Here is a 40700-nt window from a genome sequence, read left to right on the forward strand (position 1 = left end):
GGAAGCAGCGGCGGCAGTCAGGATCATTGGCGCCAGTTAAGCCTACTTCATCACCATAGTAAATTGACGGTACACCGATATAAGTTAGCAGCATAGTAGCGGCTACTTTTGCTAGCTCTTCGCTTTCATTGACTAGGTGACTAAAGCGAGGCGTGTCGTGGCTATCTAACAGGTTGTATTGCGCTAGTTGATTAGCAAAGGGGATAGAGCCGCGAGCTTCGGCAAGCCAAGTGGCTAAGTCCGAGGCATTAAGCTTAAGCGGTACATAGCGCGGAACGTCAACGCCGGCTAAAAATGCCACCACTGGTTGGTTAAATCCATAGTAGTTCATTGCGGCGTCTTCTTGATCACCTTGCAGCCATTGAGTAGCTTCGGCAAAGTGCTCACCAATCATGTAGGCTTCGCTGTTTGTTTGCTTGATGGATTCCCTAAATTTAGCCACATAATGGGCGTTATTTTGTGCGCTATTGTGTTCACCCAGCATGTGAATTACATCAAAGCGCCAAGCGTCGATAGAGAAGGGTGGTTTTAACCAATGCTTTAATACTGACTGCTCACCTTCATAGATAGCGTTCTGCACTTCACCATTAGCAAAGTTCAACTTAGGTAAGGTTTCAACGCCTTTCCAAGACCAGTAGTTGCCACTGTCATCAAAATGGTACCAATCTTTAAACAACGAATCTTGGTTGTGGTATGCGCCGCCTTGATGCTGCTGATAGTAATCCATCCAGTGGTGTTGGTTTGAGGTGTGGTTGACTACTGCATCTAACATTAGCTTCATGCCACGACTTTTCATATTAGCTGATAAGCTAATTAGCGCGTCATCCCCACCAAAGTGTGGTTCTACTTCAAAGTAGTTTGTACAGTCGTACTTGTGGTTACTGGGAGAGCAGAAAATCGGGTTAAGGTAGAGAGCGGTAATACCAAGCTCTTCTAGATAATCGAGCTTCTGTTCAATGCCGATTAAATCGCCACCATAAAACTCTGTTGCACCAGTGCCTGAATGTGATTTTGCAACTGGTTCGCCCCAGCTTTTCTGAACAATTTTTCTGCCGTCTTCTTGGTAACTATAATTGTCTTTGTTTGGCGTTAAGCTTGGGTCGCCATTAGCGAAGCGTTCAGGGAAAATTTGATAAAAAACCTGCTGTTTAGCCCACTCTGGCGGTTTGGCTTGGCTGTTTATTCTAAAGTGAAAATGTTTTTGTGGTAGGCGAGAAGATTCACCGGCTGCATGCAAATAACACTGGTCGTCGTAGCTTACAAATTTAAAGCAATAAAGCGTGAGCGGAGAGTGTGGGCTAACAGGAATGCTGATTTGCCACTTAAGCCAATTTCCTTCAATGCTTGGCTTAGTCATTTCCATTAACCATTCTTCGTGGTCTGGTTCTACGCGTACATATACTTTTTGGTAGTTGTGTTTAATGGCGGTGTAGAGATTAATTAAATAGCTGTCTTGCTGCTGTATAACCTGACTTTGTGGATGAAAGCGAAAATCAGTCATGTATTTACCTTTTTGTTTTTTGCTAAGTATCCTAGCAGCTGACTTAGCATTCAAGTATGAATATTGAATTTCATATTATTTGATTTAGCCTTTGTTTTTTTAGCTTTAACAGTAGTTTTAAAGAGCAAAAATGCTCCAATTGTTTAATAATAGTTTGTATCTAAATAGATTTTAAAGTGCGCACTTGAATTCACGTTTTCTAAAAACCAACATTTCTTGGAAAAAAAAGGCAGGCTTTTGGGCGCTGCTGGTGACCTTGTTGTTCGCAGCGGTGCTTTCTCATCGCTACCAAACCATAAAGCATCAAATAGTCGAAGAAGTTGAATTATCATTTGGTGGATTTAAAACTGCTAACAAGCATTTAATTAGCTTGTTGTCGCAACGTCTTTCCTTGCTAACTCGAACCTTAGGCCTACTTAATTACGTTAACGATGAATCGGAATTAACCTTAGTCACGCTGGCTACAGAATGGCAGAGGATAGCTCGAGACGTTAACCTAGAAGGTGATTTTTACTATGTGCACCGTGATGGTCGAGTAGACCTCGCACTAAAACAAAGTAAAGATGGTCATACCTTAGAATGGGGGGCCAGCATTAACCCCCTCATCAAAAACTATTTTAGAAATCTCTCTTGGCGAGATGAGGGCGTTATTTCTACTAAGGTAATTTACGAGAAAGCAAACCAACATACCTATTACGTTTTGTATATTCCGGTATTTGATAAATGGTCAAAATTAGTGGGTTGGATGGTAAATGAGTACGATCAGCAGGCCATTAATCAAACCGTACATTTTGTTGGTCGGCCAAAACTAGTTGAACGCGCTGTTATTGTTACAAGCGAAAACATCGTTATAGAAGGCGACTATAGCCAAGAAACAGCCAAAAAATTGTTAAGTTTGGTCGGCAAATTGGATTACTCATCGCTTAGTGATTATTTCGATTCTAAATCATATCGAGAAGTTGCTTCTCATTTTGATGTAGGCAGTGGATTGATGTTTACTTCAGTCCTTGATGAATATGCTGACTCAGATCCTAGTACCGCATTCTTGTACATATCCCACAAAGATTTGGCTATAGACAGTCGACATTGGTTAGTTTTTATCGCGATGGTCTATCTAGTGTCGATTGTTGGATGTTTTTTTGCGGCTTATTTAAACGAGATGATTCGCCGTGAAAAAGCTGTAGTTGAAGAACTCAATGCGTTAAGAGAAGCTGCTTTTGAAGGCGAGTTTTCACAAGTTATTACCAACCCAAAGGGCAAGGTAATGCAAGTGAATCAATACTTAGCAAAAAAAGTGGGTGTAAAAGCTGAACATATGATTGGTACTAAGCTTACGGATTTTGGACAGTCTGAACCTGGCTTTGATGAAGTGCTTGCTATAGCAGCTGAAAAGGGCAGTTGGTTGGGCGAGGTTTCTATAAAAGCAAATAGTGGCCTTAAATCTATCCAGCAAATGACTGTAACGGCTGTGTATTGGCAAGGTGAACTACACAATTTTGTTTGCTCTAGCATTGATATAAGCGCTCAGAAAAAGCTTGAAGACAAACTCCTGCAGCTGGCAAACACAGATCCTTTAACCGGTGCCGCTAATCGCCGTCATTTTGAAGACAGTGTGTTTTTAGAACAGAGCCGTAGCGACCGCAATGGCTCTTGTTTTTCAATATTAATGATTGATGTGGACTACTTTAAAAAGCTCAATGATCAATATGGCCATGATACCGGTGATTTATGTTTGATTCGCTTGGTAGAAACCATTAACAAGTTAAAACGCGAAATCGACTTACTTGCGCGTTGGGGTGGTGAAGAGTTTATTATGCTGCTACCCGAAACTGATGTTACTCAGGCAGCAAACCTAGCGGAGCGACTTCGATTAGCGTTTGAGCAAGACAAAGCAGAGCCAAACTTTACCTGTAGCTTTGGCATTACCCAAAGTGAAAAAGAATGTAGCTTTGCAAAGCTATATAAGCAGGCAGATAAAGCCTTATACACGGCCAAAAATAATGGCCGAAATCAGGTAGTTGAGTATGCCTCAATTATGGAAAATTAATCAGTTAAAGCTAGCTATCTCTGTTTCAGTTAGTTCTCTGTACTCGCCAGGCTGCAGCTTATCTTCTAAGGTCACTTCACCCACTTTCTCTCTATGTAAGGCGACAACTTTGTTGCCTATCGCTGCGCACATTCGTTTGACTTGGTGGTAACGACCTTCACTAATGCTAAGTACAATTTGTTTTTGATTAATACGTTTGGTGACGGCTGGAAGGGTGAGTTTATCTTCACCGCGTAACATAAGGCCCTGTTCAAGCTTTAGTAGGTCTTCATCACTAACTACATCGGCTAGGCTAACTCGATAATCCTTGAACTTTTTGCTGTTGGGGCTAGTTACCCTATGTGACCATTGGCCATCACTGGTCAAAAGCAATAAACCAGTAGTGTCTGCATCTAAACGACCAGCAGCGTGTATCTTAAGCGGAGAGTCTATTAACGATAAGGCGCTGGGGTGATTGGCTTCAGCTTCTGTGCTTAAGTAACCTATCGGTTTATTCAACATGAAATAGTGATGCTCGATTAGCTTCAAATCTTTACTATCTAAACTAACCTTGTCACTCTCGTTAACACTAAATTGCGCACTTGTTTGAGTTTGACTGTTCACACTTACACGTTTGTTTTTGATATGCTTTTTAGCATCGCTTCGTGATATGTGCCCAGCTTTAGATAGGAATTTGTCTAATCGACAAGGGTATTTCATAATGGAGTACTTGTTGCAACTTAGTGGTGGCAGCAAGTTTACTAAACAATGCCGTTAAAGGCTTTAAGTGGAGAAAAGTTTTTGCAGGTAATCTCTCGCTCTTCAGTGGAAATTCTAGGCAATATTGTGTCTAAAGAAATTACGCTACGCTACTTTAGTGATGGTACTGCCATTACCCAGTTTGAAGTGTTGTTCAAGCGAAAGCCTAAAGGAAGTGGAAAGGAGCAAATAGAAGTATTTCAGCTTAATGCTAGAGGCGAGCAGGCCGAACGCATTAAACAGTATGCAAAAGCTGGTGATGGCGTAGTGATCAGCGGACACCTAAAAAACCAAAAAGACAGCAAAGGTTCTATCACCAGTGCCATTGAAGTTGAACAAGTAAATTTTGTCGGTGCACCTTCTCAGCTCTATTGGAATAAAGTCACTTTAGTAGGCGAAATTGTTGGTAAGTCTTCTTTGCGAAAGAGTATAAACAATCAGAGCTATTTAAAGCTGCAGCTTTCTACAGATCACACTGATCAACAGCATGTGGTTAATTGTAACTTATGGGCTTATCCTGCAGAGCTTATCGATAAACAAGCGAAAGTAGGAGATAAGTTAGTACTTGAAGGTTCGCTCAAAAAGGCATTTGCTGAAGACAAAGTGATCTCACCCATTTTAGTTGACGGACACACTTGTCTTCATTTAAAAGCCTAGTTAAAACTAGGCCATAGCTTTGGGTAATTTTCAGTAGTTTTGTAGCGCGCTGGTGGAGTAATTATTGGCATCTACGCCTAGATTAAACTGCTCAGCCTGTTGCTCTAGTTTATTTTCTGAAATGGCTAACTCGTTGAGCATCAGGGTGTTGTCATCTAACTCCCAAATTTGACGACTACCCAAATAGGAAAACTTAACGATTTCAAAAGCGGTTACATCACCTGTGTTCATGGCTTTAACTAAAGCTGCCATTTTTCGATTAATTTTGTTGAGCTCTTGTTTTAAACGCCAAACATACATGACTTCATAGAACCAAGGTTTGTTTTTAAGCGTTAATACAACAGGTACTACGCTAAAAACTGCCGCTACTACACCTAGCAAGTTTAAGTAAAAGTTGTCTGGCCCGCTAGAAAACACAGCGATAAATAGGCTAGACCACAACAAGGTAAACACTATTAACAGGCCGGAAATGCCTATATAGGTGTAGCGAGAGCGTTGTTGATAAACGGCTTTGTCTATGTTTTGAAATTGCATGGTTGACTCGAGGTTTTAGTTTGGCTTTGATCTTAACAAAACCTTGCTTACACAGGAAATTGAAGCGAATCCTGAACAAAAACTAAGCTGTTGTTTAATATTTAGAAAAATGTTGGTTAAAAGTAACTGCTTTAGTTTTCAAGCAAAGCTAGAACGACTATGATTAACTGTGATTTACTCGGTACACAAAATTATACAAGGAATGTTTATGAACCGCACACCTGTTGTAGCTCGTGTGGCAAAGGCTTTGGGCCTAACAATTGCCTCACTTTCGTTTTTAAGTGCGTGTGATACAGCACCACCTCCACCACCAGCTGTTAAAGCAAATGTGAAAGTTCTTGAAGTTGCAATGAAAGAAGTAACGCCAAGTAATGATTTTGTTGGCAGAACTGAAGCAACTCAAGATATCACTATCAAATCTAAAGTGCGTGGTAACTTGTTAAAAACCAACTTTGAAGAAGGTAGCATTGTAGAGAAGGGCGATTTACTGTTTGAAATTGACCCAGCCCAATACGATGCAGCAGTTAAGGCGTCTAAAGCTTTAGTTGCTCAAGCAAAAGCTGCTTATGATACTGCTGTTTTAAACTTCAAGCGTGGTGAAGGCCTAATTAAAGACAACTTCATCAGCCAGTCTGATTACGACAACTTATTATCTCGTAAACTGCAAACAGCGGCATCTTTACAAAGCGCTAATGCAGAGTTAGATAATGCAAAGCTTGAATTAGGCTACACAAAAATCTACGCACCATTTACTGGCCGAATTAGCCGTGCGGCTGTGTTTACTGGTGACTTGATTTCTCCAGATCAAACCGAGTTAGCTGACCTAGTTCAAATGGAACCGGTTTGGGTTAATTACCAACTTCCGGAAAAAGTACTTATTGAGGCGCAACGTGCACATAAGTCTGTTACCACTCCTTTTAAACTTAGCGATTTCCCAGTAAAAATTAAGTTTCCTGATGGCAATATGTTTGACGAAGTCGGCAAAATGGATTTTGTTGATAACCGTGTAGATGCTACCACTGGTACATTAGCGATTCGTGCTGAGTTCGCTAACAAAGAACATATCATCGTTCCTGGCTTGTATGTGACGGTCATTATTGAATCCCCAGAAATGCAAGAAGTTATGCTAATCCCACAACGTGCTGTACAAGAGGACCAACAAGGTCGTTACGTGCTAACCGTTGACAAGAAAAACATGGTTGGTCGTAGAAATGTTGAACTTGGCCAGCGTTATGGTATCGACTGGGAAGTTGAGAAAGGCTTAGAAAAAGGCGATTTGGTTATCACCGAAGGTTTACAAAAAGCCCGTGTTGGTGCTGAAGTAGACCACGAAATGGATACTGTTCAACCATTCTCTGATACCCAGTCTTAAGGAGTCGGTGATGATTAGTAAGTTTTTTATTCATCGACCCAAGTTCGCCTTCGTTATTTCGATAGTGTTAACTTTGGCCGGATTTTTGTCGATACCGGTATTACCGGTTGCGGAATTCCCAAACATCTCGCCACCCATGGTGTCGGTTACTACTAGCTATCCTGGTGCTAGTGCAGAAGTTGTTGCAGATACTGTTGCTAAGGTTATTGAAGCCGAAGTTAACGGTGTAGAAAATATGATCTACATGGAATCAAAGGGCGCAAATGACGGTAGTTATACGCTTAACGTTACCTTTGAAGTAGGTAGTAACGTTGATATGGCGCAGGTAAACGTGCAAAACCGCGTTCAACAAGCCATGCCACGACTGCCATCTGAAGTACAACGAAACGGTGTAAAAGTAGAGAAACAAGATCCGAGTATTTTGATGATGCTTAACCTTGTATCTCCCAACGAGTCTTTAGATAACTTGTTCCTTAACAACTACATGGGAATCAATATTAAAGATAACCTTGCAAGGGTTAACGGAGTATCTAAGGTAAGCATTATTGGTGGCATGGATTATTCAATGCGTATTTGGTTAAACCCAGATCGTATGGCTAGTTTAGGTGTTACCGTTGATGATGCTATTGCATCTATTCAAGAACAAAATATTCAAGTAGCGGCTGGTCGAATTGGTGCAGCTCCTGTACCTCGCGATCAACAATTTCAGTATACCTTGTCTACTAAAGGCCGTTTAAGCCATCCAGAAGAGTTTGAAGAAATTATTATTCGTTCAAACCCTGATGGTAGTGCGGTTTACCTTAAAGATATTTCACGGGTTGAACTTGGTGCAGCGAGTTACGACGCTGAAGCGATGCTCGATAATAAAGCTTCTGCTCTATTGTTTATTTACCAAGCAAGTGGCGCAAATGCTTTAGAAGTTGCTAAAGGTGTACGAGAAGAGTTAACGCGTTTAAGTGAGCAATTCCCAGAAGATATGGACTATAAAGTGTTGTACGACACTACCCAGTTCGTTGAAACATCTATTGATGAAATGCTTGAAACGCTGCTTATTGCAATCGCGCTAGTTATCTTTGTTGTTTACATCTTCTTGCAAGACGTAAGACAAACCTTGATTCCAGCAATTGCTATTCCTGTATCTCTTGTAGGTACCTTTGCGTTCTTACTTGCTACTGGTATGAGCATTAACACGGTATCGCTGTTCGCTTTGATTCTAGCGATTGGTATTGTGGTTGATGACGCCATTGTTGTGGTAGAAAACACCACACGATTAATGCAGGACGAAGGTTTGAACGCTGTTGAGGCGACCACCAAATCGATGCAAGAGGTAACTGGACCCGTTGTAGCCACTACCTTGGTGCTATTAGCCGTATTCGCACCAACTGCAGTAATGCCGGGTATTACTGGTCAAATGTATGCCCAGTTCTCAATTACCATTTGTATTTCGGTATTAATCTCATCAGTTAACGCCTTGACCTTAAGTCCTGCCTTATGTGCTTCTTTGCTAAAGGCACCTAAAGTACACGAAAAAGGTTTCCATGCCTTTTTCAATAAGCACTTTGATAAGGTAACTGGAAAATACACCGGCTTTGTTAGCGGCATGGTAAGAAAGCTGTCTATCGTGGGTATCGTGTATGTTCTGCTGATTGGTGCTACCGGTTACCTGGCCACTTCTTTGCCATCTGGTTTCGTACCGACAGAAGATAAAAAAGCCTTCTTTATCGACGTACAGTTACCTAACGGTGCTTCTATCAACCGAACTAAAGAAGTCGTATCGAAGATGGTAGACGAGTTGAATGAGCTAGAAGGGGTAACCAATGTTATTTCTGCTAGTGGTTATTCAATTATCTCGGGTGCTGTATCTTCTAATGCTGGCTTAATGGTTGTGATTCTTTCACATTGGGATGAGCGTAAAGATCCTGCTTTAGTTGAATCTAACATTGTTCAGCGCGCTAATGGCGTGTTAGCTGGTTACAACGAAGCCCAGGCAGTTGGCTTCTCGTTACCTGCGCTTCCAGGTGTTGGTACAGTAGCTGGTGTAGAGTTCTTTATTCAGGATACTCTTGGCCGTACTCCAGCTAGTCTTGCTGGTGTAATGCGGGCTACCGCAGTTGAAGCGGGTAGTGCACCTGAACTTGCTGCAGCATTTAGTACTTATCGTGCTGATGTACCACAGTTGTTCGTGGATGTAGATCGACAAAAAGCTAAGGTTCAAGGTGTACAGTTAAGCAGCATATTCATGACCTTACAGACGATGTTGGGTTCAATGTATGTGAATGACTTCAACCGCTTTGGTAAAGTTTTCCGGGTAAACATGCAAGCTGAAACTGAGTTTCGAAATTCCGAGCAAGATATTGCTCGTTTCTATATTCGAAATAAGTTTGATGAAATGGTTCCTCTTAATACATTAGTTCAAGTAGAGCCAAAGTTAGGGCCCGAGTACATCAACCAATTCAACTTGTATGGCGCAGTTAAGATGAATGCTTTCCCTGCACCTGGATTTAGTTCCGGTCAAGCCATTGATGCGGTGAAGCGAATTGCTGAAACCACTTTCCCAGCTGGTTATACCTACGAATGGTCGGGTCAAACTTACCAAGAACTTAAAGCCGGTAACTTAGCGCCATTTATCTTTAGCTTGGCATTAATCTTTACCTATTTGTTCTTGGTTGCTCAGTATGAAAGCTGGACGGTACCAATTTCGGTAATGCTGGCAGTACCTATCGCCATATTAGGTGCCTTTGTATACATTTGGATTATGGGTTCGGACATAAACTTGTATACCCAAATTGGTTTGGTATTGCTCATAGGATTAGCCTGTAAAAACGCTATTCTTATTGTGGAATTTGCTAAACAGTTACGAGAAGGCGGAATGAGTATTCGCGATGCCGCTGTTAAAGCTGCTCGCTTACGTTTCCGCGCTGTATTGATGACGGCATTCTCGTTTATCCTTGGCGTTATTCCTTTAGTAATTGCTACCGGCGCTGGTGCTGCTAGTCGTATTTCATTGGGTTACGCAGTAATGGGTGGAATGATAGCGGCGACTATTGTAGGTACCTGTTTAGTGCCTGTTTTCTACGTAATGTTGCAAGGCTTACGTGAGAAAGTTAAAGGTATTAAGGACGCTGAAGACCAATAGTAAGCAATACGCTTAACATCCAAAAAGCCCGATTTATCGGGCTTTTTTATGGCTGCTATATACATTGAGTTTATTGTTCTGGGTCGAAGAAATAACAACAACGTAATTTAGGATCAAAGTTCTTTACTAAGGCAGCAGGTACATCTTCCCACTTTACAGTTTTGTTTATTTTTAAGTCTTCTTTGCTTAGGTCTACTATGTTGGCGTTAGTGAAGTTTTTGCCTTTTTCTAACAGCAGTACCCTTGGTTTAAGTTTTTCTTTAGGGTTACTAGACATCACCATAGCAAAGCCGTTGTTGGATAAGCTAACGATTGAGCCTGGCGGGTAAATGCCAAGGGTGTTCATCAGTTGTTCTAAGTAAAGCTTGTTAAATTTTGTGTCGGCGCTTTTATATAGAGAAGCGAAGGCTTCTTGAGGTGTCATGCGCTTTTGATTGGGAAGCGGGGAACACAAATGTTCAAAGGCATCGGCAATCGCCAATAGCTGAGTTGCTTTGTTTAGATCTTTGGCTTTTAAGCCTTGTGGGTAGCCAGAACCATCTAAACGTTCATGATGGTTAATCACAATGGGTAACACTTCCTCAGGAAATGAACCTGCTTTTTTTATCAGTTCAGCGCCAAATTTTGGGTGGGTCTGATAGAAGTTTTGCTCAGCTTGGCTCCACTCTGTAGGTTTCCGGCGAATTTGCTGAGGTACTTTTAACTCACCAATATCGTGAATCATCGCTGCAATACATAAATGTTGACATTCTTTCTCAGTAAAACCGAGGTTTTTGGCTACTAAAATAGCGAGCACTGCCACATTTACGCTATGAAAGAATATATCCTCATCACTACTTGGCTCAAGGCTTACATAAACGCTATGAGCTGAAGAGGATTTGAACATAAGTTGTAAGGTGATGTTTACTTGCTCAAAGATGCTGTAATAGGCTTCTTCGGGTTTACTGGTAAATTTGGTTAAGGCTAAACGAAAATTCTCTGCATTTTGTAAATAAGCTTTGTTTGCCCGCTTCTGCCCATTTCGAAGTTCTTCTAACCAAGCCTGGTCAGGGTCAACTTCTGCAACTTCAGATTGCTTCTCGTCAATACCATCATCTTGGTTAAGCTGTGGTGTAGCGACTTTAGACTTACTAGGAACAACTTCTATTAATTCTAAACCTAGGGATTTTATGACGGTGAGTTGTTCATTGTTTTTAATGAGGAAGTTATTGCGCATGAAAGGGTGGGCAGTCCAACCCAAGGGAAGGCTGATGTAATGCCCGACTTGTAATAACTGAGTAGGTATTTCTGTTTTAGACATAGGCCTAGAGTAATTAATCCTTTGAGTAATTGTAGTTAATAGTCACAAATTTATAAATGCTTGATTGTTCATAACAAGTCGCTAAGCACACTTATTATCGCTACAATCGATTTAAATGATGTTAGTTCAGGCGATTTACTCGATGATGCAACATCATAGTTACTGGCAACAACGAGCTAAAAAACAATAAAATCATGAAAAATAAAGAAATTACTCTAGCGATTACCGGTGCCTCTGGAGCTCCATACGCATTGTGTTTATTAGAGCAGCTAGTTAAAAAAGAGTTTACCGTGCATTTGCTAGTATCTAGCGCTGCAAAAGTAGTGTTAGCGACAGAAGTAGATGAGCAATGGCCAAGTAACCCCGAAAAAGCTCAATCTTTCCTTCAAGAGAGGTTTAACGCCAAGCCTGAGCAAATTGTTGTACCAGGAAAAAATGATTGGTTTTCACCTGTAGCATCCGGCTCAGCAGCGCCAAAAACGATGGTGGTTTGTCCTTGTAGCATGGGAACCTTGGCTTCAATTGCCATGGGACTTTCAGATAACTTGATTGAACGCGCAGCAGACGTGGTTATAAAAGAAAAGGGTAAGTTAATCATGGTGCCAAGAGAAATGCCTTTTTCTGCTATCCACTTAGAAAACATGCTTAAGTTAGCTAAATTGGGTGTCGATATATTGCCCGCCAACCCTGGTTTCTATCATAAGCCTGAGACGATTCAGGATTTAGTCGAACATGTCACCGCTCGGATTCTTGATCATATAGGTATTGATAATGACTTAGTAGCGCGTTGGGGATATTCAGGAAAGTAAGTTAAGGAAAGCAAATACAGGTGATTAGATCACCTGTATTTATTGAAACTAGTCTTCGCGGCTTTCGCAGTCTGCTTTGGTGCAGTTGCCGTACAAGTACAGGCTATGATTAGTCAGTTTGATATTGTTTTCTACAGCGATATCTTTTTGTCGTTGCTCAATCATATCATCATTAAATTCAATTACTTTACCGCAGTCTAAACACACTAGGTGATCATGGTGGTGTTGGCTATTTAATTCAAATACCGATTTACCGCCTTCAAAGTGGTGACGAGTAACAATGCCAGCATCATCAAACTGGTTAAGTACTCGGTAAACAGTTGCTAAACCAATCTCTTCGCCTTGGTCTATTAAAAGCTTATATAAGTCTTCTGCGCTAATATGTTGGTTATTAGGCGTTTGCAGCAGCTCTAGAATTTTCATTCTTGGCAAGGTCACTTTAAGGCCCGCTTTTTTTAGAGCTAGATTATTATCAGACATAGGTGAAATTCTTTCCCTTGCTGTTATTCATTCCATAACTGCACAGTAGTATACGGATTTACACGACAAACAGAAAGCTTGATAAGAAGACTTGTAGCACAGTTAAATATTTATTAACCTACTCTTAACATGTCAGACCAGTTGAGCTTATGGATATTTTACTAAAAAAAGCAGCCGTTGCGAGAACAGTGCTTAATCTTTGGCCACCGTTTTGGGGCTCTGGAATTAAGATAACCGAACTTAGTAAGGATTTTAGCCTTTGCCAAGTGCGTTTAGCATTTCGATGGTGGAATAAAAATGCCAATCGCTCACAATTTGGCGGAGCCATGTTTGCGATGACCGATCCTATTTATCCACTGATGTTAATGGCCATTTTAGGTAATCGTTATCATATATGGGATAGCGAAGCGTCGATTAAATTCGTGACACCAGGGCGAGGCAAAGTGTTTGCTAAGTTTCAACTGGATAAAGAGTTTATTGAAACTATTCTTGTTGCTGTTGCATCAGGAGAGAAATTTGAACCTGAAGTTGCAACCGAAGTTTTGGGTGAAAAGGGTAAGGTTGTAGCGGTAATTAAACGCAAATTGTATATCCGTCTTAAGCGGCAGTATCGACCTGAACTAAAGCAGGCAGCTTAGAGGGTTACTGAATGAGGCTTAGGTTTTTCTTGTAGCGTTCTATCACTTTAGTGACGTAGTTTTGGGTTTCTTTATAAGGCGGTATTTTAAAGCCATAACGCTTAACTGTGTTTTCACCTGAATTGTAGGCCGCCAGCGCTAGCTGCAGCGATTCAAATTCGTCTAGCAACCAACGTAAGTAACGGCTACCAGCCTCAATATTTTGCTCTGGTATGAATGGGTCGGTAACAGAAAAGCGTTCTGCGGTGGCAGGCATTAATTGCATTAAACCCATTGCGCCTGCCCGCGATACTGCATCGTGCTTATAATTGGATTCTGTAGCAACAACGGCATGTACTAATGCGGGGTCAAGTTTATGACGTTTTGCACTGTCTACAATAAGTTGATGATAGGGGCGATCACTAGGAGAGCGTTGAGGAATAGACTTAGCTTTTGGAGGATCTAGCGATTTCGGCGTTCGCATTAGTAAACGCCATTTAGAGCCTTTCTTTTCTTGGGCGAAGTGCATTACGCCGTTTTGGTCTTCATAAAACCAAACATCAGCGTTAGCTACACTGGATATGCCGATAAAAAGTAATAATAGGTATTTAAACAATTTGCTCTCCCTCTGAGCCAAGTTAAGCATAAACTTGGCCAACTATACGAGGGTCAGATACAAAAACTGGGCTTTCGCCCAGTAATTTAGTCAGCTAATTCAGCTAAGCACATTTCTTCGTAAACTTGTTTACACCAGCCTTTAACACGTTCTTGGGTTAACTCTGGTTGGCGATCTTCATCAATACCTAAACCAACGAAGTGTGCGTCATCAGCTAAGGCTTTAGACTCTTCAAAGTCATAGCCTTCAATTGGCCAATGACCCACAACAGTAGCGCCTTTATTTACTACAATGTCGTTGATAGTGCCCATGGCATCTAAGAAGTACTCTGCGTAGTCTTCTTGATCTCCACAACCAAATATTGCTACCAATTTTTCAGAAAAATCAATTTGTTCTAGGTCTGGGAAAAAATCATCCCAATCACATTGAGCTTCACCGTAATACCAAGTTGGGATACCCAATAAAATGAGTGAAAAATCATCAATGTCTTCTTTAGAAGACTTGGCAATGTCTTTTACTTCAACTAGCTTTTTACCTAGCTCTTTTTGAATCATTTGCGCAACAGCTTCGGTGTTACCGGTGTCGCTACCAAAAAATATTCCTACACTCGCCATAAATGTTACCTGTAATACAAACTATTGATTTGTTGAAAATTGACTAACTTGTTTGTTTAGCATCTTTTCGATTAACTCACTGCGGCTTATGCCGGACTCAGTAGCCAATTGATTTAACTGTTCGAAGAGAGCTAGCTCTACTTTCAACTCGATTCTTTTAAGACCATTTGCACGATCGCGTTTCAGCTGGTTGCGCTTATTGGTTTTTAACTGATCTTTCCGCTCTAAAGGGTTAGTTCTTGGTCGCCCAACTCTTTTTTCACTGGCGAATAGATCAATAGTGGTTCGATCTGTATTTTGTTTTGCCATTAATTATAAAACAACCATCTAAGCTAAGCCGCTGCCTTCCCAGGTTAGCTGAATTAGCCCTTTTGCAATAAAGCCTGCACACCCTAAAAATAATACTAGCCATACAATTGCGCGGCCGAAAGGAGGTACATTGCCTTTTTTTAATACGTCTTGAATAGCCATGCCGATAAAGAAAAATAGAACAGCGAAGCCAATATTTAGCGCTAGGCTCTCTATAAGATCTATATGCTTTGCGAACATCACTATCCTTCAGATAAAAATTCGACGCGCACTATACCATAAAGCGCCATCAGGTGTTAAATATGCTTGGCTAAAAACTGCTCAGTTAAACGGTTGAAAATCGCAGGTTTTTCAGCGTGTAACCAATGTCCGGTTCCAGCTATCACTTTAAGCTCGGCTTTAGGAAATTGTTGACCTACTGTTTGCTGATAATCACTCACAATATAGTCTGAATTCTCTCCTTTTATAAACAAGCACGGGCGCTTATAGTGGCCAAATTGTTCCCAACCGATGATGCTTTTGTAGCAAAGTGCTAGTTGCTCAACGTCAAATAGCCATTGCCAACCGTCTTCGGTGTTAGTTAAGGACTTAAGCAAAAATTGTCTCACGCCTGGTTCTTGAATGTGCTTAGCTAGCAACTTCTCTGCTTCTGAACGTGATTTAATATCTTTGGGATCAAAACTCTTTAGTCCTGAAAATACTGCAGTATGGTTGTGTTGATAAGCCACCGGTGCAATGTCGGCGACAACTAGTGCGTTAACCAAATCAGGGTAGAGCTGAGCTGCAGCCATACCAATTTTCCCACCCATTGAGTGACCAACAATGGCACACTGCGTAATATCTAGCTTGTCGCATAAGGCCTTAATCGCTTCAGCTTGATGTTGATAGCTCATAGACTGCGAGCGTGGCGATAAACCATGGTTTAGGGTATCTATACTTATTACACGATAGGATAGGGACTCCAAGTGTTTAGCCAAAATGCCTAAATTAGACAAGCTTCCAAATAGTCCATGAATGAGCAGGATAGGGTAGCCTTGCCCTTGTTCTTTATAATGCAGGTTCAACAATCTGGCTCCACAAATGTCACAAAATTGTTAGTCTGCCTTTGCAGCTCTATTACTACAAGTATTAGAAAGTCATTTCTTTGTTCAATAATTGGGCTTTCAAAGGATCAAATTCGGATTGTTGGTGAGTTATTAGCGCTGCTATGTATAATAATTAGTTATGTTAAGAGCTTTGCAATCCTAGAAAGAAACGATGAAAACGATAGAAATTGAAGAAGATTTGTATTTATACATTGCCAGCCAAACTAAACACATTGGCGAAAGTGCCTCAGATATTTTGAGACGACTGTTAGAAGTTGACGGTCAAGCATTTCAAGAAGTACAGGCTGTTAATGTTGTTGAGAACAACCAAGAAGACAACTTAGTTCAAGAGTTAGTCGTTGAAGTAGCAAACACCGAAACAGCTTTGGAAGCCGATGAGCCTGATTGTAATCCTTTAGATTATTTCGATTTTAGTGAAATATCTGAAGTGGGTAGTTCTACAAAACGTTTCTTATCTTTGCTGTCAGGCCTTTACGCCATAAGCGGCGAGCAGTTTGCTAAAGCCTGTGTATTAAAAGGAAGCAAACGCGAATACTTCTCGCAAGATAAAGACTTATTACTGGCCTCTGGAAAAACCAGCAAACCTCAAGCTATTCCAAATAGTCCTTATTGGGTGATTACCAATACCAACACTGCGCGCAAACGACACATTCTTCAGCATGTCGCCAGTGAAATGGGTTTACAAGAATTTCAAATTGAACGCTTATGTAAAGCGGTCTAACTATTTATCTTAAACTTAAGCATCGGAGAAGCTATTAATGGCTATTCACCCTTTAGCAGGTAAGCCAGCTCAGGCTGAGCATCTTGCAAACATCCCACGTTTAGTGGCCGACTACTACTTATTGGAACCAGACGTATCAATTAGAGAGCAGCAGGTTGCTTTTGGTACTTCTGGTCACCGTGGTAGTTCTAGCAAGAAAGCGTTTAACGAAAACCACATATTGGCAGTTAGCCAAGCCATTGCCGAATATCGTTTAGCCCAAGGTACAACTGGCCCTTTATATATAGGTAAAGATACACACGCTTTATCTGAGCCTGCCTTTTGCTCTGCCATTGAAGTTTTTGCAGCAAATGGGGTAGAGGTCCGCTATCAAGAAGGCCTTGGTTACACGCCAACTCCTGTAATCTCTCATGCAATTTTGGCCTACAACCGCTTGGGCAAAGAGCAAGCTGATGGCGTAGTTATTACTCCATCACACAATCCGCCAGAAGACGGCGGCTTTAAATACAACCCACCTAATGGCGGCCCTGCAGATGGCGATGTAACTAAAGTCGTTCAAGATAGAGCCAATGAAATTTTAGCCAACGGATTAAAAGACGTTAAGCGTATTGCCTATGATGACGCTATTACTAAAACTTCTATTGTCGCGATTGACTACATTAAGCCTTATGTTGACGACCTAGCAAACGTATTAGATATGGACGCGATTGCTAAAGCCAAAGTAAAAATTGGCGTAGACCCATTAGGCGGTAGTGGTATCGCTTATTGGTCAGTTATTGCAGAAACCTATGGTTTAGACATTGAAGTTGTTAACGACCGCGTTGACCCAACTTTCTCATTTATGACCCTAGATAAAGATGGCAAGATCCGCATGGACTGTTCATCTCCTTACGCGATGGCTAGCTTAATTGCACTTAAAGACAAGTTTGATGTAGCTGTAGCCAATGACCCAGACTATGACCGTCATGGCATTGTTACAAAGAGCAGTGGTCTACTAAATCCAAACCACTATTTGGCTGTGGCGATTAACTACTTGTACTCGCACCGCAGCCAATGGGGCGAAAATGCTGCAATTGGTAAAACATTAGTTTCAAGCTCAATGGTTGACCGAGTAGCTACTAGCTTAGGTCGCGAACTAAAAGAAGTACCAGTTGGCTTTAAGTGGTTTGTTGACGGTTTGTTTGATGGAAGTATTGCTTTTGGTGGTGAAGAAAGTGCAGGTGCTTCTTTCCTTCGTAAAGATGGCGGCGTATGGAGTACCGATAAAGACGGTATTATTTTAGCCTTACTTGCAGCAGAAATTATCGCTGTTACTGGCAAAGATCCAGGTGAGCATTACCAAGGGTTTGTTGAGCAATTCGGCGAGCCTTGCTACAAGCGTATTGATGCGCCAGCAAGCATCGAACAAAAAGCAGTACTTAGCGCTCTAGACCCAGCCATGGTAGAAGCTGAAACTTTAGCTGGTGAAACTATAACAGCCAAGCTAACTGCTGCACCTGGTAATGGCGCTGCTATTGGTGGCTTAAAAGTTGTGACAGAAAACGGTTGGTTTGCCGCTCGTCCATCGGGTACTGAAGCTATCTATAAGATTTACATGGAAAGTTTCAAGGGTGAACAACATTTAGCTCTAATTGAACAAGAAGCCCAAACCATTGTTTCTGCAGCATTGGCAAAAGCTGGTCTATAATCTATAAGCACCGAATGAAGGGTATTGAATAAATACCCTTTTTTTGTGCATAAATTCCGTATGAAAACGTATGCCAACTGCTTCAAATTGCAAGTTCTGTAATAGTTTTGTTACAAAAGCGGATTACAATGGTATAGGTCTATAATTTGCACGATTTGAGTCAAAGGCCCCGTATTAATTGATTCCGATCAAGATTGCTTCCGATTTACTTATGAAAGCATTTTCAAATGCTGGGCTTTTGGCGGGTTTTCTTTACACTTCATTTCGGTTCTTTGAGTGAAAAAGCATTTTTTCCAAAAAATGCATAAAAATTTAGTCTTGAGAGAGGCTTTTTTACCTAAATGTGATGTAGAACGTATATAATATCGTTCCGCATCGGTAACATGAGCTCGGATTTTTGAGCACATACAGTCTTTTGTAGCATTTGTTGTTCGGTTAACCATCGAATGCTACGTTGGAAGATGTCACCACAAAGGTTAGATACAAAGGAAATTCACATGGCCGCTAAAAAGGCAAAAGCAACAAACACAGTAGCGTTATCTAAAGATCAGTTTAAAGATGCTATCGTTAAACATCTTCGTAGTACCTGTGGTACTGATGAAGCTCGTGCTAACAATCAAGCTTGGTGGAAAGCCACTTGTGCAGCAGTAAACGAGTTAGTTTTCGAACGCTTAACTGAAACTTCTAAAGCGAATGCAGATAAAGATTCTCGTGCAGTTCACTACCTATCACTTGAATTCTTGATGGGCCGTTTAACAGTGAACAACATGCACAACGTTGGCGTATTTGGCGCTGCACGTGATGCATTGGCAGATCTTGGTAAAGACGTTAACGACATCTGTGACGAAGAGCCTGATATGGCACTTGGTAACGGCGGTTTAGGTCGTCTAGCTGCTTGTTTCATCGATTCTTTGGCTACTCTTAACTACCCAGCGGTAGGTTACGGTATCCACTACGAGCACGGTTTATTCCGTCAAGAAATTCAAGGCGGTCGTCAAATCGAGCGTCCTGATAGCTGGCGCGAATACGGCAACCCTTGGGAAATCTGCCGTCCAGAATCAATTCAAGAAGTTCCTTTATACGGTTACGTAGAAACTGTATTTGGCGAAGATGGCAAAATGCGCAAAGTTTGGCATGCTGGTCGTCAAATCAAAGGTGTGCCATGGGATATCCCAGTAGTTGGTTACGAAGCTAAAACTGTAAACGTATTACGTTTGTGGGAATCTAAAGCTGCTGACTTCTTTGATTGGGACGTTTTCAATGCCGGTGGTTACATCGATTCTCAATCTGAAAAATCACAAGCTGAAGCTGTTTCTAAAGTATTGTATCCAAACGATGAGTCAGAAGCAGGTAAAGAGCTTCGTCTAATCCAACAATACTTCTTCTGTGCTTGTTCACTAAAAGATATCATTCGTCGTTACAAGCGTAACCACAGTGATTTCTCTCAGTTCTCTAAGCAAGCTGTTATTCAGTTGAACGATACTCACCCAACTGTTGCTATTCCCGAGTTGATGCGCATTCTTATCGACGAAGAAGGTCTAGTTTGGGATGACGCTTGGAAGATCTGTACCGAAACTTTCGCATACACTAACCACACTCTATTGCCAGAAGCACTAGAAAAATGGGCTGTGTACTTGTTCGAGAAAGTACTTCCACGTCACTTAGAAATCATTTACGAAATCAACCGTCGTTTCCTAGAAGACGAAGTTGAAGCTAAATGGCCTGGCAACGACGAAATGAAACGTCACCTTTCTATTATTGAAGAAGGTGAAACTCGCATGGTTCGCATGGCTTACCTATGTGTTGTTACTTGTTTCAAAACTAACGGTGTTGCAGCAATGCACTCAGAGTTGGTTAAAGAAGACTTATTCCCAGAGTTCTACGAACTATGGCCTGAGCGTTTCGTAAACGTAACAAACGGTGTTACTCCACGTCGTTGGTTGCTTGCTTGTAACGAACAGCTAGCTAACATGTACAACGAAACCGTTGGTACTGATTGGCCGCGTAAGCTAGACGAGCTAAAAGGCGCTGCTAAGTTTGCAGACGATGCTAAGTTCCAGAAAAACTTCATGGCGATTAAACGCGAGAAGAAAGTAGAACTAGCAGATAAGATCGAAGAGCTATGTGGCATCAAAGTAAGTCCTGATGCAATGTTCAACGTTCTTATTAAGCGTCTACACGAATACAAGCGTCAGCACCTAGCATTACTGCACATCCTAGCGCTTTACCGTCGTCTACTTGAAAACCCAGATTACGATATGGGCCCACAAGTATTTATCTTCGGTTCTAAAGCTGCTCCTGGTTACAAGTTAGCTAAAGACATTATCTACGCAATTAACAAAGTTGCAGATAAAGTGAACAACGACCCACGCATTAAAGACAAGCTGAAAGTTGTGTTCATGCCAAACTACCGTGTAACTCTAGCTGAGAAACTATTCCCAGCGGGTGACGTATCTCTACAGATTTCTACTGCAGGTTACGAAGCATCTGGTACTGGTAACATGAAGTTTGCCCTAAACGGTGCACTAACTCTTGGTACTATGGACGGTGCAAACGTAGAAATCCGTGAAGAAGTTGGTGACGAGAACATCTTCATCTTCGGTATGGATTGTGACGAAGTTAAAGCGCTTAAAGCTGCTGGTTACAACCCATGGGATTACTACTACGGCAACCCTGAGCTGAAAGCTGTTCTAGATTGGTTAGAAACAGACTTCTTCACTCCTGGTGCACCTGGTGAGCTAGCTTCAATCAAGCACAGCTTGTTAGAAGGTGGTGACCCGTACCTAGTATTGGCTGACTTCGAGTCTTTCACTACTCAGTACACTGCAGTTGACGTAGCTTACCGCGACCAGAAGAAGTGGGCTAAGATGGCTATCATCAACTCTGCTTCAGTAGGTAAGTTCAACTCAGACCGTTCTATTGAAGATTACGTAGACCGTATCTGGAAACTTGAAAAAGTTATGCCTAACTAAGAACCTTAGTTCTTAGCTTAAATAAGGGAGACTATGTCTCCCTTTTTTTATGCCTCAAAAACTAGCATACTATTGGCCACTTCTTTTACATCTAAGGACAAGATGTGGCTAAAACAGCTTTACTCCAACAGGGTCTGCTAGAGTTCACTTTAAATTCTCCTCAAAACACTGACACCTTCGGCTTTGAATTAGCCAATGATACCAAGGTGAGTTTATTAGCTCCTGGTGTAGTGCACTTCGAACCAAAAGACTCAATTCCTAGTCGAGCAATTGTCTTGTCTGCCGGCATACATGGTAACGAGACTGCGCCCATAGAATGCTTAGATAAACTGGTTTCAGATATTCTTGCTCTGGAAGTAAAACTAGAACAACCATTGCTGGTTATTCTCGGAAACCCACCAGCAATGATTGAAGCTAAAAGAGAGTTAAGCGTAAACTTAAATCGTTTGTTTATAGGCAAACATCAGAATTACTCAAGCTGTTATGAAGTCGAGCGCGCAAAGCAATTAGAGAGTCTTTTAGACAGTTTCTACAAGAGCTATCAACACTTACCTGCCTATCACTTAGATTTACATACAGCGATTAGAAGCTCCAAACACGAAAAATTTGCAGTTTATCCCTTTACCCATGGTAAAACATGGCAAAAATCGAGTTTAGCCCTGCTACAAGCTTGTGGAGTTGACTGTGTGCTGTTTTCAAACGAGCCTGCTTCTACATTTAGCTATCATTCGAGTGCTAAGTACAATGCAGTAGCCTTTACAGTTGAACTAGGCAAAGTACATGCTTTTGGTCAAAACGATTTAAGCAAATTAGAACAACTCTCTACTACGCTGCAACAGTTGCTTAGCGATAGTAATCTCAGTTCATTAGGCTTTAAGCCCAAGCAAGCTGTGTTGTTTGAGGTGAGTGATGTAGTAAACAAACATCAAGAAGATTTTTGTTTTAGCTTTGGGCAAAGCCAAGCAAATTTTACTGAATATCAAACCGGCTATGAGCTTGCCAAAGAGGGAAGTGGGAGCGTAGTAATTAGTAACGGACCTAAAGCCATTGTATTTCCTAATGATAAGGTAGCGATTGGCCAACGTGCTGTATTATTAGTAAAAAGAATGAGCTTATCAGATATTGAACAAGCGGAAAAAAATCACCGACTGGAATGAGCAGATAAAGCTAGTGACTCTGTATTTAACGTTCGTCGCTAGCTTATAATCTTTTGAATCGTCCATTTCCATTACAATCCAGCTAGTTAGTAAACAAATCGCAGTACAACACATTGTTGCTGTCAAAGACGTATTGAAGCACCGGATCCCGTGATATAATCCTTCCAATTTTTAATACCTTAGAGTGGGACAACGGATTTATGATCCCTAAGTTAAGCCCTCAGCATTCTCTTGAGGCTCTGTATTTAGACTATTTAGCGAAGCTTGAACAATCAGCTTTTTCAGGCGAAATTCAAACTACCTACGCCAGTCGTTTAGCTGTTGCAACTGATAACTCGGTTTATCAATATTTGCCACAAGCAGTGGTTTTCCCCAAAAATAGCAACGACATTAAGCAGCTATGTCGCTTAGCTTCAGCTTCTACATTCCAGTCAATTAAACTAAGCCCTCGTGGCGGTGGTACCGGCACCAATGGGCAGTCCTTAACCGAAGGTATCGTAGTCGACTTATCTAAGTTTATGAACAAGGTCATCGAGCTTAATGTTGAAGAGCGTTGGGTTAGGGTGGAAACGGGCATTGTAAAAGACCAACTCAACGGTGTGTTAAAAGAGCACGGATTGTTCTTTTCACCTGATTTATCTACCAGTAACCGTGCTACCTTGGGTGGCATGATCAATACCGATGCATCGGGTCAAGGTTCAATGGTCTACGGTAAAACCAGCGACCATGTTATCGGCTTAAAAGCCGTATTGGCCAGTGGTGAAGAAATTGACACCGACCCAGTTCGTGTTGATCAGCTAGATCAGCAGCGAGAGTCGTTAACTGATATTTACACAGCGGTTAAGCATGCCTGTGTTGATATGCGCTCGTTGGTTGAAGAGAAGTTCCCAAAACTTAATCGTTTTTTGACTGGCTATGATCTAAAAAATGCCTATTCACCTGAGCAAGATAGCGTAGATTTAACCCGGATTTTGTGTGGGTCTGAAGGCTCATTGGCATTTATCACTGAAGCTAAACTAGATCTTACCCCGATTCCAAAATATCGAACTTTGGTTACGGTGAAGTACGATTCTTTCCAATCAGCTTTGCGTCATGCGCCTAGTTTAGTAGAAGCACAGGCTTTATCTGTAGAGACCATTGATTCCAAGGTACTTAATCTCGCCCAGCAAGACGTGGTTTGGGATAGTGTAAGAGACTTGATTAGCGATGTGCCTGATCAAGAAATGCAGGGCATTAACATTGTTGAATTTGCTGAAAATGACGAAGCACTTCAACAGCAAAAGATAAACAATCTTGTCGAGATTTTATCGCAGACAGCGGTTACCAAACTCGGTGTTATTGGTTTTCAACGTTGTGATGACTTAGGCAGCATTAACGCCATTTATAACATGCGTAAAAAGGCGGTAGGTTTATTAGGAAATACGGCGGGTAGCGCCAAACCCGTTGCCTTCGCCGAAGACACCTGTGTACCGCCAGAAAATTTAGCCGACTTTATCGTTGAGTTTAGAGAGTTGCTTGATGGTAAAGGTCTACATTACGGTATGTTTGGCCACGTAGACTCAGGCGTATTGCATGTTCGTCCTGCTTTAGATTTATGCGACCCCGAACAAGAAATCCTTATGCGGGAAATCTCTGACCAAGTTGTAGCGCTCACGGCCAAATACAAAGGACTTATGTGGGGAGAGCACGGCAAGGGCTTTCGTTCAGAATACGGTCCTGAGTTTTTTGGTGAAACCTTGTTTGCTGAACTTAGAAAAATTAAGGCGGCTTTCGATCCTCATAATCAAATAAACCCCGGTAAAATTTGTACACCGTTAAACAGCGAAGAAAGCTTAGTATCGGTTGACGGTACCAAGCGCGGCAAATATGACCGTGAGATTGCTGTAGAAGTGCGAGATAGCTTTAAGAACGCAATGGAGTGTAACGGTAACGGGCTTTGCTTCAATTACGATACTTCAAGCCCAATGTGTCCTTCATTTAAAGCAACAGGGGATCGCCGATACTCACCAAAGGGCCGTGCTGGCTTAATGCGAGAGTGGTTACGCCAATTAGCCGCTTTAAAGGTTGACCCACTAGCGCAAGAAGAAAAGTTAAACGCGAGGTTTATTTCTCCAGACAGTATTCTGCTTAAAATTAGAAATAGTATTGCTAAGTCTAAAGGAGAGTACGATTATAGCCACGAAGTTTATGATGCGATGCAAACCTGTTTAGCATGTAAAGCATGTACTACTGGTTGCCCAATCAAAGTAGATGTACCTACCTTCCGCTCACGTTTTTTGAATGTGTATCATGGTCGTTATTTGCGTCCGCTTAAAGATTACTTCGTTGCCTACGTCGAGAGCTATGCGCCATTAATGGCAAAAGCACCGCGTTTGTTCAATTTTGCTATGTCCCCTAAGTGGGCAAGCCTCGCGGTAGAGAAAACGATAGGAATGGTAGACATTCCCACTCTTAGTTTTCCTACGCTCGCGCAGCGCATTCCAGAAAGTTTAAGTAGCAAGTACGACTACAACGCTTTGCAAAACTTGAGTGATGAGGAAAAGCAGAACACAGTGTTGGTTGTTCAAGACCCCTTCACTAGTTTTTATGAGGCCGAGTTGGTCGAAGACTTTGTTAAGTTAGCGAAAAAGCTTGGACTAAATCCTGTGCTGTTGCCGTTTAAACCCAACGGTAAGCCGCAACACATTAAAGGCTTTTTGAGCAAGTTTAATAAGTCAGCTCAAACTAGTGCGGCATTTTTAAACCAGGTGAGTGAGCTTGGAATTAAAATGGTAGGTGTAGAACCCGCACTGGTGCTTTGTTACCGCGACGAATATAAACACGCGCTTGGCGATGCTAGGGGCGACTTTAACGTACTCGTAGTACAGGAATGGCTAGATTCAATAGACGCTAGTGTTTTTGAGGCTCAGCAAGTAAGTGATAAAGAAGCTTGGTATTTGTTTGGTCACTGTACAGAAAAAGCGCTTAAAGCTGATGCTTTCAAGCAGTGGCAGCAGGTATTTAATCGCTTTGGCGCTAATTTGGAAGATGTCGCAGTCGGCTGTTGTGGCATGGCAGGTACTTACGGGCACGATGCCAAGCAACTAGCGACTTCGAAAGCTATTTATGAGTTGAGCTGGAAGCAAAAAATGGCGAGTTTACCTAAAGAGCGCTGTATGGTTACTGGTTACTCATGTAGAAGCCAAGTTAAACGCTTAGAGGGTGAAAAGCCAAAGCACCCATTACAAATTCTGTTGAGCTTATTGTCGTGAGCATCTGGAATTTGCCAATGAGCTTGGCAACCTTAAATAAGATGGGCGAGGGCAACATGCTCGCCTATCTTGATATAGAGTTTACAGAAATCGGTGATGACTATTTAGTGGCAAAAATGCCCGTTACTGCAAAAGTTAAGCAGCCAATGGGTTTGCTGCATGGTGGAGCAAATGTCGTTCTAGCCGAAAGTTTGGCCAGTTGTGCTGCTTATTGCGTAGCTGGTGATAACACAATGGTGGTAGGCGTAGAAATTAACGCTAACCACTTAAAAGCTGTTAGGCATGGCGAAGTCACCGCTAAAGCGAGCCCAATCAAGTTGGGCAATTCACTGCAAGTATGGCAAATCAATATTGTTCAAAACAACGATCTGGTGTGTAGTTCACGTCTAACAGTAATGGTTAAAACTAAATAATCGCTAAGTTGTTAATAACTCCCCCATATTTTTACCAAATTATTACATCTAACAAACTGAACTTTATAGGATTTCATAGTCTAATTTAGCGCAAATATTTTGATGATTGGCGGTTATACGTCTAACGTTGAATATGTATTGGTAAATTAACTTAGGGATCTTTATGTCGCGTCAAACATATCGTGGTCTTGGAATAGTCGCTTTTAGCAGTTTACTGCTATTAGGCTGTAACAAAGACCCTGTTGAATCTGTTAAAACATACCCCAGACCTGTAAAAGTGGAACTGGTCGAAATCGGAGACGGAACACGAATTAGAACCCTGCCCGGAGAAACCTTTGCATCTGACACTGCCATTCTTTCTTTCCAAGTAGCAGGGCGCTTAGACGAGGTATTGGTTAAACCCGGTGACGCCGTAGTAGCAGGTCAGCCACTAGCTAACCTAGACCCTGCAATGTACAACCAAGAGTTAGAGGTAGCCGAAGCCAACTTCTACTTAGCCAAGGTACTTTTTGATCGAGCTACTCAGTTGGTTGACCGAGGCGTTATCTCTAGAAGCGATTATGACCGCTCAAAAAGCCAATTTTCTATTAGCCAGGCCGCTTTAGATAAGGCAAAAGTCAATTTAAGTTATACTAAACTAGTCGCGCCATACGATGGCCTAATTGCCAGTAAATACGCAGACCAATACGAGTACGTTTACGAAAAACAACAAGTACTTAGCTTGCAAACTGAATCAACTGTAGATGTAAACTTTCAGCTGCCAGAGCGTCTAATCGGTATTTTCCAAGCTTCTCGAATTAATGGCGATGCAGCTCCAAACTTAAGAGTACAATTTCAAGGACGTGAGCAATGGTATGATGCCTCGCTAAAAGAGCTGAGCACTGTTGCCGACCCTTCTACAGCCAGCTATACCATTGTGCTTAGTTTACCTATTCCAGATGAGCTAAATATCTTTCCTGGTATGGCCACTCAGGTTCAAATTGAATCCACAACCCAAAATTCAAGTTCTAACGTTAAAGCTCCTTTAGGGAGCGTGGTTAACGAAGAGAATCAAGATTTTGTATTTGTTTGGGATCCTAATTCAAACATAGTAACCAAAACTAAAATTGAGCTTGCTGATGGCATGATTACCTCTGGCTTAACCGATGGAGATTGGTTAGTGATAGCGGGCGCCGCCGAACTCGACGATGGTCAAGCCGCAGTCAAATGGGTTAAGGAGAGAGGATTATAATGATGCCTTTTAAACAAATACTAATAAGTACTGTGATGCTCTCTTTGCTAGCTGCTTGTGGTAAAGACACAAACATAGTAGAGCAAGAACAAGTTGTAGAAGTGTATAACTTGCCAGAAGCTAGCAATACAGTAGATCGAGATTTTAACGGTATTGCTCGCGCGCACGACTTAGCGGAATTATCTTTTAGAGTAGACGGTGAAATTCGCCAAATTGCGGTAAAGAAGGGTCAAAAAGTAAACAAAGGTGATTTATTAGCTGAGCTAGATAAAAGAGATTATCAAATCATCGTCAACGACCGTGAAGCACGCTTAACCTTAACCAAGCAACAATTTGAACGAGCCAAAGCCTTGCTTGATCAAAAGCTTCTTTCACAAAGCGAATACGACAAAATGCGTGCGGAATATCTAGTCGCATCAGCTGATTACAAAAAAGCCCAATTAATGCTGAAGTACACAGAACTACGCGCGCCATTTGACGGAATTGTTGGTGATGTATTCACCGACCCATTTGTAAATGTGCAACCCGGCTCTGCAGTGTTAAGCATGCACAAAGTGGACTTTGTTGAAGTGGATGTGCAACTACCAGACATGATTATTGCAGTGGCTAAATTGGGTAAAGACCGAATTAACCGTATGGAAATAGATGTAAATTTTGAAGCTTTTCCAGACCGTACTTTTAGCGGCATACCTTATGAGCTCAACTTAGAAAAAGACCAATCAACCCGCAGTTATATCGCGACCATATTGGTACCTTTCGACAAGAACTTTGCGGTGTTAGAAGGCATGCAAGCTAAGGTGTCAATAGACCTATCTGATGTAACTTACACCTATAGTCGCGATTTCCTTGTACCAATTGCTGCTGTTGTAATGCCAGATGGTTCCAATCTCAACCAGCAACGACCGATTGTTTGGCGCTATAAAGCAGATAACACTGTAGAAAAACAAGAAGTAACAATAGGTACTCTTTCTGGCGACTTTATCGAAATTAATCAGGGCTTAAATGATGGAGACGTAATTGTTTCCGTTGGTGCAAATCGTTTAGTTGATGGCCAATCAGTTGTTTTAAAGAAGGATAAGCAATGAACATTGCAGGATATTTTGTAAAAAATTCAATTATTAGTTGGATGTTTACCCTGATCTTGTTGATTGGCGGAATCCTATCTTTTAGTGGATTAGGGCAATTAGAAGATCCCCCGTTTACGATTAAAGATGCGGTGGTTGTTACTATGTACCCTGGTGCCACTTCTACCGAAGTAGAAGAAGAGGTGACTTATCCAGTAGAGAAAGCAATTCAAGCGCTTCCTTACGTTGACGATATTGTTTCTCTAAGTACCCCTGGTATGTCTCAAATTACGGTCACCATGAAAAGAACATATGGGCCAGACGAACTACCGCAAATTTGGGATGAGTTGCGGCGTAAAGTTGGAGATATGACGTCACAACTACCTCCAGGCGCTTCTACGCCATTGGTAAACGATGACTTTGGTGATGTTTACGGCATTATGTATATGGTGTCAGGTGCGAACTACGACTATAAAGACTTACAAGATTACGTTGACTATGTAAGGCGTGAAATTGAACTGGTGCCAGGAGTAGGTAAAGTAAACCTTGCCGGCGCCCAAACTGAACAAGTGTTTATAGAAATTTCTATTCAGAAACTAGCTACCTTCAACCTCGATCCGGCTTTAATCACTAGTTTGCTTAATTCCCAAAATATGGTGACTTCTGCAGGTAACATCCAGATTGCCGGTGACCAATTAACTATCCGGCCAACCGGTGCATTCAAATCCGTAGCTGAGTTAGGTGATTTGATCATCCCCGGCACAACGGGCGACAAACTCATTTATCTTAAAGATGTAGCCACTATTTCTAGAGGTTATGAGGAAATTCCCAGTAACCTGATTAGCTTTAATCAAAACCAAGCCATTAATATTGGTGTTTCATTTACCAGCGGAGTAAATGTGGTTGAGGTGGGTAAAGCAATAGAGCAACGTTTACAGGAAATTGATTACGCTAGACCCGCTGGCATGATTATCGATTCAATCTATAACCAACCGCAAGAAGTAGATAAGTCAGTAAGTTCCTTTGTATGGAACTTAATAATGGCTGTTGTGATTGTAGTGGTTGTTTTGCTTGTTTTTATGGGGCTAAAAAGCGGCATACTCATTGGCCTGATCTTATTCCTAACCTGTTTAGGCACCTTCATTTTGATGAAGCAGGCGGAAATTGAACTGCAGCGAATATCATTAGGCGCGCTTATCATCGCCTTAGGTATGCTGGTTGATAACGCTATTGTAGTGGTTGAAGGGATATTGATGGGCCGTAAAAAAGGCCTAAGTACCCTAGAATCTGCTCAAGAGATTGTTGGGCAAACTATGTGGCCATTATTGGGCGCCACCGTTATTGCTATTACAGCCTTTGCACCAATTGGCTTATCGCCTGACTCTACCGGTGAATTTGCGGCATCTTTGTTTTGGGTACTGCTGTTTTCACTATTTTTGTCTTGGATCACCGCCATCACCATCACGCCGTTTTTTGCCCAATTGTTTTTTGGTAAAGAGGGCGAAAAACAAGTAGAAGGTGAAGACAACGACCCATACAAAGGCGCATTCTTTAATGCTTACAAGGCCTTGCTTGATTTTTGTTTACGCTTTAAATGGCCAACAGTGATTGTTGTTGTTGTGTTGTTTGTGCTATCTGTTGTTGGTTTTGGCTACGTTAAACAGTCATTTTTCCCACCATCTTCTACACCCATTTTCTTGGTTGATGTTTGGATGCCAGAAGGCACTGATATTCGCGAAACCCAAAAGTCGGTACAAGAAATGGAAAGCATGGCACGAGACACAGACGCTGTAACCTTTGTGTCTTCGTCAGTGGGCAAAGGCTTCCAGCGCTTTATGCTAACTTATTCACCTGAGAAAAGTTATGGTGCTTATGCGCAAATTGCGGTGAGAACAACCGATGCAGTGACTTCTGATGCAGCAATGTCTTCATTACGTAAAGGCGTGGAGCAAGCGTTTCCACAAGCGCAGTTTAAGTTTAAGAAACTAGAAATTGGACCTTCTACTGATGCAAAAATTGAAGCGAGAATTCTAGGTGCTGATCCAGATGTACTGCGCTCCATTGCTGCTGACATTCAAGAAATATTTAACGATACTCCCGGTACTGTTAATGTGCGCCACGATTGGCGTGATCGCGTTAAATACATTGAACCTAACTTTAATGAAACTCAAGCTCGACGTCTTGGCATCAATAAAGCAGATATAGACCAAACCCTCGAGTTTGCCTTTGCTGGTTTAAGTTTTGGTTTATATCGGGAAGGAACCACGCTACTGCCAATTGTTGGTCGGTTGCCTGAGCAAGAACGTATTGACATCGATTCTTTAGAAAGCTTGCGAATTTGGAGCCCGACTTTAAAAAGTTATATCCCAATTCAGCAAGTGGTAAATGGTTTCAGTGTTAAATTTGAAGATCCGATTATTCAGCGACGCGACAAAAAACGTACCTTAACGGTGTTTGCCGATGCAGATTTTGAATACGATATTTTACCTGCTGAGTTGTTTGCCAAAATCAAACCACAGGTAGAAGCACTAGAACTTCCATCTGGTTATGAGTTGCAATGGGGCGGTGAGTACGAGTCGTCAGGTGATGCTCAAGAAGCATTGTTTGCATCATTGCCTATGGGTTACTTAATCATGTTTTTGATTACGGTATTCCTGTTTAACTCGGTTAAAAAGCCTTTAGTTATTTGGTGCTGCGTTCCTTTGGCACTCATTGGCATAACTTCAGGCCTGTTGTTCCTCGGTAAACCTTTCGGTTTTATGGCCTTGTTAGGAATGCTGAGTTTGTCGGGGATGTTGCTTAAAAACGGCATTGTATTACTCGACCAAATCAATGCCGATATAACAGCCGGTAAAGAAGTATACCAAGCGGTATTTGATTCCACCGTTAGCCGTGTAAGACCGGTTTGTATGGCTGCTGTAACTACCATTTTAGGAGTAGCTCCATTGATCTCAGATGTATTCTTCGAGTCTATGGCTGCGGTGGTAATGTTTGGTTTAGGTGTAGCAACCGTGCTTACTTTGCTAATTGTTCCGGTCTTGTACGTTATTTTCTTTAACGTGAAGTATCGAGACTACAAAGAGTTTTAAAGCAATTAGATGTAACACAAAAAAAGAGTTGCCTTGGCAACTCTTTTTTTATCCGCACAATCCCATCACATATCTAACAAAGGGTTTTGCTTCTTCTAAATCAAAGTAGCCATCTTTTTTACGTGTTGTTCTGAGATATTGATACGTGGCAACAATCACCTTCATTACTTTTTCATTTTCTACACTTAAATCGTGTTGCTCTGCTGCCGCTAAAGTAAGTTCAACCGCCTTTTCAAGGGCCTCCATGTCAACTACTTCTGCTTTTCGGTATTGATAGCCTTCACCGGTTGCTAACCATTCTAGTGAACAGTTGGCTTTTTGCGCTATTTGATTAGCTTTAGACAAACTTGGCTCTGAGCCTTTTAGATACTTCCTGATTAGACTCTCGTTCAGCTCTACTTTTCGGGCAAAGCCACTAACACTTTGTTCACCCATTAATTCTTTTAGGCGGTTGGAAAATTCGTTCAATTGAACACCTTTGCTCACTCGTACTAAAGTACGACAAAGTTAGCACTATAGTATTGATTGTGTCCAGAAAACTTGCAGAATACCCACTTCAATTAGTCGATTTAAGGTAAGTAAATGGAAAGCGTAAATGGCAAGGTTGCAATAGTTACAGGTGGTGGCAGTGGTATCGGTTTGGCAATTGCTAAAGCCTTAGCGGAGCAGGGCGCAAAGGTAGTAATTTGCTCTAGAGATTTAGCAAAACTTGAGCATACCGCTAGCCAGCTGCTAAAAGAATTTGGCCTTAGGGTTGATTGCTACGCAGCCGATATCCGCATCAAGCAGAAAGTTCAAGCACTAAAAGACTATGTAATAAGCCAGTTTGGTCGGGTAGACATATTGGTAAACAATAGCGGTTTAGGTGTTGGAGATACTATTGAGGATTGCAGTGAAGAAGACTGGGACTTAGTTGTAGATACCTGTACTAAAGGCACTTTTTTAATGAGCCAAGCGGTACTGCCGAGCATGAAAACACAACAAAGCGGTTTTATTCTGAACATTGCTTCGCAAGCGGCTAAAAATGGATACGCCAACGCTGGACCATATTGTGCAGCTAAATTTGCGGTGCTCGGTCTTGCAGCAGCATTACAAGAAGAAGTAAGAGAACACGGCATCAGAGTACATAGTTTGTGTCCAGGCTTAGTACAAGTACCAGCGCCAGAGTGTGAATCTGATATAAAGCCAGGTTGGCTACAAGTGAGTGATCTAGCTGAGGCAGCGTTGTTTGTGCTTAAACAACCAGCAAGAGTACATCTAGAAAATATTGGCTTGTATGGATTTTAGTTAGGAGTGGCAGCTGTATCAGCGGTTGCTAGTTTGAACAGTATAGAGAAGAGTAAGAATTGGTTGCGGGAGCCGGATTTGAACCAACGACCTTCGGGTTATGAGCCCGACGAGCTACCAGACTGCTCCATCCCGCGTCCGGTCTTAACTGAAAAAGTTAAGTGATTTGAATAGTTGCTTGGCTTAGCTATTCGAACTAAGCAATTCTTATATAAAGAATTGGTTGCGGGAGCCGGATTTGAACCAACGACCTTCGGGTTATGAGCCCGACGAGCTACCAGACTGCTCCATCCCGCGTCCGGTCTTAACTGAAAAAGTTAAGTGATTTGAATAGTTACTTGGCTTAGCTATTCGAACTAAGCAATTCTTATATAAAGAATTGGTTGCGGGAGCCGGATTTGAACCAACGACCTTCGGGTTATGAGCCCGACGAGCTACCAGACTGCTCCATCCCGCGTCCGGTCTTAACTGAAAAAGTTAAGTGATTTGAATAATTACTTGGCTTAGCTATTCGAACTAAGCAATTCTTATATAAAGAATTGGTTGCGGGAGCCGGATTTGAACCAACGACCTTCGGGTTATGAGCCCGACGAGCTACCAGACTGCTCCATCCCGCGTCCGTTCTTAACTGAAAAAGTTAAGTGATTTGAATAGTTGCTTGGCTTAGCTATTCGAACTAAGCAATTCTTATATAAAGAATTGGTTGCGGGAGCCGGATTTGAACCAACGACCTTCGGGTTATGAGCCCGACGAGCTACCAGACTGCTCCATCCCGCGTCCGGTCTTAACTGAAAAAGTTAAGTGATTTGAATAGTTGCTTGGCTTAGCTATTCGAACTAAGCAATTCTTATGTAAAGAATTGGTTGCGGGAGCCGGATTTGAACCAACGACCTTCGGGTTATGAGCCCGACGAGCTACCAGACTGCTCCATCCCGCGTCCGTTATTGCGGAGCGCATAGTACGCAGAGAGTAGTGATAATACAAGAGATTATTTGTAATAATCCCTTAACTGCCGATTATTTATCCGAATGAGGCTTTTACTACTGATCCTTAGCAAAACAGGTATAATCCACGGGTTAAATAAATAGAGTATCGTAATGGCAGATTTTTTCGCTTCGACCGCTAAAGGTTTAGAAAGCTTATGTTTAGATGAATTAAAGGCCTTAGGTGCACAAGAGTGCAAACAAACAGTTGCCGGTGTAAGTTTCACCTGTGATTGGCCAACGGCTTATAAGATTTGTATGTGGTCACGTGTTGCATCGCGTATTTTGTTACGTTTGGTTGAAACTCAAGCTGACAATGTAGATGAACTCTACCAAGCCGCATATTCGATACCTTGGAATAAGTATTTCAACGTCGATCAAACTTTTTCAGTGCATTGTAGCGGAACTAACCACTATATCGACAATAGTCAATTTGGCGCGTTAAAAGTAAAAGACGCCATTGTTGATCAGTTTAATAAAACAGAGGGCTCCCGTCCTAACGTTGCTAAAACTGATGAAGACGCACGGATTGTGGTGCGCTTGGCTAGCAAGTATTTAGCTATTTCCATCGATTTGTCTGGCGCATCCTTACATCGTCGGGGTTATCGAACAGAACAAGGCGAAGCGCCTGTTCGAGAAAACTTAGCTTCAGCTTTAGTGAGCAGAAGTAATTGGCAAGAAAAGTACCTGATAGACCCAATGTGTGGTTCGGGCACGATTCTTATAGAAGCTGCGATGCAAGCAGCTGATATTGCGCCAGGCCTTAACCGTAGTTTTGGTTTTGAACGTTTAAGCAATTTCGCAAAATTTGCTTGGAGCGATATACAGGCTGATGCAAATGCTCGAGCAGAAACCGGCTTGGCAAATTGTAAGCAGCGTTTGATTGGGTACGATATCGACAAGCGCATGGTAGCTGTGGCTAAAGCTAACATTGAACGAGCTGGCTTAAGCGACATTATCTCTGTTCATGTTCACGATGCAGCAAATTTACCGGCCGCACCAAGTGAACCAGGGCTTATTTTGTCTAACCCACCTTACGGCGAGCGTTTAGGCGAACTAACAAAACTCATCGGCTTGTTCTTATCCTTTGGTGCTAGCGTACGCGAAAACTATCCTGGCTGGCGCTTGTCGCTGTTTACCGCCGCTCCAGAGTTACTAGACTATTTACGCTTACGTAGTGACAAGCAGTATAAATTCCTGAATGGTGCACTTAATTGTGTGCTCAAAATCTATCAAATCGGTGAAGGTGGGCAGGGTACTCAGCGTAAGTATGCTGAAGACTTTGTAAATCGTTTATTTAAGAATAAGAAAAAGCTGCAAAAATGGATTAAGCGCGACAACATCACTTGTTACCGCTTATACGATGCAGACTTACCCGAATACAATGTTGCTGTAGATTGCTACGACGATTACGTTATCGTTCAAGAATACCGCGCCCCTAAGAGTATTGAGCCAGGCAAAGCGCGTCGTCGCTTAATGGATCTACTCACAGGGCTATTGCAAAGTGACTTAGTTGCTAACGATAAGCTAGTAATTAAACAGCGAGCTCAACAAAAAGGGCGTCAACAATACGAGCGCAATAGCGACGAAAAAGAGCGCTTTGTTGTTCAGGAGTACGGGGCGAAGTTTTACGTTAACCTTACCGACTACCTTGATACCGGGCTGTTTCTAGACCATCGCAATATGCGTCACTATATTCAGCAGAATAGCCAAGATAAAAAAGTACTTAACCTTTTTGCTTATACGGGGTCTGCTTCAGTGCATGCTGCGCTAGGTGGCGCGTCTAAAGTGACTACGGTAGATATGTCTAATACCTATCTAAATTGGGCAAAAGACAACTTTAGATTAAACCAACTGCCTATTAGTAAGCATGAGTTTATTCGAGCCGATTGTATGGCTTGGTTAAAAACTCAGATATCACAACGCTGGGACCTTATCTTTCTTGATCCACCTACTTTTTCTAATTCGAAAAAAATGGATGAAGTGTTTGATATTCAAAAAGATCATGTTGATTTGTTAGGTTCGGTTTCTCGCTTGCTCAATCCTGGCGGTCAGTTGATTTTCTCAAACAACAAACGCCAATTTAAAATGGATATCGAAGCACTCGATAAACTGGGGCTCAAAGTAAAAAACATTTCAAGTCAGTCTTTATCGCCTGATTTTGAGCGTAACAAACAAATTCATAATTGTTGGATGATACACAAGGAATAGTGGTATGACTTGGGTTTTATATAGTACTGATGGTTGTCACCTTTGCGAAGATGCTCGCGCGCTGATTTTAGCTAATCCCAATATTCATGAGCTAAAAGAGCAAGACATAATCGAAGATGAGTCTTTGGTTGAACAATACCGTTACAGCATACCTGTGTTATGCCATGAACCCAGCCAACAAAGAATAAACTGGCCCTTTGACGCGAGCCAGTTAGAACAATTTATAGAGAGTTGTACGTGTTAGTAAATCTACAAGACGCTTATCTGGCTTATGGCGATACGCCACTGCTAAACAAAGCCAGTGTACAAATAAATAAAGCCGAGCGAGTATGTTTAGTTGGCCGTAATGGCGCGGGAAAAAGTACCTTATTGCAAGTAATTGAAGGTGCTATTCAACTAGACTCGGGTCAACGCCAGCTAGTTAATGATGTGGTCATAACCCGCTTGCAACAAGACCCGCCAGAAGCTAGCCAGCAGCGCATTTTTGATTATGTCGCGGAAGGCAAGCCACATATCGGCAAGTTGCTTAGTGAATTTCATCACCTCACTTCCAACATCAGTGAGCATTCGAGCGAAAAAGAACTGAACCGAATGCAGCAAATACAACATGAAATAGATGTTGTAGATGGATGGAAGTTTGACAACGAAATCCAGCAAGTGCTTACCACCATGAAGCTTGATGGCGATGCACCTTTACAAGGCTTATCTGGCGGTTGGCTAAGAAAGGTAGCGCTAGCAAAAGCCTTGGCCGGTGACCCAGATATATTACTACTTGATGAACCTACCAACCATTTGGATATAACTACCATCAAATGGCTGGAGGAGTTCTTAGTTAACTTTAAAGGCACAATCGTATTTATTAGTCACGATAGGGCCTTCATTCGCAAAATCGCTACCCGAATTATCGATATCGACCGAGGCGTACTTACATCTTGGCCTGGTAACTATGATGCCTACTTAGAAGGGAAGGCTGAATGGTTAAGGGTTGAAGAAGAACAGAATGCTTTGTTTGATAAACGCCTAGCCGAAGAAGAAACCTGGATCCGCCAAGGGATTAAAGCTCGTCGCACCCGCAATGAAGGGCGAGTTAGAGCCTTAAAGGCGATGCGAAATGAACGTAGCGAACGAGTTAATCGTCAAGGCACCAGCAATATGCAAATCGATGATGGTTTGCGTTCGGGTAAAATTGTCTTTGAAGCTGAGCAGTTGAGCTTTAGTTACGCTGATGAGGCTTATCCGATTATTTCACCGCTCGATTTGCTAGTTATGCGTGGGGACAAAATTGCGCTAGTAGGGGGCAATGGGTGTGGTAAATCAACGCTTATTAAACTACTGCTTGAGCAACTAGAACCAAGCTCTGGCAAACTTAAAGTAGGCACCAAGCTAAATGTTGCTTACTTTGATCAATATCGCCAAGAGTTGGATCCCGATAAAACACTGCTAGATAATCTTGCAGGCGGTAAACAAGAGATTGAAATTAACGGCAATAAACGACATGTAATGGGCTACTTACAAGATTTCTTGTTTCACCCTAAACGCGCGTTTACTCCGGTTAAAGCCTTATCAGGTGGCGAGAAGAATCGCTTAATGCTGGCCAAGTTATTTTTGAAACCAGCCAATTTGTTAGTTCTTGATGAACCAACCAACGATTTGGATGTCGAAACGCTGGAGCTACTAGAAGAGTTGGTAAGCCAATATCCAGGTACCGTATTATTGGTGAGCCATGATCGAAGCTTTATTGATAATACCGCAAGCCACGTTTGGTTTTTTGATGGCAAAAGCAATGTAGATAGTTATGTCGGTGGATATTCTGAAGTGGCAAGCTACATTGAGAATCGGCAGAAAGCTCCTGCACCAAAACCGATCGAAAAAACAGAAGAAAATCCACGCGGTCAAAAACAAACTAAGAAGTTGTCATATAAATTGAAACTTGAACTTGACCAGCTACCCGAAAAATTAGAAGCTGCCGAGTCAAAAGTTGACGAACTACAAAGTAAAGTAAATGAGCCAGAGTTCTTTAATTTAGAACAGGATCGAGTTCAAGACACTTTAAATAACTTAGCCAAGGCTGAGCAGAACCTAGAAGATCTGTTTATGCGTTGGGAAGAATTGGAAGAACTAAAAAATTCATGAAGAAGTCTATGATAAAACGCTCTATAGCAACGGCATTCGCGCCTTTATTTTTGACTGCGAGCTTTGCTCATGCAGCGCAAACCGAATCCTACTACCTTATAGAAGAAATCCCTATTGAAGCAGCTAACGGTCTTGCTGAGGGCAATGGCGACTTAGTTGTTACCGCCGTAAGTAATGATGGCGAATACCTTGCCGGTAACGCATTAACCTTTAGAACAGCTTTTCGTTTTTACGACTTTTCTGATCGAACTACTTTTGATTATGGTTGCCAGTACGCCAGTGAAGTATGTGATTTGTTTTTTTACGGTAGCAACAGCTTTTACGATACTTACCGTAAACGATTAAGAGAACAAAGTGGTACTTTATATCAATCTAATGTGCTTGCATTCTTAGCAAACCGCAACATTAGTGGCATGCATACAGATGGTAAGAATATTCCCCCTTTACCAACTTGGGATACCATCAACGAAAAGCTTTATGTATTTGATGATATTGCTAATAGCGACTACACCACTGATACACGTATAAACGACATTAATAGTGAGTTAGGTTGGGCTGTAGGCTATGACTCTGCGCCTTTTGCCAACCCCGAAGGTGGTAGTTATAAAAGAGACTTCATTCAACGCGGTTTTGCCCTGCGCTTAAGTGATCAAGCCAAAGTTACTTTGTTACCCACGGCGTTTAATAGCAGTGGCGAACTTGAAGATGATAAAGGTGGATTATCGTCTGGATTACAAGTGATTGAAAAAGATGGACGCACCTTGGTTGTAGGTATCGGTAGCGTTAGTTATTCCAATAGCGACAGCTTTGGTGAGTGTCAAACAGGTAACCGAGAAAACTACTACCGCTGCTCGGGTTTCCATACTCAAGCTTGGACCTGGGATATCACAGATGCTGTAGATGGTGATCAGGTAACAGGAGAACAACTAGTAGATGGCTATGTTCGTTCTCGATACGGTAATGCACCAAACTATAACTTAATAAAAGACGCCAATAGTGAAATACTCGTAGGCCTTTCATCAGATGATGTTTACGACAGCACTAATGGTTCACGCGGTCGCGCGACTTACTATACCGATAATGGCGACGGCACTTATAGCTTAAACAAAATTCCTAATATTAGAATTGATGGAGACAATGATAAGTTTGAAGATTCGGTATCTCACACTTGGGCAAATGCTGTAAACGACGCAAATTTGATAATCGGTAATCTACGATACGTTGAAGTCAAGTCACGTAACCGTCCAGTAGAAGCTTTTGTTTATGATGGTGATGAGAACTCGGTGAATTATCAGCAAGTGACTTGGCCATTACGTAATAAGCCATTTTCTGGTGCAAACAGTGAATTCAGTGATATTAATAGTGAAGGTCTAATTGTTGGTTGGCGTGACGGCGATGGTCAAGAACAACCCGCTTATAACGGTACTACGCGCAGACAAACTGGTATTTTATTAGACTATAATCGTTACATTGACGGAAATAGTTCTTACTCTTGGACTCTAAATCAGCTGACTTGTTATGAACAAGACGGAACTCCTCAGATCCCTCTTTATAGAATCGAATTCGCTACCCACATTAATGACGAAGGTGAAATTTTCGCTAATGGCTATCATTATCAGAGTGCTGAAGAGTTCATTAATGGTGTAAATCCTCGAGCAGTATTACTTAAACTGGTAAGAAACCCAGCAGTAACAGATATTGATGATTTAGCTATTTGTCCTCAAATTGAAGAAGTGAAGTATGAGCGCAAAGGTGCTTCTAGCTTATGGTTAGGCTTACTGCTCTTACCTGTTGTTTTTGTGAGGCGTTTCATAAAAAGATAAATTGTCTTTTAAGTGCAACAAAAATATCAATTAGTTAGCGAATACTTAAAAATTTAGTTTTTGATCTTTTAAAAACGATAGGCGATAGTAGATCAGGAGTCCAAGTGGGCTCCTGATTTGTTTTCTGATCTTGATGAGGAAGAAGTCTATGAAAAGACAAAAACGCGATCGTTTAGAAAGAGCGCATGCCAAAGGTTATCAAGCAGGGTTATCAGGAAGGTCTAAAGAGACCTGTCCGTATGGTGGAGCAGACGCAAGAGGGCATTGGTACGGTGGGTGGCGTGAGGCTGTTGAAGAACGCGTTTCAGGATTAGACAATAACTAATATAAAAAAAGCCCTATAAAATAGGGCTTTTTAATGTCGGTGTGTCCCGTCCGGAAATAGGTTGACATAAAGAGGACTTCTTTATGACAACACCCATTAACTCAAGCCCTAAGCGCACACAACGAGATTACACCTTAGCCTTTAAATTAGGTGTCGTAGAGCGCGTCGAAAAAGGCGAAATGACTTACAAACAAGCTCAAGCCCGATTTGGCATTCAGGGGCGTTCAACAGTACTGGTTTGGCTCAGAAAACATGGTAGGCTTGATTGGTCAAAACCATTTCAGCATCCCCTTATGCCTAATTCAAAAGAAACGCCAGCCGAAACAATCAAGCGCCTTGAGCGTGAGTTAGCCGAAGAGAAGCTACGTAACCAAATCCTCAATGGTATGGTCGATATCATGGACAATGAATACGGAGCGGGCCTTAGAAAAAAGTACTTATCCGGTACATCTGGCAAGCGAAAACCGACAGCGAAATAAACCTAGCTGCTGCATGTCGCGCGGCGGGTATTTCACGG

Annotated in this window: 32 protein-coding genes, 6 tRNA genes and 1 pseudogene (1 of these 39 cut by a window edge); 22 read left to right on the top strand and 17 right to left on the bottom strand. The window is 41.9% G+C overall.

Annotated features, from left to right (window positions below; all coding sequences use genetic code 11):
* On the bottom strand, positions 1-1501 hold the 5' portion of the coding sequence (gene malZ, locus G6R11_RS20690) for a maltodextrin glucosidase (RefSeq protein ID WP_163135036.1). The gene continues 335 nt to the left of window position 1, outside the view; the window shows 1501 of its 1836 coding nt (coding positions 1-1501); its start codon is at positions 1499-1501; its stop codon lies off the left edge, out of view.
* A gap of 184 nt (positions 1502-1685) precedes the next feature.
* Here malZ and G6R11_RS20695 point away from each other — a divergent pair, with 184 nt between their 5' ends.
* The gene (locus tag G6R11_RS20695) at positions 1686-3548 is read left to right on the top strand and encodes a sensor domain-containing diguanylate cyclase (RefSeq protein WP_163135038.1); all 1863 of its coding nucleotides are present in this window, start codon (positions 1686-1688) and stop codon (positions 3546-3548) included.
* On the opposite strand, the gene G6R11_RS20700 is transcribed toward G6R11_RS20695, so the two are convergent.
* Positions 3549-4247 (bottom strand): pseudouridine synthase, encoded by a 699-nt coding sequence (locus tag G6R11_RS20700; RefSeq protein ID WP_163135040.1) that lies wholly within the window; start codon positions 4245-4247, stop codon positions 3549-3551.
* Positions 4248-4295: 48 nt separating this feature from the next.
* Between G6R11_RS20700 and G6R11_RS20705 the strand changes: the two genes are divergently transcribed.
* Positions 4296-4943, top strand: a complete 648-nt coding sequence (locus G6R11_RS20705; protein ID WP_255494638.1) for a single-stranded DNA-binding protein — start codon at positions 4296-4298, stop codon at positions 4941-4943.
* Positions 4944-4973: 30 nt separating this feature from the next.
* Here G6R11_RS20705 and G6R11_RS20710 read toward each other — a convergent pair whose 3' ends face one another.
* Entirely contained in the window at positions 4974-5477 is a 504-nt protein-coding gene (locus tag G6R11_RS20710) for a DUF3087 family protein (protein WP_163135044.1), read from the bottom strand.
* Between the two features lie 208 nt (positions 5478-5685).
* Between G6R11_RS20710 and G6R11_RS20715 the strand changes: the two genes are divergently transcribed.
* Together G6R11_RS20715 and G6R11_RS20720 are read left to right on the top strand one after the other, a co-directional pair.
* Positions 5686-6849 carry an efflux RND transporter periplasmic adaptor subunit gene (locus G6R11_RS20715; RefSeq protein WP_163135046.1) on the top strand — a complete coding sequence of 388 codons (1164 nt, stop codon included), beginning with the start codon at positions 5686-5688 and terminating at the stop codon, positions 6847-6849.
* A 10-nt stretch (positions 6850-6859) separates the two neighbouring features.
* The gene (locus G6R11_RS20720; RefSeq protein WP_163135048.1) at positions 6860-9985 is read left to right on the top strand and encodes an efflux RND transporter permease subunit; all 3126 of its coding nucleotides are present in this window, start codon (positions 6860-6862) and stop codon (positions 9983-9985) included.
* Between the two features lie 70 nt (positions 9986-10055).
* On the opposite strand, the gene G6R11_RS20725 is transcribed toward G6R11_RS20720, so the two are convergent.
* Positions 10056-11285 carry an HD-GYP domain-containing protein gene (locus tag G6R11_RS20725; protein ID WP_163135050.1) on the bottom strand — a complete coding sequence of 410 codons (1230 nt, stop codon included), beginning with the start codon at positions 11283-11285 and terminating at the stop codon, positions 10056-10058.
* A gap of 194 nt (positions 11286-11479) precedes the next feature.
* Here G6R11_RS20725 and G6R11_RS20730 point away from each other — a divergent pair, with 194 nt between their 5' ends.
* On the top strand, positions 11480-12094 hold the full coding sequence (locus tag G6R11_RS20730) for a flavin prenyltransferase UbiX (RefSeq protein WP_163135052.1): 615 nt from the start codon (positions 11480-11482) through the stop codon (positions 12092-12094).
* Positions 12095-12142: 48 nt separating this feature from the next.
* On the opposite strand, the gene fur is transcribed toward G6R11_RS20730, so the two are convergent.
* The gene (gene fur / locus G6R11_RS20735; RefSeq protein WP_163135054.1) at positions 12143-12574 is read right to left on the bottom strand and encodes a ferric iron uptake transcriptional regulator; all 432 of its coding nucleotides are present in this window, start codon (positions 12572-12574) and stop codon (positions 12143-12145) included.
* 149 nt (positions 12575-12723) lie between these two features.
* On the opposite strand from fur, the gene G6R11_RS20740 reads away from it, so the two are divergent.
* Entirely contained in the window at positions 12724-13212 is a 489-nt protein-coding gene (locus G6R11_RS20740) for a DUF4442 domain-containing protein (RefSeq protein ID WP_163135056.1), read from the top strand.
* 4 nt (positions 13213-13216) lie between these two features.
* Here the strand turns inward: G6R11_RS20740 and G6R11_RS20745 are convergent, their stop codons facing one another.
* The 5 genes from G6R11_RS20745 to G6R11_RS20765 form a co-directional block, all read right to left on the bottom strand.
* Positions 13217-13807, bottom strand: coding sequence for a lytic transglycosylase domain-containing protein (locus G6R11_RS20745; protein ID WP_163135058.1), 591 nt, complete (start codon positions 13805-13807; stop codon positions 13217-13219).
* Positions 13808-13893: 86 nt separating this feature from the next.
* Positions 13894-14421 carry a flavodoxin FldA gene (gene fldA / locus G6R11_RS20750; protein WP_016403240.1) on the bottom strand — a complete coding sequence of 176 codons (528 nt, stop codon included), beginning with the start codon at positions 14419-14421 and terminating at the stop codon, positions 13894-13896.
* A 21-nt stretch (positions 14422-14442) separates the two neighbouring features.
* Positions 14443-14730 carry a LexA regulated protein gene (gene ybfE, locus G6R11_RS20755; RefSeq protein WP_016403239.1) on the bottom strand — a complete coding sequence of 96 codons (288 nt, stop codon included), beginning with the start codon at positions 14728-14730 and terminating at the stop codon, positions 14443-14445.
* Between the two features lie 18 nt (positions 14731-14748).
* Entirely contained in the window at positions 14749-14970 is a 222-nt protein-coding gene (locus G6R11_RS20760; protein WP_163135060.1) for a DUF2788 domain-containing protein, read from the bottom strand.
* Between the two features lie 56 nt (positions 14971-15026).
* Positions 15027-15797 (bottom strand): alpha/beta fold hydrolase, encoded by a 771-nt coding sequence (locus G6R11_RS20765; protein WP_240352518.1) that lies wholly within the window; start codon positions 15795-15797, stop codon positions 15027-15029.
* Between the two features lie 190 nt (positions 15798-15987).
* On the opposite strand from G6R11_RS20765, the gene seqA reads away from it, so the two are divergent.
* The 9 genes from seqA to G6R11_RS20810 all read left to right on the top strand — a co-directional run bounded on the left by seqA (position 15988) and on the right by G6R11_RS20810 (position 31421).
* Positions 15988-16557, top strand: coding sequence for a replication initiation negative regulator SeqA (gene seqA, locus G6R11_RS20770; RefSeq protein WP_163135062.1), 570 nt, complete (start codon positions 15988-15990; stop codon positions 16555-16557).
* Between the two features lie 37 nt (positions 16558-16594).
* Positions 16595-18244: a phosphoglucomutase (alpha-D-glucose-1,6-bisphosphate-dependent) gene (gene pgm / locus G6R11_RS20775; protein ID WP_163135064.1), complete on the top strand. Its 1650-nt coding sequence runs from the start codon at positions 16595-16597 to the stop codon at positions 18242-18244.
* A 497-nt stretch (positions 18245-18741) separates the two neighbouring features.
* Positions 18742-21216, top strand: coding sequence for a glycogen/starch/alpha-glucan phosphorylase (locus G6R11_RS20780; RefSeq protein WP_163135066.1), 2475 nt, complete (start codon positions 18742-18744; stop codon positions 21214-21216).
* Between the two features lie 104 nt (positions 21217-21320).
* Entirely contained in the window at positions 21321-22373 is a 1053-nt protein-coding gene (astE, locus tag G6R11_RS20785) for a succinylglutamate desuccinylase (protein ID WP_163135068.1), read from the top strand.
* A 200-nt stretch (positions 22374-22573) separates the two neighbouring features.
* Positions 22574-25624: an FAD-binding and (Fe-S)-binding domain-containing protein gene (locus G6R11_RS20790; RefSeq protein WP_163135070.1), complete on the top strand. Its 3051-nt coding sequence runs from the start codon at positions 22574-22576 to the stop codon at positions 25622-25624.
* Positions 25625-25641: 17 nt separating this feature from the next.
* On the top strand, positions 25642-26037 hold the full coding sequence (locus tag G6R11_RS20795; RefSeq protein ID WP_163135072.1) for a hotdog fold thioesterase: 396 nt from the start codon (positions 25642-25644) through the stop codon (positions 26035-26037).
* 163 nt (positions 26038-26200) lie between these two features.
* A complete protein-coding gene (locus G6R11_RS20800; protein ID WP_163135074.1) occupies positions 26201-27268 on the top strand; it encodes an efflux RND transporter periplasmic adaptor subunit in 1068 nt (355 codons plus the stop codon).
* A complete protein-coding gene (locus G6R11_RS20805) occupies positions 27268-28353 on the top strand; it encodes an efflux RND transporter periplasmic adaptor subunit (RefSeq protein ID WP_240352519.1) in 1086 nt (361 codons plus the stop codon). Before G6R11_RS20800 ends, G6R11_RS20805 begins: the two co-directional genes overlap by 1 nt.
* Positions 28350-31421: an efflux RND transporter permease subunit gene (locus G6R11_RS20810; RefSeq protein ID WP_163135076.1), complete on the top strand. Its 3072-nt coding sequence runs from the start codon at positions 28350-28352 to the stop codon at positions 31419-31421. Before G6R11_RS20805 ends, G6R11_RS20810 begins: the two co-directional genes overlap by 4 nt.
* Positions 31422-31469: 48 nt before the next feature.
* Here G6R11_RS20810 and G6R11_RS20815 read toward each other — a convergent pair whose 3' ends face one another.
* Positions 31470-31889 (bottom strand): helix-turn-helix transcriptional regulator, encoded by a 420-nt coding sequence (locus G6R11_RS20815; protein WP_163135078.1) that lies wholly within the window; start codon positions 31887-31889, stop codon positions 31470-31472.
* 114 nt (positions 31890-32003) lie between these two features.
* Between G6R11_RS20815 and G6R11_RS20820 the strand changes: the two genes are divergently transcribed.
* Complete coding sequence (locus tag G6R11_RS20820; protein WP_163135080.1) at positions 32004-32708, top strand: SDR family oxidoreductase; 705 nt, start codon at positions 32004-32006, stop codon at positions 32706-32708.
* Between the two features lie 60 nt (positions 32709-32768).
* Here the strand turns inward: G6R11_RS20820 and G6R11_RS20825 are convergent.
* From G6R11_RS20825 to G6R11_RS20850, 6 genes are all read right to left on the bottom strand, one after another.
* Positions 32769-32845 (bottom strand) — tRNA-Met (locus tag G6R11_RS20825).
* 83 nt (positions 32846-32928) lie between these two features.
* Positions 32929-33005, bottom strand: a tRNA-Met gene (locus G6R11_RS20830).
* A gap of 83 nt (positions 33006-33088) precedes the next feature.
* Positions 33089-33165: transfer RNA gene (locus G6R11_RS20835), tRNA-Met, on the bottom strand.
* Positions 33166-33248: 83 nt separating this feature from the next.
* Positions 33249-33325, bottom strand: a tRNA-Met gene (locus G6R11_RS20840).
* An 83-nt stretch (positions 33326-33408) separates the two neighbouring features.
* Positions 33409-33485: transfer RNA gene (locus tag G6R11_RS20845), tRNA-Met, on the bottom strand.
* Between the two features lie 83 nt (positions 33486-33568).
* Positions 33569-33645 (bottom strand) — tRNA-Met (locus G6R11_RS20850).
* A 160-nt stretch (positions 33646-33805) separates the two neighbouring features.
* Between G6R11_RS20850 and rlmKL the strand changes: the two genes are divergently transcribed.
* The 6 genes and pseudogenes from rlmKL to G6R11_RS20880 all read left to right on the top strand — a co-directional run.
* Positions 33806-35902: a bifunctional 23S rRNA (guanine(2069)-N(7))-methyltransferase RlmK/23S rRNA (guanine(2445)-N(2))-methyltransferase RlmL gene (gene rlmKL / locus G6R11_RS20855; protein ID WP_163135083.1), complete on the top strand. Its 2097-nt coding sequence runs from the start codon at positions 33806-33808 to the stop codon at positions 35900-35902.
* Positions 35903-35906: 4 nt separating this feature from the next.
* On the top strand, positions 35907-36146 hold the full coding sequence (locus G6R11_RS20860) for a glutaredoxin family protein (protein ID WP_163135085.1): 240 nt from the start codon (positions 35907-35909) through the stop codon (positions 36144-36146).
* Positions 36140-38035: an ABC transporter ATP-binding protein gene (locus G6R11_RS20865; RefSeq protein WP_163135086.1), complete on the top strand. Its 1896-nt coding sequence runs from the start codon at positions 36140-36142 to the stop codon at positions 38033-38035. Before G6R11_RS20860 ends, G6R11_RS20865 begins: the two co-directional genes overlap by 7 nt.
* A complete protein-coding gene (locus G6R11_RS20870) occupies positions 38032-39858 on the top strand; it encodes a DUF3466 family protein (protein ID WP_163135087.1) in 1827 nt (608 codons plus the stop codon). Before G6R11_RS20865 ends, G6R11_RS20870 begins: the two co-directional genes overlap by 4 nt.
* 148 nt (positions 39859-40006) lie before the next feature.
* Positions 40007-40183 carry a ribosome modulation factor gene (rmf, locus tag G6R11_RS20875; RefSeq protein WP_084681792.1) on the top strand — a complete coding sequence of 59 codons (177 nt, stop codon included), beginning with the start codon at positions 40007-40009 and terminating at the stop codon, positions 40181-40183.
* An 83-nt stretch (positions 40184-40266) separates the two neighbouring features.
* A pseudogene (locus tag G6R11_RS20880) lies at positions 40267-40700 on the top strand (IS3 family transposase); the annotation flags it as partial.

The organism is Agarivorans sp. Alg241-V36 (assembly GCF_900537085.1).
GTDB lineage: Bacteria > Pseudomonadota > Gammaproteobacteria > Enterobacterales > Celerinatantimonadaceae > Agarivorans.

Excerpts from the sequence above, each read along its gene's own strand:
- G6R11_RS20700 (WP_163135040.1), bottom strand. The coding sequence starts at position 4,247 with ATGAAATACCCTTGTCGATTAGACAAATTCCTATCTAAAGCTGGGCAC.
- G6R11_RS20705 (WP_255494638.1), top strand. The coding sequence starts at position 4,296 with ATGCCGTTAAAGGCTTTAAGTGGAGAAAAGTTTTTGCAGGTAATCTCT.
- G6R11_RS20710 (WP_163135044.1), bottom strand. The coding sequence starts at position 5,477 with ATGCAATTTCAAAACATAGACAAAGCCGTTTATCAACAACGCTCTCGC.
- G6R11_RS20715 (WP_163135046.1), top strand. The coding sequence starts at position 5,686 with ATGAACCGCACACCTGTTGTAGCTCGTGTGGCAAAGGCTTTGGGCCTA.
- G6R11_RS20720 (WP_163135048.1), top strand. The coding sequence starts at position 6,860 with ATGATTAGTAAGTTTTTTATTCATCGACCCAAGTTCGCCTTCGTTATT.
- G6R11_RS20725 (WP_163135050.1), bottom strand. The coding sequence starts at position 11,285 with ATGTCTAAAACAGAAATACCTACTCAGTTATTACAAGTCGGGCATTAC.
- G6R11_RS20730 (WP_163135052.1), top strand. The coding sequence starts at position 11,480 with ATGAAAAATAAAGAAATTACTCTAGCGATTACCGGTGCCTCTGGAGCT.
- fur (WP_163135054.1), bottom strand. The coding sequence starts at position 12,574 with ATGTCTGATAATAATCTAGCTCTAAAAAAAGCGGGCCTTAAAGTGACC.
- G6R11_RS20740 (WP_163135056.1), top strand. The coding sequence starts at position 12,724 with ATGGATATTTTACTAAAAAAAGCAGCCGTTGCGAGAACAGTGCTTAAT.
- fldA (WP_016403240.1), bottom strand. The coding sequence starts at position 14,421 with ATGGCGAGTGTAGGAATATTTTTTGGTAGCGACACCGGTAACACCGAA.
- ybfE (WP_016403239.1), bottom strand. The coding sequence starts at position 14,730 with ATGGCAAAACAAAATACAGATCGAACCACTATTGATCTATTCGCCAGT.
- G6R11_RS20760 (WP_163135060.1), bottom strand. The coding sequence starts at position 14,970 with ATGTTCGCAAAGCATATAGATCTTATAGAGAGCCTAGCGCTAAATATT.
- seqA (WP_163135062.1), top strand. The coding sequence starts at position 15,988 with ATGAAAACGATAGAAATTGAAGAAGATTTGTATTTATACATTGCCAGC.
- pgm (WP_163135064.1), top strand. The coding sequence starts at position 16,595 with ATGGCTATTCACCCTTTAGCAGGTAAGCCAGCTCAGGCTGAGCATCTT.
- G6R11_RS20780 (WP_163135066.1), top strand. The coding sequence starts at position 18,742 with ATGGCCGCTAAAAAGGCAAAAGCAACAAACACAGTAGCGTTATCTAAA.
- G6R11_RS20790 (WP_163135070.1), top strand. The coding sequence starts at position 22,574 with ATGATCCCTAAGTTAAGCCCTCAGCATTCTCTTGAGGCTCTGTATTTA.
- G6R11_RS20795 (WP_163135072.1), top strand. The coding sequence starts at position 25,642 with ATGAGCTTGGCAACCTTAAATAAGATGGGCGAGGGCAACATGCTCGCC.
- G6R11_RS20800 (WP_163135074.1), top strand. The coding sequence starts at position 26,201 with ATGTCGCGTCAAACATATCGTGGTCTTGGAATAGTCGCTTTTAGCAGT.
- G6R11_RS20805 (WP_240352519.1), top strand. The coding sequence starts at position 27,268 with ATGATGCCTTTTAAACAAATACTAATAAGTACTGTGATGCTCTCTTTG.
- G6R11_RS20810 (WP_163135076.1), top strand. The coding sequence starts at position 28,350 with ATGAACATTGCAGGATATTTTGTAAAAAATTCAATTATTAGTTGGATG.
- G6R11_RS20820 (WP_163135080.1), top strand. The coding sequence starts at position 32,004 with ATGGAAAGCGTAAATGGCAAGGTTGCAATAGTTACAGGTGGTGGCAGT.
- rlmKL (WP_163135083.1), top strand. The coding sequence starts at position 33,806 with ATGGCAGATTTTTTCGCTTCGACCGCTAAAGGTTTAGAAAGCTTATGT.
- G6R11_RS20860 (WP_163135085.1), top strand. The coding sequence starts at position 35,907 with ATGACTTGGGTTTTATATAGTACTGATGGTTGTCACCTTTGCGAAGAT.
- G6R11_RS20870 (WP_163135087.1), top strand. The coding sequence starts at position 38,032 with ATGAAGAAGTCTATGATAAAACGCTCTATAGCAACGGCATTCGCGCCT.
- rmf (WP_084681792.1), top strand. The coding sequence starts at position 40,007 with ATGAAAAGACAAAAACGCGATCGTTTAGAAAGAGCGCATGCCAAAGGT.